We start from the raw sequence: 57,671 nt of genomic DNA, 5'->3' as shown, positions 1-57,671 counted from the left end.
AGTTCAGCGGCAGGTATTTGTTTTACGTTAAGTTCATCGAATTCATCAACAAAGTAAACAAAGTCAACCTCTTCGGCGACATCATCATAATAAGCAACATAGAAATTTCGGGCGTTCATTAGCCCATCGATAATTTTGTGAAGCGCGGCGTAGAGGCGAGTGAGCTCACTAACTGAGCTGGAAAGTTCAGAAATTTGAAATAACGCGGTTTGAACAAGTTCTTTGCGTTTGTATTTGTCTGCTATCTGCTGTAACTCAGGAACCAGTTCCCGTAGCTCTGCTTCGGAGAGCACTTCAGCAGGTGTTTGAGTCACCATTCTTCACATTTCTTCAGTACATTGCGTTTAGTTGCACACCGTAACAACAAAAAAGGCTACTTGATGAGTAGCCTTCGAAAGAACCCGTAAAAACACTACCATACGGATGGAATTATGGATTATTTCGCTCGTAGGCTTATTTAAAATCTGTCATAAATTCAATAGCGGCCTGAATTTCATCATCTGAACAATCACCACATGCGCCACGAGCTGGCATAGCGTTGAAGCCGTTCAAAGCGTGATCTAATAAGGTATCAAAACCTCGTTCGTCAATTCGCGGTTGCCAATCAGCTTGATCGGCCAACTTAGGTGCACCTAATGCGCCTGTTCCGTGACATGCGACACAGGCGGCTTGATAAACTGCCTCACCTGAACGAGTACCACCTGCACTTTCGGTAACGGCACCTTTAACGTGAACCTGACCAAGAGGCTTAATTCGTTCGATTAACGCTTGATTGTCATCCTGCGCTACGGCAACTGAACCCGTGCCTAAAGCAACGACTAACATTAAGACTGCTTTTTTCACATTTCTCTCCAACTGAGCCTGTGAGAAGGAACTGTAACTTTTGGGGCCAAGATTATAGCGCCAAATCCCATAGGAACAAGAAATTAATCAATAAAGTTGCCGCTAAAATCATCAATTTCGATTCTCTAAATAGTAGCAGATAAATGTAAGTCGTTATTCATATTTAAGAAAATCTTTTTATATGGCAAATCTTGACCAATTGGTTGAGTGATTGGCGTACTTTATGCAACCGTCTGACATTTCTACAATAAAACGGAACGCGTTTTTGTTCAAATAACGATGACCCGTTAACAACAATAGAAACGTTTTCCGATATTGTCGACATGAGTCGAGTATAAATTGCACCAAGTTGGTCTTTTTGGATCTTTTTGGTGCAACGATGGAGACCAAGTACGCGTGAACACTCAAGAAGTGGATGATAATAAACAGTCGGACGAAAGCCTTGCATGGCAACCAGATATCGACCTTGGTAATCATTGGTTTGCCAAGTTGCATCTGCACTTAACGCACCGCAGTCAGGGGACTAGCCTTAGCCATATTGAACGGGTTGGGCCGTTATCAGTGCAAAAAGCATTTTACCCAGAAGGGCCAGATTGCGCGCATCTTTATTTATTGCACCCGCCAGCAGGGATTGTATCTGGCGATGAGTTAGACATTCAAATTCACATGGGCGAACAATCACAAGCGCTGATCACCACGCCTGGCGCGAATCGATTTTATCGTGCACGGACTGATTCCAGCATAGGAAAGAGTCAACAAATTCAGCGCGTTTCTTGTTACTTGCACGCTAAGAGTGTGCTTGAACATTTGCCTCAGGAAACCATTATCTATAATGGTGCAGATGCGCTAAATCAGGTGGATATTCACATAGACTCCAGCGCCGTTTACCTAGGCTGGGATGTGATTTGCCTTGGTTTGCCGGCGGCCAATGACCCATTTAAGCACGGCCAACTCACGCAATTAAATCGCGTATTTTGTGATAACCATCTGTTGTTTCATGACCGTATTCACTTGTCGTCTAAGAGCCCATTATTGGATCACTCTATTGGCTTAGCTGGCTCTCCGGTTTTTGGTACTTTTATATTGTCAGCGCCTACGATTATCTCTCCCGAAAAAGCAGAAACCCTGATAACACAAATACGCGAGCTCCTTGCTCACAGGGACTTACAACACGCGTTTTCTATCACCCAAATTAATGGCCTGATTTTGGCCCGCTACCTTGGTTCACGTAGCGATTTATGCAAGCAAATATTCACCCAAATGTGGCAAATCTGTCGCCCTTACTATTGTGTTAGAGCAGCAACATCGCCACGCATTTGGTTTACCTAAATCAATAAATGTGAAGAAAGATTAAACAATCAGAAGGTAAATAACGCTATGGATTTATTACCCAGAGAAAAAGACAAACTACTGCTATTTACTGCCGCATTGCTGGCTGAACGGCGTTTAAACCGAGGCGTAAAACTCAATTATCCAGAGGCTATGGCGTTTATCTCCATGGAAATTATAGAAGGCGCTCGCGATGGAAAAAGTGTTGCTGAATTAATGGATTATGGTCGGACTTTGTTAACACGCGAGCAAGTGATGCAAGGCATTCCTGAAATGCTGCATGAAGTACAAGTTGAAGCGACTTTTCCCGATGGCACCAAATTGGTGACTGTTCATAACCCAATCGTGTAGGAGGTGAGATGATTCCCGGTGAAATATATACCGAGGCTGGTGAGCACGAACTCAATGCTGGACGCCCAACCATTGAAGTGACGGTGGCAAACAGTGGCGATCGCCCTATTCAAGTAGGTTCGCATTACCATTTTTACGAAGTAAACCCTGCACTTAAATTTGACCGTGACATCACGCGCGGATTTCGATTAGACATCACCTCCGGGACGGCCGTTAGGTTCGAACCGGGACAGTCTCGTAGCGTAACGTTAGTGGCTTATGCCGGGCGTCGCGCTGTGTATGGATTTCGAGGAGAGGTGATGGGAGAGCTTACCGATAACGCAAGCACCAAAAACAACAGCCCGGCAGAAGGGGAATAACACCATGGCAAAAATAGATAAGCGTGCTTATGCCAACATGTTTGGTCCCACAACGGGCGACAAGTTGCGCCTTGCCGACACCGAACTTTGGATAGAAGTCGAAAAAGACTTCACCCACTACGGAGAGGAAGTGAAATTTGGTGGTGGCAAGGTGATTCGTGATGGCATGGGACAAAGCCAAGCAACCCGAGAAGATACCGTTGATTTGGTGATCACCAATGCATTGATTGTCGATCATTGGGGTATCGTAAAAGCCGATGTGGGTATTAAAGATGGGCGCATTCATACCATTGGCAAAGCCGGTAATCCTGATATTCAAGATCATATCAACATCGAAGTTGGACCTTGCACCGAAGTAATTGCAGGGGAAGGGCAAATTCTTACCGCAGGCGGCATCGATGCGCATATTCATTTTATTTGCCCGCAACAGGTTGATGAAGCTTTAATGTCAGGGGTAACAACCATGATTGGCGGTGGTACGGGGCCAGCAACAGGCACCAATGCCACAACCTGCACACCGGGCGCGTGGAATATCCACAAGATGCTACAAGCCACCGATTCAATGCCCATGAACTTTGGATTTTTAGGAAAAGGCAATGCCAGCTTACCCGATGCGCTTCGGGAACAAATTGAAGCTGGTGCTTGTGGTCTTAAACTGCATGAAGATTGGGGGACAACCCCAGCAGCCATTGATTGCTGTTTGTCGGTAGCCGAAGAGTACGATGTGCAAATTGCCATTCACACCGACACCTTGAATGAATCCGGTTTTGTGGAAGACACCATTGGCGCGTTTAAAGGCCGCACGATTCATACCTATCACACCGAAGGCGCTGGTGGAGGACACTCCCCAGACATCATTAAAGCCTGTGGCGAAGCCAATGTGTTGCCTTCCTCGACCAACCCAACTCGGCCTTACACTATCAATACCGTTGATGAACATTTAGACATGCTGATGGTGTGCCATCACCTCGATTCCAGTATTCCCGAAGACATCGCCTTTGCCGATTCGCGCATTCGAAAAGAAAGTATCGCCGCAGAAGACATCCTCCACGATTTAGGTGGCATTAGCATGATTGCCTCAGACTCTCAGGCAATGGGACGTGTCGGCGAGATGATTACCCGCACATGGCAAACCGCACACAAAATGAAGCAGCAACGTGGGCCGCTTGCCCCCGATACTGAACAAAACGACAACTTCCGGGTAAAACGTTACATCGCCAAATACACGATTAATCCCGCTATTAGTCATGGCATCAGCCATGAAGTGGGTTCGGTGGAAGTGGGTAAGTTAGCAGATTTAGTGTTGTGGAAACCGGCCTTTTTTGGCATCAAACCCGCCATGATCTTGAAGTCGGGTTTTATTGCTGCTGCGCCAATGGGCGATGCCAATGCGTCAATTCCCACTCCTCAACCCGTGTATTTTAGGCCCATATTTGGCTCTTTTGGCAAAGCCAGTAGCGCTACCTCAATGACCTTTTTGTCGCAAGCGGCCATTGATGCTGGTGTGCCAGAACGTGTTGGTATGACGCGTATGGTCAGTGCTTGCAGAAATACCCGAAATATCGGCAAAAAAGACATGATCCACAACGATTGGACACCAGAAATGACTGTGGATGCACAAACCTATGAAGTGCGTGCAAATGGCGAATTACTCACTTGCGAACCGGCAACCGAGTTACCGCTAGCGCAGCGTTATTGCTTGTTCTAATTAAAGAGGAATAAGTGCAGAACATATCGTTAACAATTAACACAGGACAATCAGCATGTTGCAAGTTTATGAACGGCTCAGCGTGAAAAAAACGCAGTCGACACAACCCGATGACAGCCTCACGCTAGATTTCGACACGCGTCAAAAAGCGCGCATAAAGGCCATAACGGATGCACAGCAAAGCATTGGTATTTTCGTTGCGCGCGGGCACCCGTTAAAAATTGGCGAATTATTAAAAACCGAGTGCGGCAAAATCATTGAAGTAAAAGGGGCGAATGAACCCGTGATTACCGCGAGTACCGACGATTGGCATACGTTCAGCAAAGTGTGTTACCACCTTGGGAATCGCCATACACAACTGCAAGTAGGCGCGCGTTGGTTACGCTTTAAAACCGACCATGTTTTGCAAGAGTTAGTGGAAAAATACGGTTTACATGTGGATGCCAGCCCGGCCGTATTTGAACCCGAAAGTGGCGCTTATGGGGGGCATGGGCACTCGCATAATCACTCACACGAGCATGCTCATGAACATTCCCATGAGCATGAGCACAGCCATGACCACTAAAGCCAATGTGCGAAGTTCGGTGGACACGAATGCTATGTTGCCATCGCTTAAGCTCAATCGTTTGTTACAACTTTGCAGCGCTAATTTGCCTATTGGTGGCTTTTCCTTTTCCCAAGGCATGGAATACGCCGTTGAACAAGGCTGGATAACCGATGTCAGCAGTTGCAAAAGCTGGATCCTTACATTGCTATACGAAAGCATAGCGAGCACCGATTTACCCATTTTGGGGCGCGCTTTTCATGCTATTGAACAACAGCAACTCACCGAATTACGCTACTGGAATGAGCACTTACTCGCTTGCCGCGAAAGCAAAGAAATGTACTTTGCCGATGTGGCAATGGGCAAGGCGCTAATGCGCTTACTACGCCAACTTGAAGGCGTGGATGAAACGCCCTTCACTAATGCGTTTGAACAACCAAATGTGAGCTTTGTGGCAGCTTTCGCGTGCGCCGCATGGCTTTGGCAGCTTGATATTAGCAGTACCCAAAGCGGGTTTTGTTGGACGGTTATCGACAGTCAAGTGGCAGCCGCAACCAAACTTGTACCCCTTGGACAAACCCAAGCGCAACAACTGTTATTCGATTTAAGCGAGCAAGTGGCTCCAGTCATCGAAAGCGCCAATCGCCTTAGTGACGATGAATTAGGCAACAGTTTGCCTCGACTCGCCATGGCAAGTGCATGGCACGAAACCCAATATTCACGATTATTCCGATCCTAACGAGGACACAATGAAGAAAAAACAAATACTCAGAATAGGCGTAGGAGGCCCTGTCGGATCCGGCAAAACGGCTTTATTACGCACATTATGTCTTGCCTTGCGTGATAAATACGACATGGCAGTTGTCACCAATGATATTTACACCAAAGAAGATGCTGAATTCTTAACGCATCACGATGCGCTTTCTAGCGATCGCATTATGGGTGTGGAAACGGGTGGTTGCCCACATACTGCTATTCGCGAAGATGCGTCCATGAATTTGGCGGCAATCGACGAATTAGAATCGCGTCATCCGAATTTAGATTTTGTTCTAGTAGAAAGTGGCGGCGACAATTTAAGCGCGACCTTTAGTCCAGAGTTATCCGATTTAACTATTTATGTTATCGATGTTTCTGCGGGCGATAAAATTCCACGAAAAGGAGGGCCGGGAATTACTCGCTCCGATCTACTCATTATTAACAAAATCGATTTAGCTCCAATGGTTGGCGCATCTCTTGATGTTATGGATCGCGATGCGAAAAAAATGCGGGGTGATCGTCCTTTTATCTTTTCCAATTTGAAGGAAAATTTGGGCGTTCCTGAGATCATTCAATTCATAGAAAAAGAAGGCATGTTACAACAGCCATCCGTTTAACAAATTGAAATAGGAAATATGATGTTAAATCAAATTACATTAATTTTTAGTCTAATGACCATTTTTATAGCGTCGCCTGTTTATGCTCACCACGATGAAATTGTGGGAGATGGATTGGAGCACGAACTTTTTCATGCGTTATTATGGGGGGTTGCTATTGCAGGTGTGTTTGTTGCGGTTCGCTGGTATAAGCGAAATAAAAATAATGGCGGGTGAAAAAAATTATCTAAATTAACGGTTTGTATTAAGGTGCAATTATTGTTTTTTGCACCTGATTTTTATAAATAATTTTGTCTTACTCTTTTTATTAAACGTTGTTTTTTATTTTTAGGTGCTAAAAATGATTAACTCTTTAGTGAAGAATTTAATAAATATTTCATATTTATGAATATGTTTTAATATGTAATTGAGTGTATCTTTGTGTAATCAGGAAAGGGTTTAGAGTGCAGTCGACCATTCAATAAATGGCCGATTGGTACAGATAATGTACAGTTATTAATTTATCCTTGTATAAGGATATAGCGTAATACTATTGCTTCTGAGCAACGACGAAATGACACACACCGTCCTCATTAAATACATCCTTCATTCCTTCAACAGAAAGCGTAATTAACTTCAGGTCTGCTTGCTTAATCATTTCAGCTAATTCATCGTGATGATAGGCTTGGAGGCAATAATTATGCATCAGCTCTTTAATGTCTTCAAAGCCTCGCTGGATAACGTATTCCTGACAAATATCAACGGCATTTTTAGTGATGTCGAAATTAAAATTTGTGTAGCGTACATAACGAGTATCACCCATTTCTAATGCCGTATCCAACACCTTGTTGCGAGGCAGAAACGGCATTGCTTCAGCGCTAAACACATCAAATATTAAGATGCCATTTGGCGCTAAATGTTGGGCTGCATTTAGGATGGTTTCTTGAAGCTGAGATTTAGATAAGTGAGCAACAGCATTATAAGCGGAATAAATACAATCAAATTCGCCTTCAGAGACGGTAATCATGTTCGCCTGTTTAAACTGTAAATTTGGTGTATTGCCTGCTTTTTTCTTGGCCTGAGCAAGCATCGCTAAACTTAAATCCGTTGCCGTAACGTTGAAGCCTTGTTGTGCAATAGGGATGCATTGTGCGCCGGTCCCGCAGCTCATATCCAGCACTGTTTTAACGTTAAATTGTCGAAAATAATCTGTTAATTGTTGGACGGTTATATCTGTAAATGATTTTCCCTTAAATTCGAAAATATCATAGATGTCTGCTGAATCCGCATAAATATTGATGTCGCCCACAAGAATACTGCCTTTAATTAATTATTTTAGTCTTGTAATTAATGTTCACTTTTACTTTTGTGAAATATAAAACTTTACCTAACTTTTTTGTGATGGTAATGTTTTTTTTAGGCATTTGGCAAGTGTCTTTAATTTAATCCATTTTTCTTTCAAACGTTAATGGAGATATTTAATAAAGACGAGTATTGCAAAGTTTCAGTGCTTATAAGCCTTATATTTTTATATATGTTGTGCTTAAAGCCCTAGAGTTTGCAGGAAATATGGGTTTGAGAATTAATGAACCATTTTACTTACACTCTAAAAAAACTACAGAAAAGAGTCGCTTCCTCTTTAGTGATTGTTGTTTCTCTAGCATTAGGTGTTGCAGTTAACACCTTAGTTTTCGGCTGGATAAATAGCTATGTTATCAACCCGTTACCAGCGGTCCCTAATTCACAGCAATTGCATTCAGTAACCACAGTTGTAGAAAATAAAGATTTTATCGATTCATCATTTCTAGATTTTATTGATTATCGAGAAGATGGTGGGAATTTATCATCGCTACTGGCTTATAAGTATTTTCCCATATCCGCTCAAATTAATAGTCAAACGCACCCTATCGCAGCGGAATTAGTCTCAAAAAATTATTTCCAAACATTGCGGCTACAACCCTATGTAGGTCGCTTTTTTAGTGTTGACGATAAAATAGAAAAACCTGGCGCTGCGTCGGTTGTGGTAATTTCCTATGGTTTTTGGCAGCAGCATTTCAATGGAAATGAGGCAGCATTAGATACCAGCATTACCATTAACGGTGTCTCCCATACCATTATTGGTGTCGCACCTCAGGGTTTTAACGGCCTAAGTGCAACGGATAAACGTGACTTTTGGCTACCTGTAGCAGATCTCGGAGTTTTTTCTGGTTCAGCGAATTGGATTGAAGACCGAAAAACACGACCATTCAAAATGCTACTTCGTGTTCCAGAGTCAAGTTCACTTTCAGCGATTCAGTCACAGTTAGCGCTAGTGGCTCAGCGACTTGAGAGCAAATTCCCCGCATCTAATCTAAGCATCGCCACAAAGGTGCACCCTTTCATGGAGTCGCCTGAAGGTGGACCCACTGAAATTACAGCGCTGTTAGTGGTGTTGTTTGTCGCCAGCTTCGTGGTACTTGGCATTATTAGTACCAACTTAATTAATCTGGCCCTCGTACAAGCAATTGAGCGAAGCAAAGAAGTGAGTATTCGCCGCGCAATGGGGGCGACCACCCTAGATGTGATTTGGATTTTCCTACTAGAAGGCTTGATGCTTTCAGTGGTTGCTTCGTTACTTAGCTTAACCTTTATCTATGTACTGCAAGGTATCTTAGTGCAGTCCAACGTGTCTTTATTGATGTTAAGCACTCAATCGGGGTTACTCACGCCGGCACTCATTATTTATTGTGCAGTAATCACCTTTATTTTCGGTGTCAGTATTATCACCATTCCTTCTTTGCACCTTTCTCAACAAAACCTAGCAACCAGTTTGCAAGAGAGTATGCGCGGGTCAACAACCAGTCGCTTAACCTCTTATGTGCGTACCGCTTTAGTTATTTTTCAGGTTATGTTGGCCTTCTTAGCCCTTGCCTGTGCCGGTACATTCGTTGCCAATACCAGCAAGATAAAAGATATTCCTCCGGGCTTTAATCCAGAAGGTGTATTGCTGTTAAACCTATCAGCAACTAGCAATATTCCTGATACCCAAACGTTAATGAGTCAGGTGCAACGTGTTCGCTCAGGTCTTAATTCGATGAGTGAAGTTCAGCAGGTTTCTTACGCTGAATTTGCGCCGTTGGGCGGCAGCGGTGGCTCATGGGAAGAGATTCAAATTGAGGGCTATACCCCGCGCGAAGGTGAGAATACCAAGCTGTATCGTAACTTTGTTGGTGAAGATTACTTTTCAACAATGGGTATTTCGGTCGTTCAAGGACGTGAATTTAGAGCGTCGGATGACGCTGCATCTCCTTTCGTTACCGTTGTTAACCAAGCCTTTGCGGATCGCTATTTCCCAAACCGCACTGTATTGGGCCGCAATATTCGTGGATGGGGACGTGATATGACCATTGTTGGGGTCGTCGCAAACAGTAAGATCGACACCTTAACGGAAGATGCACAGCCCTATTTCTATGTTCCATTTGCTCAGTTTGCGAACAGCGGGTCGAACGTGATTATGCATGTGAAGTTACAACCGAAAAGCACGACTGACATGCAGCTTTATATCCAGCAAGTGGAATCTCAAGGCAATGCCATGTTTGTTTCTTGGCATATGACGCTGAAAGAGTACATGCAAGGCTCGATGTTTAGCTTGCAAATGGTTGCCTCCTTGCTCTCTATTCTTGGGATTTCTGCTCTACTATTAACGTCCATTGGTATTTTGGGCGTCGTGAGTCGCTCTGCTAACCAGCGCCAACAAGAAGTGGGTATCCGCATGGCAATGGGAGCAACGCCTTTCAAAATTATTCTTCTTTTCATGCGGCAGAATTTGCAAGTGACCGTTATCGGAGTGCTTGCTGGTTTGGCCGTATACATTGCAATTTGGCCGTCAATTGTTGAATTGCTTTACAACACCTCGGGTGTCGATCTCGGGCTGGTAATTGGTGTAGCGATGCTGATCTTAACCGTGTCGTTATTTGCTGGTCTGGCGCCGTGTATCAAAGCAAGCAGGCTTAACCCTGTGGATGCGCTTTCTGTTCATTAAATAAGCTCATGTTAGCGAACTTAAAATAATAACAACCTCAATCGTACTGATTTCAAATGGAGATATAGGTGTGAGTAATCAGGTAGACCACTTATGCAACTCTGTCACGCAATACATTAATAAACATGCTGCTGCTCGTGGTCAGGATATTGCTTATCGTTTTGTTAAGTTTAATCGCAGAAATGGCGAGAAAATCGTAGAAAGTGTTTCGTATCAGCAACTCAACAAAACGGTTGAGCGTGTTGCGTTACACTTAAGCTCGCAAACACAGCCTCAAGATCGTGTGGTATTAGCCTTCCGCAGTGGTTTAGAGTTCTTATATGGCTTTTATGGCTGTTTGCAGGCGGGCGTTGTTGCCGTACCTGTGCCATTGCCGCGTTTTGCTGGAAAGGCTGATCGCTTAGCGTCCATTGTTGAAGATACTGGCGCAGCGTTAGTGCTGACAACGTCTGAATTAACGGAATCAGGCAAATTCGACCAAATCAACTGCCCTAAAGTGAGCATTGATTCCTGGCTGGAATCTGAGCCGCAAGCGACAGAATTACCCGAAATTACGGGTGATATGTTGGCTTTCTTGCAGTATAGCTCAGGCTCTACAAGCGAACCTAAAGGCGTCATGGTGACGCAACAAAACTTGGTTGAACAAGTGCAGTTGTTAACCGGCGAAATTGACGCAGATACAGGATCGGTTATGGCAAGTTGGTTGCCACATTTCCATGATTTAGGTTTGGTGCTTGGTTTAATCAATTCCGTGTATAAAGGGGGACAAACCGTCTTTATGGCACCGGAAACCTTTATTCAAAAGCCGGTTTACTGGTTACGCCTTATTAGTGATTATCAGGCTAACTTTACCATGGCGCCTAACTTCGCTTTTGATCTCTGCGTTCAGAAAATTGCAGACGCCGATTGTGAAGGGGTAGACCTTTCATCTTTGGTTTGTGCAGGCATTGCAGCGGAACCCGTTCGTGCCCATACGATTGAAAACTTCACCAATAAGTTCAGTTCATTTGGATTCCAAAAGAGTGCTTTTTTCCCATCATATGGACTCGCAGAAGCCACATTATTAGTTGCGGGTAAAGGCAGAACACGCACCTTAAATATGCGTAGTTTCAATTCACGAGACTTGGATGCCGGCAAAGTGGTTGCATGCGATGACAGCGATAAACAAGCACGTCGATTGGTATCAAACGGGCAGATTTGCTCCATATTTGAAGCCGCCATTGTTGACCCAGAAACGCATCAACTCGTTGGACCGAACCAAGTAGGAGAGATTTGGATTCGAGGCGGCTCAACAACCCAAGGTTACTGGAATCGTGATGAAGATAACCAACATCACTACAATGTTGCGTTAGAAGGTGGTGATGAAAACGGCTATTTCCGTACCGGCGATATTGGTTTCTTATTCCACAACGAATTATATGTTTGTGGTCGAATCAAAGATCTCATTTTAATTCATGGTTCGAATCACCACGCCGCTGACATTGAAACCTCGATAGAAGCTAAGTTAGGCGACAAAGTAGCGGAAAGCGTTGCCTTCTCTGTTGATGTTGACGATCAAGAGCGTTTAGTGGTTCTGCTTGGCTTAAAGAAAAACGAAGACAGCGATCCGCAACTTGCAGACGAAGTCATCAGTGCGTTATTAGAAAACCACGAGCTGGCGGTTGATTATGTATTAGCCGTTACCCGCAAACTGCCGCGCACCACATCAGGCAAAATTCGTCGTAACCAATGCCGCCAAGATTTCCTCAATGGCACCTTGGATTACGAAACCCTTTACGAAAAACCCAAAGATGCGAAAAAAGTTCAAGCCGTAGAAGCGCCTGAGCCAGAACAAGAAAGCGTTGCATTTACCGATGAACTGAACTGGTTGTTCACACAGCTTGGTAAACATTTACAAACTGATAATCCAGAACAGTATCGTGATAAAAACCTATCCGATATTGGTTTATCAGGCTCGAAGTTGTCGATTTTGTCTAACGACCTACAAAAACAATATGGTCGTTTATTACCGCCAAGTTACTTGGCAGAATTTGAAACGGTTGAAAAGATTGCACATAACATTGCTGACTTTAAACCGGCTTCCGATACCGACTTTAAATCTGTTGATGAGTTACTTGAAGAAAACTTCGACAGTGATGGCAGTAAAGATGAGCCTATCGCCATCATTGGTGTTGCTTGTCGTTTTCCCGGCGCGAAAAATAAATTCGAATTTTGGGAAAACTTGTGTGAAGGCGTGGATAGCTTAATTGAAGTGCCAGAAGATCGCTGGGACATCGATAGCGTATACCACGAAAACTCATTAGCCGTCGGCAAAATGAATACGCGTCGTGCGGGCTTTATTTCTGATATTGACCAATTTGACCGTAACTTCTTTAGCTTGTCTGTGCGTGAATGTGTGCGTATGGACCCTGCTCACCGCTTGTTAATGGAAGTGGCTTGGGAAACTTTCGAGAATGCGGGCGTTAAGCCGTCAAGTATGGAAGAAAGCAATACCTCGGTTGTTGTTGGTATTTCCGGTAGTGACTATGCACAGCTTCAGTTTGGCGACGAAACCCTTGCCGACTCCTATGCCGGTTTAGGCTCAGCGCTAACCAACGCCGCTAGTCGTATCTCACATTTTTATAACTTGCGAGGCCCCGCTTTAGCCGTTGATACCGCGTGCTCCTCGTCATTAACGTCGGTGCATATGGCGTGTAAGAGCATTCGAAGTGGCGAATGCAGCATGGCATTAGCAGGTGGTGTGAATATATTGCTTTCACCAAACGTCACCATGTCATTGACCAAAGCTGGGATGATGGCACCTGATGGCAAATGTAAAACCTTTGACGAAAAAGCCAATGGTTATGTGCGTGCAGAAGGGATTGGTTTGGTATTACTTAAACCACTTTCAAAAGCAAAAGCAGACGGTAATCACATTTGTGCGGTTATCCGTGGCAGTGCCACCAACCAAGACGGTAAATCATCAGGTATTTCTGCGCCAAACGGTGAAGCACAACAACGAGTAGTGCTTGCTGCGTGTGCCGATGCTGGCATTCAACCGGGAGATTTCGATTACGTTGAATGTCACGGTACAGGAACATCGTTAGGTGATCCCATTGAAGTTAACGCACTGGGCGAAGTATTAAAAATTGGTGCGGATGACAATACCAAATGCAATATCGGCTCCGTTAAAACCAACATTGGTCACGCCGAATCTGCGGCAGGGATTGCTAGCTTAATTAAGGTGACAATGATGTTGGAAAACAACATTGCACCGAAAAGCTTAAACTTTGAAACGCCAAATCCTGCCATTGATTTCGACAACATTCGCGCAGCGGTACAAACCGAAACCGGCACACTTCGTAAGCACGATAGACCTGCGCTTATCGGGGTCAATAGCTTTGGTGTTGGCGGTACAAATGTTCATATCGTATTAGAAGAGTACGAAAATGAAGCGGCACCTGAACTACCCAGTGACCTGCCTGAGCAGTGGATGTTGCCCATTAGTGCTAAAAGCAAAGTGTCTTTACAAGGATTGGCTTCAAAAATAGCTGACTATGTTAATGCCAATCCAGATAAAGCATCGCTTGCAGCTTTATCTAATTCATTGTTTACGCATCGCGAGCATCTCGCGCACAGAGCCTTAGTGACAGGTAAATCACCGGACACGCTTGTGAAAGCATTACAAGCGGTGTCGGAAGAAACCTATCATCCAAGTGCTGTTGTTGGCAGTGCCTTGAATGAAGTAGACGACCAAAAGCTGGCCTTTGTTTACGCTGGACAAGGCCAACAATGGTGGGCAATGGGACGTGAACTGTTTGCTAGTGAGCCAGTTTTCCGTGAACAGGTAGAAATGTGCGATAAAGAAATGGCGCAATACACGGATTGGTCACTCATTGAAGAGCTGCACAAAGACGAAGCAGACTCGCGCTTAGATGACACCGAAATTGCGCAGCCAGCCATATTCGCGATTCAAGTCGGCTTAACCGCGCTTTGGCAGTATCAAGGTTATCAACCAAGTGCCGTTGTCGGTCACAGTATTGGTGAAGTTACCGCAGCGTACGTCGCAGGTTGCATTTCCTTCTCAGAAGCGTGTCACCTAATCATTATTCGTGCGCGCTTAATGCAAGCAGCAACGGGTCACGGCCTAATGGTGAGTGTGGAATCGACACTTGAAGAAGTGCAACCATACCTAGAAACCCATGCTGATAAAGTCGATGTAGCAGCCATTAATGGCCCAACAACATTGGTATTGTCTGGTGATGTTGACACGCTACACCGTGTCACCGACAGACTCGAAAATGCAGGCATTGCCTGTGTGAAACTACCCGTTAACTACGCTTTCCATAGTTATCAAATGGAAGATAGCAAGCATGATTTGATTAAAGCGCTTAGCTTCTTAAAACCGATGCCTGCGAAAATCCCACTTGTTTCAACCGTGTCTGGCGAATGGCTCGCGCAAGGCGGATTACTCACCCCAGAATACTGGGGTGAAAACTTGCGTGAAAAAGTCATGTTCAAGGCCGGGATCGAAACCTTAGTGAACTCGGGTTACACCAGCTTTGTAGAGATTTCAGCAAGACCCGTTCTGCAACGTGTTATTCGCAAAACGGCTGAGCAATTTGTTCCAAGTTGTCAGGTGGTGGCGAGTTTACAAAAAGATGAACAAGAACAAGAAAGTTTCGCTAAATCTATCGGCGACTTGTTTGTAGCTGGTCTGGAGCCGCATTGCGCATTGCAAAAGTTATATCCGGTATTTGAACCTCGCTTGCCAAGCTACGCGTGGGATCAACAACGCTTCTGGTTAGATGGTCCACATGTTGAAGCGCGTAGTCGTTTGTTGCATCACCCGTATTTGCAAGTGCGTTTGCCAATTGCACAAACAGGCTGGGAAGTCCGTTTGGATCACCATATCAGTGCGTACTTAACATCATTGCGAGTGAATGGCGAAAGCCGTCTACCAAATGGTGTGGCGGTTGAGCTTGCTCAAGCTATCAGCAAAATCCAAAGTGAAGAATCACCGTTAGAACTACAAGGCGTCAAACTGCATTCGCCTGCAATTCTAAAAGAAGGTCAGGCATTGCCGGCGGTTCAAGCGTTTGTGTTCGAGCAAGCGGTTGGCTTTAAAACGTTAGAAATTCGTGTTCAAGAAAACAGTGAAGAAGGTAAAGCAAATAACTGGCGCACACTCGCAGAAGCCAGCTTAGTGCCTCCGGCGCAGCGTTTGCCAAATGCAACGTTAAATAAGTTTGTATTGGAAGAACGCGTTCAAGGCTTAGAAAGCTTCCCGAATATTGTGTTGTACAAAAAGTTCGCTGAAATGGGACTTGAGTACGGCGCCGCTAACCAAGGCATTACTAACCTATGGTTTGATTCACGCGTTGCGGTTGCTGAACTTGCTCCGCTTGAGAACGAAGGTTACACCTTAGATCCTCGTTTAGTCGATACCATCGAACAGATGTGTAAAGTGGTTCAAGGCACTGCCGGTAGCCACACCGACATGGATGGTATTAACGCGGTTAATCAGATTAGCGCCGAAAAGTCGGCAAGATACGTGGAGGTCTCGTTAAAAGACACCCCCGAAAAAGCTGCCGATTTTGATGTGTTCGTTTACGACCAAGAAGGCGTGTTATTGCTCACGCTAAACAGCTTGTCGTTTGTTGCGAGCGATAGCCACAGTCGTAATGCTGGGATGCCACAAAATACCGATTATTGGCAATATTTCTTCGAGTGGGAAGAATCCCCAGAAGTGGATACACAATCCCGTCCTCATAGTGAAAATGGTTACTGGTTGCTATTAGCTGATAGCAAAGGCGTATCTAGCCAATTGAGTGCGTGGTTAAACTACAATCATCAGCGCTTCTTGAAAGTGAGCACAGGTGACGCTTTTGGTACCGATGACAAGGGCGATTATTTGGTTGATCCTACTTCACAAGAAAGTATCGACACGTTAATTCGAACCTTGTTCATTGAAGGCAATCGCCAATGTATCGGCATTGTTCACGCCTGGGCTTTGGATACACACCCTTTTGCTGACACTGAATTAGCGAACTTCCGACATGACATGTTCCTATCGATTATCAGTGCGGCTTACACCATGGGAGCAGCTTCGAAGCAAGCCATTTCAGGACGCCCTCGGGTATACATGCTCACTCAGAATGGTCAAAACGTGCTCGAAGGTGACAACATTGAACCGGCGCAAGCGTCGATTTGGGGCTTCTGTAAGAGTGTGGCTATTGAGCATCCTGAATATGCTATTTCTCGTATCGACTTGCCCACTGAATACGACGAAGACGATATGGATGTGCTGTGCACAGAAATCTCTTCCAATAGTAAAGAAGATCAAGTCGCGATTCGTCAGGGTAAGCGTTTTGTTGCGCGTATGAATTATCGCTTCGATCCAGAAGCCGGTTCTCAAGAACGAGAATATCCAGATTACGAATTAGTGCCGCGCTGGGATGAAGACACGTGTTACTTAAGTAAACAGAAGTCTTATCGTGAACTCGCTGGAGCAGACCAAGTGAGTGTGGATGTGAATCAGGTGTTAATTGCGCCGTCGCAGCTCACCCATGAAGGCGGTGTACCACAGGTAAACTTGTGGTCGGGCGTCGTTGCCGACACGCAAGAAACCGTGTTCTCCATGATACCTGTCACCTTAAGCAACCATATTTGTGTGAACAAAGACGCGCTGACGCAGGTTGAAGGTGACTTCTCACTCGCGAAGTTCGGTTGTTCCATTCAGCCTAACGTGATCGCTCATCTCGTGTTGAGTTATTTTGGCAAAATTCAAAAAGGCCAATACGTGTGGGTTAATGGTATTGAAACCGCGCTGGGTTCTGCGTTCGCCGTACTGGCGAAACTGGTTGGTGCCAAAGTGTTGGCAACGTCTGCGCAGCACCTTGATACGGAGCAATATCGCCATGTGACCTTAATGGGCTCACTTGCCGATTGCACCCAAGAAAACGTGCATTTCCAAACCAAACAACGCGGCGTGGATTTGTTCGTTAACTGCTTAACCCATGCCGATTTGTTACATGTCAGCGGCTTTATGCACAGCTTCGGCACTTTCATCGACATGGCATCAGAAGCTCAAGGCTTGGGCGCGAACTTGCAACGCTTACGCTTAACCGCAAACCAAGCGTTGCGAGCGGTAGACATTCACGACTTAGTGTCCCACAACTATGACCTTGTAAAAGCCTCGCTTGAATACGTCATTGAAGGCTTGCAAAAAGGGCGCATTAAAGCGGATGTACAAGTTGTGCAAATGCTTACCGACAACGAAATCGCCGTTGAAGCCAATGCTCCGTTTATTCTGACATTGCCAGAAGGAGAGCACACAGCACAAAACTCTGTTTACCACAAAGATGCCACCTATTTAGTGACAGGTGGCCTCGGTGGATTGGGCTTGTCATTAGCGAAACGTTTAGCGCGTCAAGGTGCTGGCAACTTGGTGTTGTTAGGGCGTCGAGCACCGTCACTGAAACAAATGGACGAAATCGCGGCTATCGAAATGTTGGGCGCGAAAGTGACCACCTTCCCAGTGGATGTCGCAGATGAAGAACAAGTGAAGCAATTATTTGCAACGCTACGTGAATCATTGCCGCCACTCAAAGGGATATTCCATGCGGCAGGTATGTTGCGTAACGCCTTGTTATTGCAACTCGAACAAGATCATTTCCTCGATGTTTTTGCCGCCAAAGTGCAAGGCTCTTGGAACTTGCATGTGCATTCACAGCAAGACGATCTCGACTTCTTCGTGATGTTCTCATCATTGGCTTCTGCTATTGGCTCTCCGGGACAAAGTAACTACTCGGCGGCGAATGGCTTCTTGGATGGCTTATCCGAATACCGGAAATTGCAAGGTTTGCCGGGCACGAGCGTGTGTTGGGGACCTTGGGAAGACGTTGGTATGGCCGCGGCTGAGGAAAACTTAGACAAACTCTCTGAGCACGGTATCGGCACCATTGCATTGGAAAAAGGCTTAGCGTTATTGGACGAGCTTATTGAGCAAAAACTGCAAGGTTGCGTTGCCAGCTTACCAATGGATTGGGCGCTTTGGAGTCGTTACTTCCCAACGATTGCGGTGTTGCCATTCGTGAGCAATCTCGTACCAGAGCAAGCATTGTCGCAAAGCCAGATGAGCAAGATTACCCGTGAACACATCCTAAATTGGGATAGTGAAAAGCAGCTTGAAGCGGTGAAAGACGCACTGGTAAGAGCCGTGAGTCAAGCCATGATGCTCAGCCCTGAATCCGTCAGCCTAACAACGCCACTTACGGCGCTAGGTTTGGATTCTATTGTGGCGCTTGAGCTGAAAACACGGATTGAAGGTTACGTGGATGTGGTTATCCAAACCTTCACCTTGCTGAAAGGCTATGACATCAACGAACTGGCTGAGATTTTGAAAAATCAGATGCTAGAAGGGGAAACCGAAGTGGCAGCAAGCGAAGACGTTAGCACGGAAAACGTGGAAGACGATTTGAGCGAAATGTCTGCCGACGAAGTTGACGCCTTACTGCGTGAATTGTCCGAAGAATAAAAGTTTAACGCTGGCCCTCGGGCCAGCAAACAGGAATGACCAATGAAAGTCTTACCCTTTTTAATTAAATATTCGCCTTGGCTTTTGGTGCTATCCATTGGCACAGGTGTTATCAGCGGTGTTGCTAGCTCCTTTATGATTGCGCTAGTGAATGAGCGGGTCTCCAAAATCGAAAACCCGGCTGAATATACCGCAGCAATCTTCATGGCGGTTGCCTTTATTGCCTTGATGGCAGAGTTATCTTCACGTTTGGCTTTATTGCGTTTATCAACGCGCGCGGTGCGTAAAATGCGACTTGCCTTGTGTGATCAAATCTTACTTTCTTCGCTACGTAACATTGAGCGTCAAGGTGGCGACCGTTTAATGGCGGCGTTAACCGAAGACATTCATCGCGTAACCGAAGCCTTAACGCAATTCCCAGTGCAATGCATCAACTTGGCGATTATTACTGGGTGCTTCTCTTACTTATTTTACTTGTCGTGGGAATTATCGCTGATTTTCCTTACTTTGTTTTCCTTTGGCATTTTCATTCACGAGCTTATCGTGCGTCGCACGCGTCCATTATTGGAACAAGGTCGTGATAAATGGGATGAACTCATCTCTCACTACAACGGCCTGATTGATGGCAACAAAGAACTGAAAATTCACGCACAACGTCGTTTAGGTTTTTCTAACGAAGAACTGCGCCCAACGGCACAAAAAATGATGGAGTTATCGTGGGGCTGGAACAAAATTTTCTCGGTCGCTGAATCCTATGGGCAGTTCATTTACTACGCTCTGATCGGGATTATTTTGTTTGTTGTTACCCAATATGCAACTTATCCCGCCGAAGTGCTAACAGGCTTCGTGTTGATGCTGTTATTCATGAGTGGCCCGATTTCAGCGATTGTTGGGTCGTTTCCTGTGTTCCACAGTGCAGACATCTCCATGGAGAAAATTCAGTCGTTAGATTTATCTCTGCAAAAAGATGACGAGCGTGACATCAACGATTTGTCTGAAGCTGCGCACAGAAGCATTGAGCAATTTGAATCAATTGAACTAAAAGATTTTTGCTACGAATACGAGCACGAAGAAGGCGAGTCTGGGTTTACCTTGGGTCCCCTCAATATTGCGTTTAAACCTGGCGAGTTAGTTTTTGTCATTGGTGGCAATGGTTCAGGTAAAAGCAGTTTTGCCCGTTTATTTGTTGGTTTGTACTCACAGACTTCGGGGGAAATTATCTTTAATGGCAAAGAAGTCACGACCGAAACCAAAGACGCGTACCGCCAACATTTCTCGGTCATTTTCTCGGATTACTACCTGTTTAAAACCTTGTACGGCATTTTTGATGACAGCAGTTATGAAAAAGCAGAGCACTACATCAATCGTCTGCAACTGCAAGACAAGGTTTCCATCATCGACCGTCAGCTTTCTACTTTGGATTTGTCTCAAGGTCAGAAAAAACGTTTGGCATTGCTGACGGCATTCATTGAAGGACGCGATATTTATCTCTTCGATGAATGGGCAGCAGACCAAGACCCGGAATTTAAGCGTGTTTTCTATCACGAAATTCTGCCAGAGCTTAAAGCACAAGGGAAAACCCTGATCGTTATCAGTCACGATGACTACTACTACGATGTTGCTGACCGTGTGGTGCGCTTTGCAGAAGGGCAAATTGTAGAGGATTACTACAAGGATAAAACAACGGAAAAGACAGCGCCTGTGCTGGAGAAATCTGAGTAATTAAAAGTCGTTAATCAAGTGGTGTAACGTGAAGTCGCAAGTTGTTTGGCTACGCTGGATAAAAAAAAGTGATAGCCCGAAGTTTAGGTTGTTTTGCTTTCCCTACGCAGGTGCTGGGCCTGAGGTTTATCGGCCTTGGGCGCAATACTTAGGCGAAGAGGTAGAGCTAGTGGCGGTGCATTATCCGGGGCGCGAATCTCGGGGGGATGAAACGGCCTGTACAAACTTGCCTGCGTTAATTGATGGCTTGGTGCCAGCGATGCGTCCGCATCTGGCCATTCCTTTCGCTTTTTTTGGTCATAGCATGGGCGCTTATGTGGCGTTTTTAACCGAAAAAGCGTTGGTTGAGCATAACCTTAAACGCCCACAACACTTGTTCTTTTCCGGTGCCAGAGCGCCATTTTTACAAGAAGAAAACCCGGTTCACCAACTCGATAAAATCGGCTTTTTAAAAGCCATTATTGCCATGGGCGGTATTCCTGATGAAGTAAAGAAACATCCTGAACTTATCGCCCAAATATTGCCCATTTTACGGGCAGACCTTACCGCCTGTGAAAGCTTTGAATACCGCATCCGTGATGACCTTGGTGTGCCTTTTACTGTGTTAGGTGGTGATGCTGATCCTCGCGTAAGCACTGAGGCACTTTCTGCCTGGCGACAGTTATCTTCCACTGGCGCGGATGTACATGTGTATCCCGGCGATCACTTTTTTCTGAATCAACATCGAGCGCAAATTGCGGCTTTGATTAATCAAACCGTCATTTAGGAGAGCGGCAGAGAATGAGTAATATAAATATTGATGCGATGAGCGCCGAGGAAAAACGCGCCGCACTGCAAAAACTCCTAAAAAGTCGAGCGAGCAAATACCCGTTGGCGATTGGTCAGCGTGATATTTTCATGCATCAGCGTTTGTACCCGCAAAGTGCTGCGTACAACATGCCGTTGAGCATTGTGCTAAATGGTCCAATCAATGACATTTCCGTTGTCAAAAACGCGCTTGAATATGTAGTGTCGCGGCATCCGGTATTGCGTACACGTTTTAGTTTCGATGGTAATGCACCAAGCCAAATGGTGCGCGACAACGTGACATTCGACATGCCATTCGTAGACATTCAAGAAGACATCCCAGAAGATTGGGAAGGTTATATTCTTGAAGACTCATTGCGCCAAGCTTCCACGCCGTTTGATTTAGAAAAAGACACCTTATTCCGCTTCGAATTATTGAAATTGTCGGAAGTGCGTCATGTGATTCAAATGACAGTACATCATATTATTTTTGATGGTTGGTCAATTGGTGTCTTTTTACGTGACTTTGCCGCTGCGTACCTTGCCTGTGCTGATGGTGTAAAACCCATGTTGGGCAAGCTAAATCATAGCTACAAAGACTTTGTGAAGCATCAGCAACAACAAATCGAAAAACAAGCCGAGCGAGCTAGCGAATATTGGAAAGCGCGGCTTGCGAATTGCTCTGAGCAGCTTGCGTTGCCGTTTGATAAGCCGAAAGGCGAGCGCCAAACCTTTAATGGTTCCTTGTTGGTTAATCGGATCGATGAACATCAAGGACAACAAATTACCGAATTTGCTAAACAGCAACATGTCACTTTATTTAGCTTTTTCTTGTCCACGATTTATTTGTTGTTAGCACGAATTAGTCGGCAAAACGACATTATTTTGGGAGTAAGCCGAGCCAATCGCGATGACGAAAATTTCCGTAGTTTCATTGGAATGTGCTCGGAAAATGTACCTATGCGCGGGCAGTTGGACTTATCCCAATCCTTTTCCGAATTCGTGAAATTGACGCATCAGCAAATGATGACCGACATGGAGCATGCGTCTTTGCCGTTGGGCAGGATTTTAGAAGCAATAGAATTCCAACATGATCGCTCGCATAACCCTTTATTCCAAGCCGGGTTCGATTTTCAAAATACGCCTTGGCCTAAGTCGTTAGAAAATTATGTGTATTTGCTAAACGGCGACACGGGCTCGTCAAAATTAGACTTGAATATTAACCTGAGTTTGTTTGAAGAAGGCATGTTTGCGATTTTCGAATACAACTCAGATTTGTTCAGTAAACAGGCTATTGAGAACATCTCCAATGCCTATACGGCGATGTTAACGTCTATACTGAGTGATGCTTCTCAGCCCATGAGTCAGCTTAATATTGTCAGCGACACGCAGCGCGAAATACTCACGAATTTTGGTCAGGGAGCGTTAGCTGAGCCACAGTTTGATTCGGTGTTACACGCTTTAAATCATTTTGCCCAAACTCAGCCAAATAGCATTGCCTTAAGTGAAGATGCGCGCGAGTTGAGTTATCAAGCGTTACTGGCTCAGGTAGGGTATTGGTCGGAACAACTGCAAGCAAACGGCGTTAGTGCTAACAATATTGTGGCCATCGATTTACCACGTTCAATGGATGTGGTGATTGCCATGTTAGCGATTATGCAAGCGGGAGCGGCGTATTTGCCACTAGACCCGGCATTGCCGTTGCCGAAAAAACAAGAATTTATTGAACAAGCGCAGTGTGCGCTGGTATTGCGCGTCGCTGAAGATAACACTTTGGATGTTGCACAGTTAGCCTTCATTGTGAATCAAGAAGCGCCAATGGTTGACGCATTGAATGTGCCTGTGACGGCCGCTCTTGCTAAGGAGCAACGCGCTTACGTTATCTTTACCTCCGGCAGTACAGGAAAAGCCAAAGGCGTTCAGGTATCGCATCATAACTTGCGTCATTTTTGTCAGGCTGCGCAGCAAACTTACGGCATCAGCACCGAAGATACGGTCTTGCAATTTTCCAGTCTTAGCTTCGACACCAGTGTGGAGGAAATTTTCCCTGCGCTGTGGAGCGGCGCGCGATTACACATTCGCCCGAATGACCTGCATCAACGGTTACATGACTTTTGGCCTTATTGCCAGCAGCATGGCATTACCGTACTCGATTTACCCACAGCGTTTTGGCAAATCTTAGTTGAGCAGTTATCGGAGCCTGAAAACGTTATCGACTGCGGCCGGTTACGTTTAGTCATTGTTGGTGGAGAAGCCTTACCTAGCCAGAAATTGGCGGCATGGTTTAACGCTATACCAGCCCATGTTCAATTGATGAACACTTACGGACCAACAGAAACCACGGTGGCGGTGACAGCCGATGCGGTTTCTCGTGAAGCGCATCTAGCCGAAACGGCAGACACCGAAGCAAAAACGAAAACAGGGATCGCAGCGCTGGGTCATCCCATGCCTAACACCTTTATTGCGGTGGTGGATGCGCAAATGCAGCCAGTGCCGCCAGGCGTATGGGGCGAAATTATCATTGCTGGAGAACAAGTCACTCAAGGGTATTTAGGTGCAGATGTATCCTCCCAATCAGCTTTCACTGAGTATTGCCCTACCTCTGAGACACCTATGCCAGCTTACCGCACAGGTGATATTGGTCGTTTTACATACGATGGCGTGTTGCATTATCAAGGCCGTGCTGATGGACAGGTAAAGAATCGAGGTTTCCGTATAGAGTTATCTTCTGTGGAAGCGAGCTTATTGGATGTGACTGATGTCACCCAAGCTGCGGTCGCCATGATCCCAGAAAGTGAAAAAAGCCGAGCGCAATTAGTCGCGTGGGTGTGCGTTAAGTCGTCGCAGGAAAGTCAGCATGAAGCGCAGATTAAAGAAGCGCTTAAGGTAAAAGTGCCGGCGTACATGATCCCCGACAGAATTGTGACCTTGCCACAATTACCACAAACAGCCACGGGTAAAATTGACCGTCGTACGCTGGTGCAGCAATGGCAAACTGGAGAATTTGTTGCGATTGCAGGCCCTCAAGCGGATGCCAAGTTGCCAGAAACGCCTTATGAACATGCGGTAATTGAGTTAAGCAAATCGTTGTTAAAACGTGAGGAAGTGTCTCTTGCGGATAACTTTTTTGCGTTAGGTGGTCACTCCTTGCTATTGGCCTTGTTAGTTAACAAACTCGACAAACAGTTTGACACCACGATTCCGCTTAATCGGGTGTACGAAGTCAATTCACTCGGTGAGATAGCCAAGGTATTAGAAACCGCTGTCACACACGATGAACCCGCGTTACAACCCATTAGTAAACAGCCACGTAATGCATCGCAAAACAATGTTTTCCCTGCGTCATCTATGCAGCGTCGCTTGTGGTTCATTGAGCAGTTAAACCCCGCACGTTCACAATATTTGGTGCCAGTGGTATTTGATGTATCTGGTGCATTGCAATTGCCGTTATTTGAGCAAGCCATGCAGATATTGGTGCAACGACACGAAATCCTGCGTACTCGTTTGTTTGAGCAAGCGGGTGAGCCCATGCAAGAAGTGTTGGCAACGCTTGCTGTGCCGTTACATGTGGAAGACGTGAGCAACGAAAACCCGCAAGAGCAAAGTAACCTTGCAGAAGATTACTTAAACAGCATTATCAATCAGCCCATTGCGCTGGATAACGCACCACTATTCCATTTTGCAGCAATGCGTTTCAGCCCTGAAAAGGTGCGTGTTTTCTGCTTGTTCCATCACGCCATTGTGGATGCCATTGCGACGCATATCATTTTCCAAGAACTAGGCGATATATACGCGCAGTTACTTCAGGGTAAGCAACCTGAAACGAAAACCGATGCGTTGCAATATGCCGATTACGCCGTTTGGCAACAAGGCGATGAACAACTCGCTCAGGCAAAACAAGAGCGCGAGTTCTGGTTGCAATATTTAGAAGGTGCCGCAACCAGTTTGAGCTTGCCTTATGATCGCAGTAAAGGGCAGAGCAACACCCAGCTAGCTCGTTACTATCGTCACCAAGTGAACTTTGGCGACAAGCTTTCGCCATTACTATCTCAGGTGAATAGTTCGAGTTATCCGGTGTGTTTGTTCGCAGTGAACCTGATGTTATCGCACTTTAGCGGGCAAGATGACATTGTGCTTGCTAGCGTTACCGCAGGGCGTGACAGACAAGAGCTACACCCCATTGTTGGCTTCTTTGCCAACACCTTGTTACTGCGCCATCGTGTGGATTATCAGGCCAGTTTTGCTGCACAACTTGATGCGGTTAAACAATCGGTAATGCAAGCGCATCAGCATCAAACGCTCGCCTTCGATGAAGTAGTTCAATTACTTGGGTTGTCTGCTGCTGATGGTGAGCAAGTATTTGATGCCATGTTCTTGTATGAAAAAGAAGCGCCAGTGAACGAGGCGCAATTTAGCGGTTTGCAGGTGGATTTTGTGCCATCGTTGCTGACGCAGGCGAAATTCCCACTCAGTATTAGCTGCATCGAACAAGATGAAAGCTGGTGTTTTGATTGGGAATACGCAGCGGATTTGTTCGATCATAGCAGTATCGAAAAAATGGCATCGCACTTGAGCTTTATCATTGAGCAACTGTTAACGCTAGATATTACCAACACCACATTACGTCATTTGCCGCATTCCCCTTGGCAGCAAAAGGCATTGCAACAAGCGATGCAATCGCCAGAAATCTCGGGACCTGAAAAACACGCGTTATCCCGCTTCTGGTATCAAGTAGCAGCACAGCCAGAAGCGCCAGCAGTCCATCACCAAGGTGCGAGCTTAAACTACGCGCAACTTGGTAAACGTGTGCAGCAATACGCGACATGGTTGCAACAGCAACAAGTAGAAGCGGGTGACAGAGTCGCGCTGTGTTTGGCTCGTGAACCTGACCTAATTGCCATTATATTAGCAGTGTGGCAATGCCAAGCTGTGTATGTGCCGGTCGACCCAGAATGGCCAAGTGTACGTATTAATCAAGTGCTGAGTTTAAGCCAAAGCCGATTATTCGTGTGTGCGCCAAATATGGCCTCGGAAGCGTATAGCGTGCCTGTTCAAGTTCTAGATGATGCCCTTGAAAGCCAGATTTCCGCTATTACCGACACGGCTGAGTTACCTTTGCCCGGCAGCTTAGAACAGTTAAGCCATTTGATTTTCACTTCCGGTTCAACCGGTACACCCAAAGCGGTGAGTGTGATGCATCAAGGCATCAACAGCTTAATTAATTGGGCGCAGAATACGTATTCGGCTGAGCAACTAAGTTGTGTGCTCGCGGCAACGCCAGTCACCTTCGATATTTCAGTGTTTGAGCTGATTGTACCTGTGTGCAGTGGCGGCAGTGTTTATCTTATCGACAATATCTTGCAACTGGCAGAGCAGGCATTACCGGTTTCACTTATTAATACCGTGCCTTCTGTTGCCAATGCTCTACTTGAACAACAACTTATTCCTGCCAGCGTGAATACCCTTAATCTTGCAGGTGAAGCCTTAACTGGCACCTTGCTTAGCCATCTCACTCAAGAGTATCCGGCGCTTAAGGTTTACAACCTATATGGTCCAAGTGAGGACACGACTTACTCGACGTGGCACGAGTGTCAGGTGAACGACAGTCACAATGTGCCTATCGGCAAACCCTTAGATGGCACTAAAGCGCTGGTGGTAAACAGTGCGGGTGTGATTTTGCCAGAAGGGGCAATGGGCGAATTGTATTTGTCTGGAGAAGGCTTGGCTGCGGGCTATTACCAAGATCAAGATCGTACAGATGCGGCGTTCGTTTCTTATGATATTGAGAGCGACAACGTGGCCGCTTCGCAAACATTGCGCGTTTATAAAACCGGCGATCGTGTGGCCTACGGTAAAGACGGTGAGTTGCGCTTTTATGGTCGACAGGATCACCAAGTGAAGCTGCATGGTCGTCGTATTGAGCTAGATGAGATTACTCAGGTTTTATTGCAACAAGAAGCAGTAAAACAAGCATTAGTTATGTGTGAAAACGGGCATATCGTGGCATTCATCAGCCCACAACAAGAAAACGTTCAAGCACTACGCGACGCGTTAAGCCAACAATTACCCGGTTATATGGTGCCAACGCATCTTCTTAGCTACGACACATTGCCTGTTAACGCACATGGGAAAACCGATCGCAAACGCCTGTCAGAAGACTACGTACAGCAGCATAATCAACAACAAGCCGTGCCCTTATCACCACAACAGCAAACCATTGCAACTCTGTGGCAGCAAGTGCTAGGTGACGCGCAATTAGTGTTAGCACCGCAGTCCTCCTTCTACCAAGTTGGCGGTCACTCACTACTGCTATTGCGCTTGCGTTTTGCATTGATGAATGAGTTTGGGGTGGATGTTTCCCTGTTACAGCTTATGCAAAACCTCACCTTGGAAACCCAAGCTAACTTGCTGGCATCGTTAACGTCGACAACTTCAACAGAAGTGGAGGAGGTCGAGTGGTAACGGCAACGCAACTGCAAAATTTGTTGGAATTGGCGCAGGATAAGAATATTCGCTTTGCTCTAAAGCAAGGTAAATTGACCACGCAAGCTGCGCCCGGCGCGATCACACCGGAGATTGCCGCAAACATTAAAGCCTTAAAAGACGATTTGATTGCCTATTTGCAAGGTGCAACATCATCCAGTCTTGTTATGCGTGAAGTCGGCAGTGTTCATCTTTGCTCACCAGCACAACAGCAACTTTGGTTGCATCAAGAGTCTCAAGCAGACAGCGGCTTATATCATTTACCTATTTTGCTTAGAGTGCGTACCGCGTTAGATATGTCGCTAGCAAACCAAGCGTTAACGCAAGTGGTGGCGCGACATGTGTGTTTGCATAGCACCTATCAGTTTGATGGCGAGCAGTTGCAAATGCAGGTACAAGCGCCAGTCGACTGCGAATTCGTTTTGCTGGGAGATGAACAAGGCTCACAAAAGTCGGCTGGGGAGCGTGATGCTCGATTACAAGATTTCATTCAAACCCCTTTCGATTTAACGCAACAGCAACCATTGCGCGCCGGTTACTGGCGTGTAGACGATAACCACCTCATTTTGGTGATGGTGTTTCATCATATTGCAATGGATGGTTGGTCGTTAGGCGTATTCGAGCAAGAATTTGCCAGCATTTATGCACAACTGCTTGCGGCAGATAGCCCTGCTTCTCATCATGCCACGGAGGCGTTAGCACCGTTAAACGTAGATTATGTTGATTACGCCACCGCCCAGCGAGACTTTACTAATAGTCAGGATTACCAAAATGCTTGTCAGTATTGGGATGCGCAACTGGCTGAGTTGAATTGCGATGATTACCTCCAGCGAGACTATGTATCACAAGAAGTTGAGCCTAGCTCCTCTTTATATCGTGAAAATGATGCCCTTGGGGAAACAATCGACTTCGCGCTAAATGCACAAACTTTTGTGAAATTACAACTCACACTTTCTGCCCATGGCATTTCTTTATTCGAATTTATGCAGGGGGCGTTAGCGTTGAGCTTATCGCATTTCGCTAACCGTGACGACATCACACTTATAGCCCCATTTTCAGGGCGGGATGATGCGCGTTTTGAGCATACAATCGGGCATTTTGTTAATTTATTGCCGCTACGTATTCAATGCCTGCCAACACAATCAATCAACGAATTTTGGCAGGGAGTTCATAATACGCATCTAGCGGCGACCGCGAACCAACATGTGGCTTATGAAACCCTAATAAGGCAAGTATCTCAGCGTCAACAAGCGCATTTTCGCAGCTTGTCGCAAGTGATGTTACTGGTTGAGCATCAGCCGGACTTTAGCGCCACAGGCTTGCCAGTAAGTCATTATAACTTGCCGGAAAGCACGGTGAAGTCGGATATCATGTTGCAAATTATGCCGCAAGCGAATGCAGTAAAAGGCCAGTTGGTTTATCTACGTTCCGCGTTCGACAAAGCCAATATGGAAGCCTTTGTTGCCCATTTTCAGCGTGTGATTAATGATCTGGTTGATGAAACTGAAACGGCTTCTGGTGCCAATTCATCGTTAATGAACATAGGTCATCAAGAAATCAGTTCAGCGATTACCGATTCGGTTTTAGAAAGCGCGCGAGTGGAAGCAATCACGCTGGATGCAGGATTCAAACGTCAAGTTCGCGAAGTACCAGAAAACATTGCCTTAAGCGACCCTCAACAGCGTTTAAGCTACGCGCAGTTAAATGCGTTAAGCGATGCCTTGGTTGTTGAACTTCACGCGCTAGGTGTGTGTGAAGGGGATCGGGTTGGCATTGAAGCCACACGCAGCATAAACACCGTTATCCGCATTTTAGCGTTGATTAAACTGGGAGCCGTATATGTGCCACTTGACGCGGCAAATCCGGTGCAACGTACACAGTACATCGTACAAAATGCCAATGTTACTTGCGTGCTATTGGCTTCATCAGCATCGAATTTTGACGGTCTGCCACACACGATTAAGTGCGTCTACGTGCCAATTGAAAACGTCACTACTGCAAAATTAGCCGAAGCAGAGCAGACCCAAACCCAAACCCAAACAGTTTCCACCAATCCGGGTAAATCGGCTTATATCATCTACACCAGTGGTTCAACTGGCATGCCCAAAGGTGTGGAAATGAGTCATGCGGCGGTGTCGGGTTTAGTGCTCGGTCACAATCCAAGTCCGCTAAATTCACAAACATGCTGTTTACAAACCGCTGCTATGGCCTTTGATGCGGTTATTTATGAAATTTGGGGCTGCTTACTTAACGGTGGTCAGTTGCACTTTACTGGCGAAGATGTACTGAGTTTAGAAGGCATTAACCACGCGCTTTCGAGTGAAAATATTAACACTTTGTGGCTGACATCTGGGCTATTTACCCAATGGAGCCAGCATCGTCCAGAACAACTTAACGCGCTCACGTATTTGCTGGTGGGCGGCGATATGCTAGATAAAAACGCATTGCGTAGAGTGTGGTCTCGTTTTCCTCATCTTCACATTTTTAATGGTTACGGACCTACAGAAAACTGCGTATTTAGCTGCATGAAGTCGTTGTCTCAAGCAGATTTAGTTCGCACACAATTGCCTGTTGGGCAGGCATTAGATGGACGAGGCGCGTTAGTGCTTGACCAACACGGTCGCATTGCACCGATAGGCGGCCTTGGTGAGTTATTGGTGTACGGTAATGGTTTGGCTCACGGCTATGTGGCTCAGCCTGATAACACCGCAGACAAATTTACTTATTTAGACGAAGCGCAAACGTTACGGGTTTATCGTACAGGTGATAACGCAAGGTTGCTGGCACAAGGCGATTTTGTTTGCTTAGGCAGAAGTGACGGGCAAGTCAAAATTCGAGGTCATCGTGTTGAGCTTTCCGCCATCATTGATGCGTTTGAATCTTTGCAAGATATACTTGCGGCAGATGTGATTGTAACTGAGCAAGGTTCAGCAAAAGTATTAGTTGCCTACATTCAGCCTAATACCTCTGTTCTAGAGAATTGGCAACAGGCTTTGGCGGGCTGGCGAGCGCAAGCCGCAGAAGTGTTACCCGATTACATGATGCCACAGCATTACTTGTGTATTGAGCAATGGCCGTTAACAGCGAATGGGAAAGTTGACCGTAACGCGTTACCCGTACCTGACTTAAACCCAGCGAGCGATACACCAAGCGCGCGTCCATTAAACGCAGTGGAGCAAGACGTTGCGCAAATGTGGCAGTCGTTATTGAATATTGACCTGAGCGCCATCAATGCCCAAGCCCACTTTTTCTTACTTGGCGGTGACTCATTACTCGCCATGCGTTTTGTTGCCATGCTCAAGCGTGAACGTGGTGTATCTTTGCCTCTGGCGCGCTTTTTATCTCAGCCAACCGTGGCCTTTGTTGCTGAGCAGCTAAATGCCACCAACTCTAACGCAGAATCGCCACTTCAAACTCATGCTGATATTGCGCTGACAGATAAGTCGAAAACGCATTACCCTGCTTCATTTGCCCAAGAAAGAATGTGGTTTTTACATCAGTTAGAAGACAGCAGTGCGGCTTACCATATCCCGCTGGTTTTTGATGTATCTGGTGAGTTAAATGAAACGGCATTGGAGCAGGCGCTTCAAGCACTGGTGAGCAAGCATGTTGCTTTGCACAGTTGTGTTAGCGTGCAGGACGAGGAAGCGGTTAAGGCAAAGGTCGTGATGCGCAAAGTACCGCAAGCTCGCATTGCCTTGCAACGTCATTTGTTTTCCGACATTGACGCTGATCCAAACATCGATGCCATAGCCCCTGAAGCGTGGTTGTTACAACAAACTCACGCTTGCACACAAGCGCATTTCGACTTAACGCAAGACTTACCTATTCGGTGCGATTTACTGGTATTAAGCCCAACACAATCGCGCTTAATATTAACGCTGCATCATATTGCTTGTGATGGTTGGTCACTTTCGGTTATGAGTCAGGATGTGGCGGAGTTCTATAAAGCAAAAGCAAGTTCGGCGTCAGCGTCACTCGTTGACTCAATAGACGCAAACGTGCGCTTTGACTACGATGATTTTTCCGCTTGGCAACGCAGCGAGGCACACCAACAGTCGTTAACATCACAACTAGACTACTGGAAATCACAACTAAAAGGCGCGCCGGAGTTACATCAACTTCCCGTTTATCAGGCTCGTGACGATGTGGCTGATTTGCGCCTTGCGCGTTGGCAAAACATCTTACTGCCTCAAGGTGCAGAGCGTTTACAGCAGATTGCTAGCCACTATCACTTAAGCGTATCTATGTTGTTGCAAGGGTTGTTTGCCCTGAGTGTCGCCAGAGCATCTGGCCAACAAGATATTATTACGGCCATGCCAGTGGCCAATCGTGAGCAAGCGCAACTTCAATCGGTTGTGGGGTTATTGGTCAATACGTTAGCGATTCGCATCAATTGCGATCCCGCGCAAAGCGTCCGTGATTATTTACTGGCATTAAAACAAACTCATTTGGAAGCATTGGCAAACCAAGACGTGCCGTTTGAACAAGTGGTGTCCGAATGCGTTCACAGTCACACATTGAGCTATCCACCATTAGCGCAGCTTTTATTTGCTTATCAGGCAGAAGAAACGCAATCGTCAGTATCGTTAGATGAAGTGCAATTAACGCCATTGGAGCAAACAGCAGAAGAAGGCAAGTTTGAATTAAGCTGCGACATTATTCGACAAAACGACGCATTAACCGTGTGCTTCGAGTATGCCAAAGCCTGTTTTAGTGAGGCAGTGATTGCGGATTTAGCGGCTAGCTTGTCCAGCTTATTACACGCGGTTTGTCAATTGACGGTAGATGCTGAGCATCACAATGAAAATGAAAGCACCTTGTTGCCAATTGGCAAGCTAGGGTTGCAGGATTATCGTGCGTATTTGCAACAAGACAATGTGCATTCAACAGCGATTGCGAAAACACTAAACATTGTGCCGAATATTAATGACATCTATTGGCACCAAGTCGCGCTAGTTCATGATGAAACGCAACTAAGTTACAAAGGGTTATTGCAAGCGGTGTATCAACTGCTTGAACAATTAGGCCACCCCCAAGGAGAGCGAATCGCTGTCATTGCGAAAAAAGGCATTGAGCAAGTCGTGTCGGCGTTAACCTGCCTGCTATCAGGGAACACATATATTCCTATTGATCCAGCATTGCCAGATGCGCGCAAAGACTACATTTTGCAAGACACCGCCCCGACTTGGGTCATCTATAGTCAGCCGGAAGCTCTGAATTGCTTGAATTTACCGGCACACAGTCAAGCCCATTATCTTACTTTGAATGCTCAACTTGCGGGCGCATCGGCTAGCGTGAGCACAGAAACTTTAGGCAAATTGTTGCAAGCGTCTGCGGCGTTGGAGAATGCACCTGCTTACATCATTTACACCTCTGGCAGTTCCGGTCAGCCCAAAGGGGTTCAAGTAAGCCGACAAGCATTAGCCTCGCATTTACAAGGGATGCAGCAATGTTGGCCGATAGAAGTGCAAGATAAAGTGCTGCAATTTTCGAGCATTAGTTTTGATGTTTCCATCGAACAGTTATTACTGGCATTTGGCGCTGGCGCAACCTGTGTTCTGAGTGACGAATCCCATGTAGCGAAAGGTTTAGATGCCTTTTTGGCGTTCTTGGTACAGGCCAATATTAGCGTTGCAGATTTACCTCCCGCGTTATTGTTGGAAATGACACAGGTTCAAGGATGGGATACGCGTTTAGCAAAAGGCCCGTTGCGCCTGATGTTTGCTGGCGGCGAGGCTATGTCGACGGCGCTGGTGCGTGCATGGCAGGACAGCGCCATGGTAATGAAGTGTACGCTAATTAATGCCTACGGACCGACCGAAACCACCATTACCGCCGTGGCTGGAAACGCCACCTTACTCGATGACGGTTTGGTGTCGTTGGGCCATGTTGTTGGGGCGCGACAGTTAGCCGTGGTAAATACCCAAGGCGCTGTTATGCAAGCCGGAATGGTTGGTGAGTTAGTGATTGCTGGAAATTGTGTTGCCGATGGTTATATTGGTGCCGCTGAGCAACGCAGTGGCTTTTCAAATCTTAACGCAACGCCCCTCACCGAATCGGTTGACGCTGGTTCAAGTGTTATTCAAGGTAAATGTTACTTCACCGGCGACAGAGTGCGACTTCACGCCGATGGGCAACTCACCTATGTTGGACGCGATGATGCACAAGTTCAATTACATGGCTATCGTGTTGAATTGGGGGAAATCGAAACCTTACTTGCCGCTCACGAACATGTACAAAGTTGCAAAGTGGTGGTTGATGCACAGCGCCAATCGCAACTGAACGCCTATGTACAGTTTAAACCGTCGATGGCGTTTGATCAGGTCGCTGGAGCAGGTTCAGAAGCAAACCCAGAACATTCTGTCTTTAACGCGTTGCAAAATTGGTTGTCGCTCCGACTGCCAGAATACATGGTGCCTAAGCAGTGGTGTGCTATTAGCCAGTGGCCCATGACGGTGAATGATAAAATCGATGTGAGCGCATTACCGCCCATCAGTCCTCGTACATCAGAGTCAGATTTACCCAAAACCCAAGTAGAAGTGGCGCTTGCACAACTTTGGGCACAGCATTTGGGTATCGATGCCTCGATTACTGTATCCGATAACTTCTTTGAATTAGGCGGGCATTCGCTCTCGGCAATGCGCTTGGTGGGGCGTTTACAACAACATTTTGCGGTTGAGTTGCATGTTGTTGATATTTTCACGCATCCAACTATTGGTGCGTTAGCCGCGTTCATTGAAGGCAAAGAGCAACAACAAACAGATACAGCGCAAGAGCCGAACATTCAAGCGTTAGCAGAGCAAGAAGGCGATTTCCCAGTGTCTTTCGCGCAATATCGAATTTGGTTCGTAGAACAATTCGCAACAGAAAACGCGCAATACAACATGCCTTCTGCTTATGTGGTTAATGGCAAGTTAGACGTAAACGCCGTTCAACAAGCACTAGAGGCTTTAGTGCAACGTCACGCCATTTTACGTACCAGTTACCATGAACAAAGTGAAGTGGAGCAGGGCGTTATTCAACGCGTACACCCCTCGGTTGCCATGCCGTTACAGCAAGAAAACTTCAGTCAGTTAAGTGCTGATGAACAAGCTCTTGCGATACGTCAGTATTTATCCAAAGTATTGCATCAACCGGTGGATCTTACACAAGGCTCTCCGCTTTCGTGTCATCTCGTGAAGTTGGCTGAAACGCGTCAGGTGTTGATTTTCAATTTGCATCATATTGCAGGTGATGCGTGGTCGATGCAGCTCCTTGAGCGTGACTTTGTTGCTTTATATTTGCAGCAAATTCAGCGTGCATCGGGTGTTGAAGCCAAAGCGTCACTCGATTTACCAGAATTAGCCTTTAGTTACAGTGATTACGCTCGTTGGCAGCAGTCTCTAAGCCAGTCGGAACGGTTTATCACCAGTGAGCAATATTGGGTACAACAACTTAACGATGCTCCACCTTTCCATAGTTTGCCAAAACGCACCGACGCAGCGCCAGTGCAAAGCGTAGGTGAAGTCACCCACTCCAGCTTAAATTATGATGAATATCAGGCATTAATCGGCAAAGCGAAACAGTTGCACATCACGCCGTTTATGTTGCTCCAAGGGGTATTTGCACTCACGGTTGGGCGCTACAGTTTTACCGATGATGTACTTATTGGTACGCCAATGGCAAACCGAAACCAAGCGCAAGTGCAAAATATGTTGGGTTGTTTTATCAACTCAGTTTGTTTGCGCCAGCGCATCGAGTGGACGCAATCCTTGGAGATGTTTTGCCAATCGCTAAAAGCGACTCACCTTGGCGCACAGCAACACCAGAGCTATCCGTTTGAAGCCATTGTTGAAAAAGTGGTGACAGTGCGCGACTTGCAACGTTCGCCCTTGTTCCAGTTGTTCTTCTCGTTCGAAGCCAGAGAAGCGACGCCGCAAACCGAAGCGAGTGCTCAACCAAGTCCCGCTTTGCATATTGAACCTGCGCCATCTAGCTGGTGGGAGTCCGTGGCGAAATACGAACTTACTTTGGCGGCTGTCGAGCATGAGCAAGGGTGCAGTTTAAGTTGGCTGTACCAACCTGATTTCTTTGATGCAGGCTTTATTCAATCCTTTAGCGATACCTATATTAACGCGCTAAAAGCCTTTATTTATGCGCCGCAACACGATGCTGTGGTTAAGTTATTCACAAGTGCCGCGCCGCGTATGAATGTTGGTGTGACAGATGGTGTTGGGCATATCCATATGCCGTTTACGCCGGTGACACAAACGATTTTACGGCAGAGCCAAAGTCATGCTTCTACGCCGATTTATGAAGATGAATCGGCACTGGCCGACTACGCACAATTAGCGCATTTCAGTCACCAAATTGCTACGCAATTAGTCGCACAAGGTGTGACCAAAGGTGATGTGGTTGGTGTGTACTTACCACGTTCTTACCAAGCGTTAGCGAGCTTCCTTGCTGTGTGGCGTATCGGCGCGGTGTTAGTGCCAATGGATGTCACCTTACCGGCGCAGCGTTTGGCTCATATTATTCAAGACTGCCAGCCAGCAGCAGTGATTTGCCAAAATGAACCGCCTCCGCACGAGAACTCGTGTCGAGTTGTTTGCCTTAGTGACTTGAGCAGTGCCAATGATGTTGCTGAGCAAGTGTCATCAACAGCGGAGGCGAGTTTGGCTGAATTACAAGCCGACGATTTGGCCTACATCCTTTATACATCAGGCACAACTGGTAAACCCAAAGGCGTAAAAGTGCCGCATGGCGCTTTATCTAATTTACTGAATTCCGTGAATTCTCGAATGAGGTTAGATGACCAACAACGGACATTGTGGTTAGCCAGTATCGGTTTTGATATTTCCTTCTTTGAATGCATTGGTGCGTTAGTGCGCGGTGCGCCATTAGTGATTGCATCGCACTCCGTTGCCGATGAGCCCGCGCAACTTATCGCGCTAATTCAGCACCAAGCCGACATGCTGCAAATGACGCCTAGTCGCGCCAACTTGCTGTTGGAGTTGGGCTGGCAAGCGAAGGCAAACCAAGTGGTGTTGTTAGCCGGTGAAGCGTTAACCGATGCAGTGATAACACCAATAAAAGATCACTGTTTAGCGCTTTGGAACGGTTATGGACCTACAGAGGCGTGTATTTATTCACTGCTTAATGAAGTGACAGCCAGTATGCCGCAAAGCCGTTTGGCATTGGGTACGGAAGTGGATAACTACACTCATTTAGTATGCGATGCACTTGGTAATCCATTACCCGCTGGGGCAATGGGCGAATTGTACATTGGAGGTGTGGGACTGGCCCAAGGGTATCATCAGCTCGATGAACAAACCCAATCGCGCTTTGTGTATTTGGCTATAGAAGAACAGGGCGCGCGCGAACAGGAACCGCGCCGATATTACCGCACAGGCGACTTAGTGCGTGTTGGGGAAGACGGGTTATTCCATTACTACGGACGTATTGATAAGCAAGTCAAAGTCAATGGTTATCGTATTGAATTGGCGGAAATCGAAGAAGCATTACATGCAGTGACGGGGACGCATGCGGTAGCGTGTGTTGACGATTCGGGTAAGTCAATTTGTGCTTATCTGCAAGCCGGTAGCTTCTGTTTATCACCCGATTGGCTCGACAATTTAAAAGCATCGTTGAGTCAGAATTTGCCACGTTACATGTTGCCCGCGCGTTATGGTTTAGTGGAAAAAATGCCATCTAACGCTAATGGGAAAGTTGATACCGCGCGCTTAGCGCAAGTGTGTCACTGGCAAGATGAACTTGGTTTGATTGCACCTCGTAACACCATTGAGCACAGCCTACATCATATTTTCTGCGAGTTTTTACATATCGATTCCTTATCGATGCAAGATGATTTCTTTGCACGAGGCGGGCACTCGGTCTTAGCCAGCCGCTTGTTAGCTCGCGTCAAAGAGCTATTTGGCACATCCGTGTCGCTAGCTGCGTTTTTCAATCAACCGAACGTTGCGTTTGTCGCTGCGCATCTTGAGCAGGCTCCGAGCGCTGATCTTATCGCACAAACCTATATGGAAGTGTACGCCCAGCACGAAGCAGCCGAGCGTGAAGTCAATAATAATAAAAAAGAGGTATGCGGCGAATGAAGAAGTTGTCTGCCGAGCAAATTGAAGTATTAAGTCATACCTACGAAGGCGCAGATGCCCAGTACGGTGGACATCATTTGATTCAAGTGCAATCAAACGGGCAGGATAAATGGGCGCTGAGTCATGCTCAACAACGGATTTGGTTGATTCAGAATTTGTATCCAGACCTCGGTGTGTACAACATCAATGTTGCTTTTGAAATAGGTGGACGCCTAGCGCCAGCAATATTACAGCAGCATTTACAAACTTTAGTGACACGGCATCAGGCATTGAATTTGGTGATTACCCAAGGTGACGATGCTTTACCTGTGCAACGTGTGGCGCAATATCCGGTTGAATTGCAGTGCGAAACCAGTACGCGAGGTGAAGTCAATGCACGTATTGCCGAGATTGAAAGCCAAGCATTCAATATGGAAAAAGGCCCTCTATATCGTTTTGTGCTATTTCAGCTAGACGATGGTCACGATCTGCTATTACTGGTGTTCCATCATATTGTAAGTGATGGTTGGTCTGTTGATATTTTCATTCGAGAATTAAAAGCGCTGTATGCCGGGCAGGCACTACCAGAACAAGGCGCACAATTCAGTGATTACGTAAACTGGCATAATCGTTATGTTGAGCATCACATGCAAGCAGAAGACGCCTATTGGCGCGAGATGTTTGCCACACCTTATGCCGGTTTTCGCTTGCCAGCGCAACGTGATGATGCGAGTCAGATGCAAGGTGGATTTGTCCACTTACAACTTAATGAAACCCTGAGCCGAGCTGTTTACGGGTTTGCTCGTCGGCATAATTTGAGCCTGTTTTCCGTTGGTTTAGCCAGTTTCTATTGCTTGTTGCACAAACTCACTGGTTGCAACGACTTAGTTGTTGCAACTCCCACAACTGGACGCGAGCAACATGCCATTGCCGACACCTTCGGTTTGTTCGTTAATACCTTGCTTCTGCGTCAAGAGGTTCCCGCACAACACGACTTTATTCACTTCGCTAAACAGGTGCATCAAGTTGTGGCACAAGGCTTGAGTTATCAGCAAATGCCGCTTGATAATTTGATTGATATGGCCGGACTACGTAAAGAAAACGGCCATATTCCTGCGTTAGATTGCATGTTCTCGCTCAATACCTTGCAGCAAGACGATTCGCGCCTTGGTGATTTCACCATGCACGATTATCCCAGCAATAGCAGCACCAGCCGTTTTATGCTGGTGCAAGAGTGGACCTGCTGGGAGGAGCAAATTACCTTAACCTTCCAATACGATACCGCCAAATTGAAGGAAGACACGCTAAAAGCGTTTGTTTTGGAACAAACGGCGTTATTGAGCGTTCTCATGACCGAGCCCGAGCTTGCCATTGAAAACAGTATTTTCCATGCCAATGATTATGGCTATGGGCAAGTGTTACCAGATGTGGGCGCGCAGTACCGACAATGGCAAACCTTCTTCCAAGATGTTGCTGTTACGCCGAAAGCGCCGATAAATAACGCATTGCCAATAACAACAGAAGCACAAACGCAGCTGCATTCAGTGGCGTTATCAGATGCCCTGCTTTCTTGCATTCATGACCAAGCCAAAACGCTTAACATCGGTGCCGATGAGTTACTTTACGCCAGTGCTTTATGGTATTTACCGCAGCATTATCAATTGCCCGTTTGCGTGTTTACCCAGCATCAGCAGCACAGCAGCGCGGTATGTTTGTCTTATTCCGAAGCGAATTCCCAATCTAAAGGTGCATCGCTTTCACTTGAATTAAGCAAGGTATTAGCGCAACTCAGCGCAGTAGAGCAAGGCAAAAGTGCGCCTGTGGATTGGTTGTGTCAGCAACTTTCACAACTGCCTTATGAAGATGAAAACGGCACATCCTGCGTGATGATGCAGTTATTAGGTGCGAACGATGCTGCACTTCATGACGCCAAATCGCCAACGTTGGCGATGCCAAAATTAATACTGAATACCGAGCAAGCTTGTTTGCAACTTGTTTGTGACCAAGCATCGCTTAGCCAAGCAGAAGAAGCCTTAACGGCCTTGGTAACAGGCTGGCAAACAGCGGTAACACAAGCCTTGGCCAGCGCTGAGATTAATGCATCTCAGGTAACACAAGCCTTGTTACCTAAAGCGCCTGCGTGGCATCAAATGCAAGTGAATCAACAGCCTTATGAAACCGTGCTGTGTCCGTATTCAGATGCAAAGTCGAGCGACCTGCCTTACTGGTTGTGGCAGTGCCAAGGCGCCACCTTTGGGTTACTTGATGCAGAAGCGTATCAGGCATCAACTTACGTTAACCAATCAACCCACATTGACGCAGCGCAATGGCATGCGTTACTGCAAACGGCTGAGCAATTCGACGTTAAACCTTTACAGCTTGTACAAAGTGCTTTTGCGTGGGTGATTAGCCAGTATTTCCAAACCTCGGATGTATTGTTCGCGCAACTTAACGAAGAGTATTGTTTGCCGATTCGTGCGCATTTAAAGGGGCCACTTGGTTGTTTGTCTTCTTTAAGCGTGGCTTCTCAATTGCACATCTCGCAACTGCAAATGATAGCGAGTGTGCAAACTCATGCACAGCAGCACTTAGCCATTGAGCACAATGATTTCGCCAACATAAAACGTCAATTACAAGCGGAGCGTCAACAAGGGCGATTGTTTGATTTTGCGTTACGTTTTCTTGAAAACGGTAAACAAGTTGAGCTAGATGAGATCGCCGAAGTCACACTAACGTTGAACGCGAATGACGCGCAAAACAACGGTGTAACGGTGCAAATAAGATTGCCAAAAACCGACACGCGACACGGCTTTTGGAACGCTTTTTTTGCTTCTTTCTGCCATGTAATTTCGCATTCGTCAGAAGTATTAGAAACTGCCCAAAGCAACGCTAACCAAACCCACGTAAACACCTTAAGTGATGAGCAGCTTGCCTTCATCTTGCATGTTAGCCAAGGCACAGAATTGGCGTTGCCATCAGTGAGCGTATACCAACAATTCATGCAACAGGTTGATGCCAAACCGGACGCCAGCGCCATCGATTTTGCCGCAGGCAGTTGGTCTTACCGTACCTTGTATCAACACGCGGAAAACGTGGCGGCGAATTTACAAAACAAAGGCGTAACCACCGGCGACAGTATTGGTCTTTCCATTGAGCGTAAGCCCGAAGTGATAGCCGTAATTCTGGCGTGTTTGAAGTGCGGGATTTGCTATGTGCCAATGGACAAGAAATATCCTCAAGAGCGCCTTAATTTTATTGCTGAAGATAGCGGCTTAACATGGGTGGTGATTGATTCGCCTGAACAACAAGCCTTGTTCGATGAAAATGCTTCGAATGAAGCAAGTGTCAACACGGTGTTTGTGTCTGAATTAATAGCGGAAAGCACAAGCTTAACCGTAGCGAATTCGGGCGAAGACGCACACCAAGCCAGCTTAATGTATACCTCGGGTTCAACGGGCATTCCAAAAGGTGTGCAGGTGAGTCAAGGCAATATTAAAGCATTGTGCGAATGGGCAAACGACTCGTTCACGCCAGAAGAAGGTGCGGCAGTGCTTGCCAGTACATCACTGAATTTCGATCTCTCCATTTTTGAAATTTTGTATCCACTCACCCAAGGCAACAAAGTCGTGTTAGTGGAAAACATTATTGAACTTACTCAGCGTCCGGTAGAAATGACGTTGATTAACACCGTACCTTCCGCCGCTGAAGCCTTAATTAAAGGTAATCAAATTCAGCCAAGCTTAAAGGTTATCAACTTAGCGGGTGAGCCTCTGCCGCCAGCGATCTTGCGCGATTTATTGGCATCTGAGATGGCCGATCGCGTGTGCAATTTATATGGGCCAACCGAAGCAACTGTGTATTCAACATGGCGTAGCTTTGAGCAGCCCGAAGATCCGGTCAGCATTGGTCGTCCAATCGCTAACGCTTACGCCTATGTCCTTGATGAACAACATCAATTAGTGCCTTTTGGCGCAGAAGGCGAACTGTATATTGGCGGTTTAGGTGTGACCATGGGTTATCACCAAAGACCAGAATTGACAGATGAGCGCTTTTTAGCGAATCCGTTTGGCGCGGGCAAAATTTACAAAACCGGCGATTTAGTTAAATGGGACGACAACCAAGAGCTGTTGTTCATTGGGCGCAACGACGAACAGGTGAAAGTGCGAGGCTTGCGCGTTGAGCTTGGCGAAATCAGCAGTCGATTAAATGAATTGCCGTGGATAGCAGAGTGCGTGGTCGCGGTAGAGCCAAAAATTCAACGCTTGTTGGCGTTTGTGATTGTCTCTGATGACAGCATCAACAAGGCACAAGTGGAAAGCAAAACACAAGCTGCACTGAAGCAGCAATTACCGCAATTTATGGTGCCAGAACAAGTCGTTGTGCTGGATACCTTCCCTCTGACGGTAAATGGAAAAACCGACAAGAAAACCCTTATCGAAATCGCAATTAAAGAAAAAGAAAAAGGGGCGAAATTACCCAGTACCGAAGCTGAGCATTTTCTTGCAGAAATCTGGCAGGCGTCGACTGGGCTCACGGATGTTGATATCGAAGCAGACTTTTATCAACTGGGAGGATCCTCGCTGAGTGCATTAAAAGTATTGGCAGATATTCATGCCTACCTAGGTGTAAAAGTTGAGTTAGATAAGTTTATTCGTGCTTCTAGCATCACTTCAATGATTGCCTTACTCGCTGAGCGATTAGGTGGGGAAGATGCATTGGAAGAGCGGATTTTCAATTTCAAACTGGTGACATCCATTTCCGAAAGCGAACTGATGTTACTGGCTGAGCAAGAGTAAAAAGCGGGGCTAATCCCAAATAGCGTTTTATAAAGAAGAGTTGTAAAAATGAGTGAATTGAACCAACAGCGCGATTTGTTGCTGCGAAAAGCTTTAATTGAGAAAGGGTTAATCTCTAACGAGAGCAAAATAGAACAATATGCAGCGGGATCGCCTTACCCCGTATCAATGGCACAACAAAGGTTGTGGCTGTTACATCAATTAGAACCGAGTTCTACGGCGTATAACATGTCTGCCGAGTTCCCGTGGCAGGGTGAGCTGGATCTAACAGCTTTAAAAGAGGCGTGGAACGCCTTGCTAAATCGCCATGAAATTTTGCGTACAACCTTCGAAAATGGTCCAGATTTCCCCGTTCAAGTGGTTCAGTCTGCTGCTGATGTGGATATTGAGCTAGTGGAGCTAGATGCACAAAGTGATGCACAAGCGCGCCTTAAGAAGCTAGAAATGGGAGCGAATCATGTTTTTGATTTAAACAAAGATTTACCGATTCGCTTGGTGGTTTTGCATCACCCGGAGCACGGCTACGATATTCAAATTGTGATGCATCATATCGTTGCGGATGCGTGGTCTATCGATGTTCTGACCCGTGATTTGGTGGAATTGTATCTTGCTCGTGTCGAAAACCGTGAACCCGCATTACCAGAATTAAGCATCCAATACGGTGACTTTGCTGCATGGCAACGTCAACAAATTGGTGAAAATCAGTTAGAAGCGCAACTCTCATATTGGAAGCAAAAGCTACAAGGTGCCGATGCAAGCCCAGTATTGCCCTACGATTTACCTACCTCGGCGGATGCACATTCTCAAGCGGGCTTAGTACAACATGTGTTAACAGCGGATACGCTTTCAGGGTTGAAGCAATTGTCGACAAAAACCGAAGCGTCGTTGTTCATGGTGTGTTTGGCAGCATTAAAAGCCCTTGCTTACCGTTATTCCAGTTCTCACGATATTTTGATTGGTATTCCGGTTTGGAATCGTAACCATCCCGATTTAGAAAACCTAGTGGGCTTCTTCGTTAACACGCTTGCTATACGCACCAAGATTGCGCCGCAGGAATCCATTGAATCGTTGATTCAAACCGTTAAAGGGAACTTAGTTGAAGCGTTAGAGTATCAGGATGCACCGCTTGACCGCGTTGTTGAACAACTTGAGCTTGAGCGTCAAGGCACCAGTTCGCCGCTTATCAACACCATGTTCAGTATGCAAAACGCGCCAGAAAAAACCTACGACGCCAGCGCTGCCTTGAATATTCAGGATGTGAAGTTCGATTTAAACGTTGAGATGACCGAATTTGCCGATGCATTAACGTTGCGTGTTGAATTCGATGCCAGCCGCTATAGCCATGCATTTATCCAACAATTTAGTTCGCATCTCAATGCATTACTAACTGCACTGGCGAGCCATTCTGCGGAGTCGGTAGCAAGCATCACTTTCCAAAGCAGCCAAGAACTTGCTGAAATTCAAGGTTTGCTGACTGGCGAGCAGACAGATGCCTCTTCTTTAATTCTGCCGCAGTTTTTGGGTCAAGCTCAGTTGCACCCCGATGCAGTTGCCGTTTCCGATGAACAAAAATCATTAACGTATTCAGCGTTAGATAACGCCAGTAGCCAACTTGCGCTGACCTTACAAGAACAAGGTGTGACGCAAGGAGATGTGGTTGCTATTGCCTTACCTCGTTCGGCAGACTTACTCACGGCGTATGTGGCAACACTGAAACTAGGCGCAGTATTTTTGTCGTTAGATGTGGAGTCTAGCGAGCAACGTAATAGCAGCATCTTAACCAGCGCAAGCCCCAAAGTATTAGTGACCGATGCACAAGGTCAGCAAACTTATGGTGGTGCAGTTAATGCGGTGTGCTTATTCGATAACATTACTGATGCGACGACCCAGTTTGATGCTGTGTCTTCTGAGCCTCAAGCCCCTGCATATTTAATTTATACTTCAGGTTCAACGGGTGAACCTAAAGGGATTCAAGTTAGCCACGGTGCGTTGGCAAATTTAGTGAATTGGTTGGGGACAATGCACTCCTATGGTTCAGGCGAGGTGTGTTCACAATTAGCCGGTGCGGCATTTGATGCTGCTTTATGTGAATGGTGGCCTGCATTATGTCACGGTGGTGAAATTCGCGTTGTGCCAGAAACCTTAAAACACGCGCCAGCCGAATTAATTGAATGGCTGAACGACAACAAGGTGAGCGTGGCCTTTATGCCAACGCCATTAGTTGAAGCTTGCTTTACGTTGCCTTGGTCACAAGAGCATTCATTAAAAACACTGATTACTGGCGGTGAGGCATTGATGTCGAACGTGCCAGCAGGGTTGTCGCTACAATTATTGAACATTTACGGCCCGGCCGAAAATGCCTGCGCAACAACTTGTGCAGTGCTAAAAGCAGGCGACACCGGCACGCCATCAATTGGTAAAACCATTGCCAATGTCACCAACCTTATTTTGGATGCACAAGGGCAAATCGTGCCTAAAGGGGTGGTTGGCGGGTTATATATTTCAGGCGCCAGCTTAGCCGACGGGTACTACTTGCAAGATGCACTAACAGCCGAACGTTTTGTTGAGATCAATGGCACGCGCTTCTATCGTAGTGGCGATAATGTGAAGCTAGGTTTTGATGGTCAAATTCACTTTGTTGGGCGTAATGATGAGCAGGTTAACTTACGTGGTTATCGCATTGAATTAGAAGAAGTAAGAGTTTGCTTGAGCAAGTTGCCGGGTGTAATTCATGCAGCGGTATTAGTGCAAACTACGGAAGCTCAAGGCGCCCATTTAGTAGCGTATTACGATGCCAATGGCAAAGTGAGTGACAAAGACGTATTAGCGCATTTACGCGCTTCGCTACCGTATTACATGGTGCCAACTTCGGTAAAAGAAGTGTCGCCGTGGCCAACCACTAACAACGGCAAAGTGGATAAAACAGCATTAACCAGTACCGCATTGGATGTTGCCTTTGTAGCGGATACCTCGCCGTTAAATACCACTGAAGAATTGATCGCCGGTATTTGGAAGTCGCTGTTAAACGTCGAAAAAGTCCATAAGAACGACAACTTCTTCCGTTTAGGCGGGCATTCTTTATTGGCAACTCAGTTTGTTTCTCGCGTAAAAGCTGCAATGGGCTTGGACTTGCCATTAAAGAGCTTGTTTGAAGCACCAGAACTAGCAGATTTTGCAGAGGGAATTGATAAGAAACGCTGGCATCACGAAGGCTTTGTACCGCCTCCGCTTGAAGCTTATGAGCGCAACGAAGAAGCGTTCCCACAATCGTTTGCTCAGCAACGTTTGTGGTTCCTTGAGCAGCTAAACCCGAAAACGACCACTTACAGCGTCCCAGCCGGGTTTGTATTGGAAGGTGATTTAGATATTGCGGCGTTAAATAACGCATTCGATCAACTTATCCAACGTCATGAAATTTTACGTACCACGTTTTCAGTGAAAAGTGATGGGCAGTTTACTCAGAAAATTCACTCTCATGCGCCGTCTTATTTCAATTTTACAGACTTTAGCCAGCTTTCACCTGATGCAGCGGCAAGTAATAGTGAGTTTTTTGTTCAAACGGAACTTTCAACGCCCATCGACTTAACACATGGGCCAGTGTTACGCGTGACGCTTATTAAAACCGCGCCGGATCGCCATATTTTGTTGATAAATCAACATCATATTGTAACGGATGCATGGTCGATGGAAATCATGTTCCGTGAGTTAGGGGTTTTATATCGCAAAAGTAAGGGACTAGACGCGCCTGAGTTGTCGGATTTAACCGTGCAATATGCAGATTATTCCAAATGGCAAAACGAATGGTTGCAGTTTGGTGTGCTCGAAGAACTGCTCTTCTATTGGATGGAAAAACTGAAAAACGCACCGCCGGAATTGTCGTTAATGACCGACTTCCCGCGTTCTGCCGACCATAGTGCAGAAGGGCACTCGGTCTCGTTTGAGTTCGACGCATCGTTAAGTGTTGGCATCAAACAACTGGCTGAGCGCTACGACGCCACAGTCTTTATGGTGTTGCTCGCGGGCTTTAAGACCTTACTCAGTCGCTATAGTGGTCAGCAAGATATTGTTGTGGGTGTACCAGTTGCGAATCGTTCGCTAACAGAGCTTGAAGACGTTATTGGTATGTTCGTGAACACCTTGGTGATGCGTACAGAGCTAACTGATGACATGGACTTCGCTAGCTTAATTGGGGCCGTTCGCGAAACCGCTATTGGGGCGTATGAGCATCAAGATTTACCGTACGAGCGTTTGGTTGACCAGCTTGGGCCAGAGCGTCGTTGGCACCATTCACCCTTGTTCCAAGTTATGTTCATTTACCAAAATGCGCCAGAAGCGGATTTGTCCTTCGATAGCTTAAACATTGCGCCTATCGAATTTGAATCCGATACCGCCAAGTTCGATTTGAACATGTCGATGTATCAACAGGGCGACGTGATTCGTGGCACCTTGGAATACAGTTCAGCGCTGTTTAAAGAAAGCACTATTGCACAAATGTTGAAAAACTTGGAAAGCATCTTCCAAGCATTCACTCAGGATGCTACTTGTGCCTTAGGTAAAGCGCCAATGCAGCTAGGTATTTCAGAAGCCCAAATGCAACAATGGTCGCAAGGTGAGCAAGTTGCATTACCGCAAGATGGCGTGTTGGATTGGTTTAAAGCGCAAGTGCAACAACATGCACAGGCTTTGGCCGTAAAAGACGAAGCCTCTCAGCTTAGCTATCAACAACTTGATAACGCTTCCGACTTCATTGCCCAATCACTTATTGAAAAAGGCGTGGTCGCTGGAGATGTTGTTGCCGTTGCGATGCCGCGTAGTGGCGCAATGCTTGCCTCTTTTATTGGCGCATTAAAAGCCGGCGCGGCTTACTTGCCAATCGATGTGAATACACCTCATGACAGAATCGCGCATATTCTCAAAGATGCCCAAGCGAAGGTGACTTTAGCGATGTCGGGTCATGAAGTCGAAGGCGTGTGTCAGACACAGAATGTTGACGTGTTAGGCGTTGATGCTTCGGCCTTATCCGATGCGCCAGCAGCAAGCCTTACCTTGCCTGTATATCAATCTTCGCAATTGGCTTATGTGATTTATACCTCTGGTTCTACAGGAGCGCCAAAAGGCATTGAAGTACCACATCAAGCTTTCAGTAACCTCATTAACTACTTGCAAACTCACTTGAATGTTCAAGCGGGCGAAGCGTGTTCACAATTGGCGGGCGCTGGTTTCGATGCTTCATTGTGTGAGTGGTGGCCTGCGATTACGCGCGGTGCCAGTGTGCATGTGCTAAGCGACGAAAAACGCACTATCGCTAGCGAAATTATCCGTTGGTTGGATAGCGAGAAAATCGTTCATGCCTTTATTCCAACCCTAATGTTGGAAGCGAGCTTTAACGAAAGTTGGCCGACGGGCATGGCGCTGAAAAACGTTATTACCGGTGGTGACAAGTTACGTAAGCACTTACCAGAACATTTAAACTTCACCTTGTTGAATATTTATGGTCCGGCGGAAAATGCTTGTGCAGCCACTTGCGACATCGTTCCAAAACGCTCACAAAATCCAATGCCATTAAGCATTGGGCATCCGGTACAAAACGTAGAAGTGGCGCTACTTGATTACAACCAACAGCCGGTGCCAGTTGGTGTTGTGGGTGACTTATATGTTTCAGGCTTAAGCCTTGCCATGGGGTATCGTAACCAGCCTGAATTAACGGCACAAAAGTTTGTTACCTTGGCAAATGGTCAGCGAGCGTTTAATACAGGCGACCGTGCGCGTTATCGTCAAAACGGGGAAATCGAATTCCTCGGACGTATCGATGATCAAGTGAGTATTCGTGGTTATCGTGTTGAATTAGCTGAGATTTATCATGCCTTTGACCAAGTGGCGGGCATTCAAGAATGTCATGTTGCAGTACGCACCGACTTAGGTGATGAGAAGAAGATTGTCGCCTACGTGGTGAAAGATGAAGAGTCGGAGGCTGCCAAAGATCTAACCCTCGACAGCATCTACGAGAAGCTTAAATCCTTGTTGCCTGATTACATGTTGCCAACAACCGTTGTCTTCATGCATGAGATTGCCAAAAACGCATCGGGTAAAGTCGATAGAGATGCACTGCCAAAACCTGAGCGTGTGTTTGCCGAAGAAAAATCCATGATTGTTGAGCCAACAACCGACCTAGAGCGTGGTTTGGTAGAGATTTGGACCAAGATTCTGGATTACGAGCCAGTGAGTATGCGTCATAACTTCTTCACGCAAGGCGGGCACTCATTGTTAGCGATGACCTTAAAAGCGGAAATTCGTAGCAAGTACAACGTCGATATTAACATGCTCGACTTGTTTGAAAACGCCACCTTGGAACACTTAGGACGCCATGTTCAGGATTTGCTTGAGCAAGGTGCGGTTGCCAGCGAATTCTTTGAGGATTTCTGGAGTTATGAATACTCAGTGGATACCAATGAAACAGGCTTGTTAGCGCGTATTCAAAACGCCTTTGGTTTATCCATGAAAGGTAAGAGTAAGGTATCGACAGAATTACTCAGAACCTTGGTGCCGTTAAAAAATACAGGTGATGACTCACCGTTATTCCTTGTCCACCCCATTAGCGGAACAGTACACAGCTATTCGTGGTTAGCCTCGAAAATGCCGCAAAACCAACCGGTATTTGGTATGCAGGTTGTACCTGAGTTGCTGGCAGACGAAGTCACTATTGAGCAATTAGCGAAACAATATGTGGAAGCGCTTAAGAGCGTTCAAAACAAAGGCCCATACTACTTAGCTGGTTGGTCTTTGGGCGGCATTATCGCCCTTGAAATGGCGCGACTCCTGAAAAAGTCTGGAGAAAGTGTGGGCATGTTAACGCTTATCGACAGCTTCTTGTTCGAAGAAGGTGACGACGAAAATGAAAGCACCTTAATGCTGATTGGACAATTCGCCAATGAACTATTGGTTAGCCAAGGGCAAGCGCACATGTGGCACGAAGAAGATGCTGAAGGCTTGACCGAAGAAGAATGTTTATCTGCGGTAGCCGAAAAGCTATTAGCAGAAGGCGTGCTCGAATCTCAAGAGGAGTTTGACCGTCGCTGGCAGCAATATCGTACCTTCCATCAAGCATGGACGGCGTACCAGCCAGAAGCTTACTACGATCGTATTCGCTTAATTTTAGCCGGTGGTGGCGCGTTATCGCATCGTCAGTCACCGATTAAAGCATGGAACCATGTGGCAAAAGGTGGCTTGTCGATAGATGTCTTCGATGGCGATCACTACAGTATTTTGACTGAAGTATCGGGGCAGAAAGTGGCTGACAAACTCGAAGCCAGTATTCGTGAATTTAAGATCCGCGGAGGAGAGTAAGGCATGGGGAGCTTCACAAAACTTTGGTTTAAAGATACTGAAACACCGTTCGACGTAGACGATCCTTACTTTTTTGACGAGTGCCATAAATACCCGTGGGTCGCGCATATCGAAGCCCACTGGGAAGAAATCCGTGATGAAGTTTACGAGGTGTTGGGTCGTGATGACTCAAACCTCGTGCCTTATCCGAAGCAGTCTATGGTGACGCGAAAAAATCATTGGCGCACCTTAGCTTTCATGTTTTGGACATACTCCATTGAGGATAACTGCCATCTGTTCCCAAAAACATGGTCGTTAATTAAGGATATTCCAAACATGACGGCGGCTTCGTTTAATTTGCTCGAAGCGAATACCACGATTAAACCTCATACCGGCGACACCAATGCCATTATGAGATGTCACATTGGCCTTTCAGTCCCTGCCGGATTGCCTCGTTGTGGCTTTCGGGTAGGTAAAGAAAGCCGCAGATGGGAAAACGGTAAGTTTTTCATGTTTAACGACGCGCACGAACATACCGCATGGAACAACACTGACGAGGATCGTTACGTCATGGTGATTGATGTCATGCGAGATGAATTTGTTCCCGTCAAAAATAAAACCGCCTCTCGTGTTCTTGCCACCATCAAGCAGGAAGTGCTGCGTCAAAAAGTCCCCATCATTGGACGATTGTTTAGCAACAAAATCGGTAAGAAGCTGCTGTTCGGGTTATTTAATGTGATTAACCGAATCCAGATAGCCACGGGAACAAACAAGCTGAACGCTTAAAGAGGAAGTTGAAATGAGTGCACAATTGAAACCGTGGTTTTCTGAAGAAAATCATACTTTTACTGGTAACGAGCCCTTTTTCTTCGATACCGATGACTATCCTTGGGTAAAAGAGCTTGAAGCCAATTGGACGGTGATCCGTGATGAGCTACAAGCCTTGCTCGCGAAAAACGAAATTGAGTTGCAACCTTATGCTAACAAGGAAATGACCAGCCGAGCCGACAAATGGAAAACCTACGGCATGATGTTCTGGTCGTTCAAAAGCGACGAAAACTGTGAACGTTGTCCGAAAACGTGGGAATTAATCTCGAAAGTACCCAACTTGTTGGCGGCCTCGTTTAACCTGTTAGAAGAACACACCACCATTAAGCCACACTTTGGTGATACCAATGCACACATCCGTTGTCATATGGGATTGATGGTGCCGGGTAGTGCGCCGCAATGTGCATTCCGAGTTGGCTCAGAAACGCGTAGCTGGGAAGAAGGCAAGTTCTTTATGTTCTGTGATGCTCATGAGCATACGGCGTGGAACAACACTAATGCGGTACGCTACGTTTTAGTGTTGGATATCCTGAGACCCGAATTTGTCAAGCAACGCAATAGCATTATTAGCCGTGTGTTGTCTTCCATTCGCTTAGAAGTGACCTACCAAAATAAGCCTTGGTTACGCAAGCTAATGGGCTCATCTTGGCGCAAACGTTTGATGTTTAAAACCTATGTTGGCTTTTTCCGAACCATGCTTGCGCTAGGCGTTAATAAAGGGAAAAAGCCCGTTGCTGGAGGGAATTAGCAATGACCGAATCTGTACCGCAAAAACGCCCTTGGACGTCTTACGACCTAGATCCATTACCGGCGTCAGAACCGGATTTTTGGGATAAAACCCAATTTGAATGGGTGAAGCACGTTGAAGATAACTGGGAAATTATTCGTGATGAAATGCTAGAGGTAATGCAAACGCAAGATGGCATTTTAGAACCTTACAAGGACTTATCGAAAACCAATCGTAAGGATGCGTGGAAAACGGCTGGTTTGATGTATTGGACGTTCGTTTCTGATCGTTACACCAAAGTGTTTCCAAAAACGTGGGAAGTATTAAAAGACATTCCACATTTATCGTCAGCATCCATTTTACTGCTGGAGCCTAACTCTACAATTCGTCCGCACATTGGTGACACCAATGCCATGATGCGTTGCCATATGGGCCTTAAAGTTCCAGCAGCAGCGCCACGTTGCGGCTTCAAAGTGAATGACACTACGGTAAGTTGGGAAGAAGGCGGAATTTTCCTCTTTAATGATGCGCAATTGCATACAGCGTGGAATAACACCAACGAAAATCGCTACATCTTGTCGTTTGATGTATTACGCCCTGAGTTTGTGAAAAGCCGTAAGTGGGTCGCGAGTCGTGTGTTGGGTAATATCTTCCTAGATGTACGTTATCAACATCATCCGTGGTTGAAGAAGTTAGGTAAGCGCCGCTGGGTAGACAAGATTTTAAGACGTGGAAGCTATGCGCTTTTTAGCACGATGATATTACTTAAAAAACCCCTGTATAACCTGTTTTAGTAGTCGGGATTATTATGTCTAAAAAAGAAAAGCCTTGGTTGGCAGATGATGGAACCGTGTATCACGGAAAAGACCCTTATTTCTATGACCCAAAGCAATTTGCGTGGGTCGAAGAAATAGAAAGTCACTGGGAAACATTCAGAGATGAATTGATGAATGTCGCCAAAAATGCTCATGACAATATGGACCCTTATCCCGATTTAGAGAAAACCGATAAAAAGGATGCGTGGCATACAGCGGGAATGATGTATTGGACAATGCGCTCCAAGAAAAACATCAAACTCTTCCCTAAAACATGGGCCATTATGAGCAAGATACCAAGCATCAGCTCATGCTCGTTCCATGAATTGGCGCCGCACTCAACGATTAAGCCGCATATTGGTGATACCAACATGATGGTGCGTTGTCATATGGGAATTCAAGTGCCTGCGCCACTTCCCAAATGTGGTATTCGTGTTGGCAATGAAAAGCAGTGCTGGGAAAACGGTAAAATATTAATGTTTAACGATGCCCACGAGCACACAGCTTGGAACAATAGTGACGAGTATCGATACATTTTGTCGTTCGATGTAATACAGCCGAAATTTGAAGGCAAACGCTTTTGGGTGGCGAGCCAGATTCTCGGGAAAATTTATGTAGAAGTCTTGTATCAGCATAAGGCTTGGCTACGTAAGTTCTTCAGTGCAAAGTGGCAAAAAGCGATTCTATTCTCTGTGTATAAGTCGCTATTCCGAGTGGCAGTATTCGTTAAATCCTTCGGGAAATACTAATGCATAGGAGAAGCCGATGAGCCGTAACAAAGCGTGGTTTTCTGATACTGGACAAGTGTTTTCTGGCTCTGAGCCTTTCTTTTTCGACACCGCTGAATTTGACTGGGTAAAAACAATAGAAAAAGATTACCAGATCATTGTTGATGAGTTTTTTGCTGAAATTGAAAAAGACCAAGCGCAGCTTGAGCCTTACATGAATGCAGAAATGATGTCGAAAAAGAACAATTGGAAAACTCAAGGCTTGATGTTCTGGGGAAAAAAATCGGAAGAAAATGCCAAAAAGTACCCAAAAACGTGGGAAGTGTTGAACAAAATCCCAAACTTATGCGCTGCATCGTTTAATTTGTTAGAGCCGGGCACCACCATTAAGCCCCACTATGGTAATACCAATGCCATTATTCGTTGCCACTTAGGTTTGCGTATTCCGGCACAGGCGCCGCGTTGCGGCTTTCGTGTAGGCACAGAAACGCGAAGCTGGCACGATGGGAAAGTCTTAATGTTTTGCGACGCTCATGAACATACTGCGTGGAATAACACAGACCAGCAGCGTTATATTATGGTGTTGGATATTGTCCGTCCTGAATTTAAACGCGACTTTGTGAGCATTGCTTCGCGAGTATTAGGTTTTATTTACTATGATGCGGCTAAGCTCAACAAGCCGTTAATTGGTAAGTTGAGCAAAATAAAATGGCTCGATCCCATCCTACATTGGGGTTATCGCCGTTGGCAGCGAGCACAAGTCAAACATTATTAAACACCGTTATTCGGCGGTTGTAACAGTGGCAGCCGCTTTTTCACTCCCCTGCTTTTTACCGGTTATTAATTTACCGGCTATTAATTCCAATAATCTTGCCAATGAGACAACACTTCATGCAGTGCAGTCTGAACTCGCTCAATTTCGGCATTGCTTAAATAACGCGGTTTGTATTGCAACGTTAGCATCAACTCGTCGCCTTTTTGGCTGAAGTAAAAAGTCAGCGATAGGGCGCTTTGTGAATGGTTAGTCAGGGCACGAGTGAACGCGTTTGTTGCGTTTGGATAGTTATCCATCACCACACCTACATCGAAACGTTGTGCAGAGTACTTCCGGCTCGTGGGGGTTTTCTCAAACTCATGAGCGTGAGAGGCGTGTTCGCCGTTAACTTGTTTAATTTGTTGCAGTAGCGAGGTGTCATCGTCATCCCGTAACGTGACTTGCACGGGCAGAAGGTGTAAAAACAAGCCAGCGGTTTCATCAATGAACGGAATATGTTTTGGTCTTGATGAGGCAAGAATGCCGTAAGTACAACGGTTGCGTTGTTTAATTTTACTGAGGGTTTTGGCTGCCAACGCTTGCGCCCAAATGCCAACCGTTAACCAAGGCATTTTGGTTTTCATTAAATGGTAACTGTGTAGTGGAACCGCGCCTATTTCTAGGGTTTCGCCCGATGGGTGTTCTTGCAATGACGCTTGAGGGTCGCCAATAAAGCACGGCTCAATATAGTGTAAATAGTCTCGCCAATAGTCCTGATCTATAAATTGATAACTTTCTACATAATCTAGGTAGTGCACGAAATGGCGTGATGCAGGAGGTGGAACACTCTGAGATTGTTGTAGTTGCTGGTAGCATTCAAATACATAATCCAGAATGATTAATTCTGACCAGCCATCCAATAAAGCATGATGATACGACCAAATAAAATGATAATCACCGGAGCCTTGTTCAACTAAATATAAGCGATAAGGTGGAAGGCTTAAGTCGCTAAACCCTTGTTCCCTGTCTTCTACTAATAAGCTTGGAATATCTTGCTGTTGGTGTGTTATCCAGCTTATCTGATAATCGTTGTAACTCACCCAGTAATGCGTCTCGTCATCTTCGGTGAGAAAACAGCTACGCAGAGCATCAAACTTTTCAATAGCGTACTGCCATGCCTGCATAAATAGCGCGGGATTTAAATTGGGTAATTGCCCTTCGGTTTGCTCTACGATATCGCCTTCGCCGGGAATGAGGCGGCTGGCGTACAACATTTCGTGCTGAGTTTGGGAAGCTTTGCGAATGTAACTCATTTTATTCAACACGCCTTTATGCTGATAAATGCGTTTGAGTATGGTTTTTGGCAAGGTTTTATCGGCGATAATGGCAAAACTAGGCTGGGCGTCAGAGTCCCGCTGAGATGTTGGGTTATCAATGGGAGAGGCGTCTAGCAATATTGGTAACAAATCTTGTTCCGATAACAACGACTCCATATTCAAGCTGAAGCCAGCAGCATAGGCGCGGTTAACCAATTGCTGCGCGCTGATGGAATCACCGCCTTGGGCAACAAAGCTTAAACCGCTGATTAAACCATGTTGTAGTAAGGTTTCGGTTATACCAATAAGCGGATGATTGTGTTTTACCGATGTGGTGTCAGTTTGATGTGGGTGTTGAACATTGATTTGATGTAATTGAGATAATGTTTTGGCGTCTATTTTCCCGTTTGTTGTCATTGGGAATGCCTCTAGCACACAGAAAAAGTGTGGTAAGGCATACGCTGGAAGTAGTTGTTGTAACGCAGGTAAATAATGCGTTAGTTGCTCATGTGCTTGCCATGCCAGTAGCTCTCCCGTTGGCACTTGCTGGCTGAGTGGACCAACAATATAAGCGACCAATTTCGCAGGCGTTTGTTGCTCTAATAATTGCACAAAACATTGCTCGATATTAGGCTGCTTTTCGATAGCTGATTCAATAGCGGTGGCTTCTACACGAAAGCCATGAATTTTTAATTGGCGATCAATTCGCCCTAAAATAACGTAATCACCGTTGCTAAGGCGTTTGGCTCTATCTCCCGTGCGGTAGGCGTATTGCTTTTGATCATTGGCAAAGGTAATCCACTCAAAACGTGAAACCTGATCTGGCGGTAGGTTTCGGTAGCCCTTACCAATTTGCTTACCCGTAATGACTAACTCCCCTTCTTCGCCTTCCGCGACAGGTTGATTGTTGCCGTCCAAAATATACAAGTTGTTGTCAGTCAGTGGTTGCCCAATAGGCACAATATCGTTATCGCTCAGAGGGTGCGCTAACCAAATACTGTTGGTAATAGTGGTTTCGGTAAGACCATATGCATTATAAAGCGAGATAGGGAGATTCAATGTGAACCAACGCTGTAATTTGGAGGTAGAACACATTTCACTACCAATGATTACTGTGTGCAAACTAGCTGGTGGACGTGCTCCAGTGTCAGCCAAAAAATCGGTCCAATTGTTCCAAAGTGCAGTAGGAAAATTGACAGTCGTGATGCCGTACTTTTGCAATATCTGATTTAGCGTAGGCATATCTGTTTTTGCTGGATCTAAACCTACAATTAACGTGGCGCCCGCATTTAATGTTGAGAGCACTTCCTCAATAGAAACATCAAAACTCAAAGCGCAAGATTGTAATATTTTGTCATCAGGCGAAAGCCTAATTTTCTTTGAAAATGCATTTTGATGAGCAATAAGATTACTCGATGTTATTTGAACAAGTTTTGGTTTTCCTGTACTCCCAGATGTGAAAATTTCGTAAATAGCGTTTGTTTTTCTTTGTTGATTAGGCGTTTTATAAGATTTTTTTGTATTTAAATTGATATTTAATTTTTTCTGATTTTCGGGAATGAGTGATTCAGTTTCGTTATTACAAAGAATAATATCGAGTTCGGCTTGTTCAATAAGAGACAATCTTTGCTGTTCTTCCTGCTGAATATTAAATGGAATATAAGTAGAGTTGGCTTCAATTATACTTAAGAAAGCGATGATGGAATCTATCGAGCGAGGCATTAAAACACCTACTCGAAAATAATTTTCGCTTTGAATAAATGTTGAAAGATGACCAATAAATTCAGCAACTTCTTGATATGTAAGACTATGTCCTTGAGTATCTATAACCGCATTATTTAAAGGGTTTTTTTCTACCGCTGCGTAGAATCCTTGTAAAATGTTCGTTGGCATAGGCTCTGTCTCACGTTGCCACTTGGGCCCTGGTTATGTTCAAATAAAATACAGTGTTAAGGCTGTCATTATAAAAAACCGCTAAAAATAAGAGAAAATATTTTTGTGTTTTTGCTCTTTTTTTATCAAAAGGATTGTTTTTTAATATGCTGATTCCAGCATAAATACAGACAGTGACGCAAGATTAAGGGATGTTATTTTTTATCTTAAAATAAATATGTAGCAATAAGTTACTGTAATAAAATGTAGCAACTACCGTACTCCTGAAAATCTATTATTGTATAAATGTAGGTGTTGAACACTAATTCGGGTCTTTAAAAAACAACTGCTTATATTAGAAGGTAAGCATTTTAATGAAGCAATGTAACGGATTGTGTTGGTATTGCCATTGATATTGTA

Annotated in this window: 25 protein-coding genes (1 of these 25 only partly in view); 21 read left to right on the top strand and 4 right to left on the bottom strand. The window is 45.9% G+C overall.

Annotation, left to right across the window (positions count from 1 at the left end):
• Together HJG39_RS05835 and HJG39_RS05830 are read right to left on the bottom strand one after the other, a co-directional pair.
• A protein-coding gene (locus HJG39_RS05835) for a sensor domain-containing diguanylate cyclase (RefSeq protein WP_268407751.1) crosses the window boundary here: on the bottom strand, nt 1–317 show its 5' portion. 2,335 nt of this gene lie to the left of the window's left edge; only the first 317 of its 2,652 coding nucleotides appear in the window; it begins with the start codon at nt 315–317; its stop codon lies beyond the left edge, outside the window.
• Nucleotides 318–453: 136 nt separating this feature from the next.
• Nucleotides 454–825 carry a c-type cytochrome gene (locus HJG39_RS05830; protein WP_268407986.1) on the bottom strand — a complete coding sequence of 124 codons (372 nt, stop codon included), beginning with the start codon at nt 823–825 and terminating at the stop codon, nt 454–456.
• A 414-nt stretch (nt 826–1,239) separates the two neighbouring features.
• On the opposite strand from HJG39_RS05830, the gene HJG39_RS05825 reads away from it, so the two are divergent.
• From HJG39_RS05825 to HJG39_RS05790, 8 genes are read left to right on the top strand one after another with little or no spacing between them, the layout of a single operon-like run.
• The gene (locus tag HJG39_RS05825) at nt 1,240–2,172 is read left to right on the top strand and encodes an urease accessory protein UreD (protein ID WP_268407748.1); all 933 of its coding nucleotides are present in this window, start codon (nt 1,240–1,242) and stop codon (nt 2,170–2,172) included.
• A gap of 48 nt (nt 2,173–2,220) precedes the next feature.
• Nucleotides 2,221–2,523, top strand: a complete 303-nt coding sequence (locus HJG39_RS05820; protein ID WP_268407745.1) for an urease subunit gamma — start codon at nt 2,221–2,223, stop codon at nt 2,521–2,523.
• 8 nt (nt 2,524–2,531) lie between these two features.
• A complete protein-coding gene (locus HJG39_RS05815) occupies nt 2,532–2,882 on the top strand; it encodes an urease subunit beta (protein WP_268407741.1) in 351 nt (116 codons plus the stop codon).
• A gap of 4 nt (nt 2,883–2,886) precedes the next feature.
• Nucleotides 2,887–4,590, top strand: coding sequence for an urease subunit alpha (ureC, locus tag HJG39_RS05810; RefSeq protein WP_268407738.1), 1,704 nt, complete (start codon nt 2,887–2,889; stop codon nt 4,588–4,590).
• A 55-nt stretch (nt 4,591–4,645) separates the two neighbouring features.
• Nucleotides 4,646–5,155: an urease accessory protein UreE gene (gene ureE, locus HJG39_RS05805; protein ID WP_268407735.1), complete on the top strand. Its 510-nt coding sequence runs from the start codon at nt 4,646–4,648 to the stop codon at nt 5,153–5,155.
• Nucleotides 5,115–5,873 carry an urease accessory protein UreF gene (locus HJG39_RS05800; protein ID WP_268407732.1) on the top strand — a complete coding sequence of 253 codons (759 nt, stop codon included), beginning with the start codon at nt 5,115–5,117 and terminating at the stop codon, nt 5,871–5,873. Before ureE ends, HJG39_RS05800 begins: the two co-directional genes overlap by 41 nt.
• Nucleotides 5,874–5,883: 10 nt before the next feature.
• Nucleotides 5,884–6,507, top strand: a complete 624-nt coding sequence (gene ureG / locus HJG39_RS05795; RefSeq protein WP_268407729.1) for an urease accessory protein UreG — start codon at nt 5,884–5,886, stop codon at nt 6,505–6,507.
• A gap of 21 nt (nt 6,508–6,528) precedes the next feature.
• The gene (locus tag HJG39_RS05790; RefSeq protein WP_268407726.1) at nt 6,529–6,723 is read left to right on the top strand and encodes a hypothetical protein; all 195 of its coding nucleotides are present in this window, start codon (nt 6,529–6,531) and stop codon (nt 6,721–6,723) included.
• A 313-nt stretch (nt 6,724–7,036) separates the two neighbouring features.
• On the opposite strand, the gene HJG39_RS05785 is transcribed toward HJG39_RS05790, so the two are convergent.
• Nucleotides 7,037–7,795 carry a class I SAM-dependent methyltransferase gene (locus tag HJG39_RS05785; RefSeq protein WP_268407723.1) on the bottom strand — a complete coding sequence of 253 codons (759 nt, stop codon included), beginning with the start codon at nt 7,793–7,795 and terminating at the stop codon, nt 7,037–7,039.
• A gap of 276 nt (nt 7,796–8,071) precedes the next feature.
• On the opposite strand from HJG39_RS05785, the gene HJG39_RS05780 reads away from it, so the two are divergent.
• From HJG39_RS05780 to HJG39_RS05720, 13 genes are all read left to right on the top strand, one after another.
• Nucleotides 8,072–10,507 carry an ABC transporter permease gene (locus HJG39_RS05780; RefSeq protein WP_268407721.1) on the top strand — a complete coding sequence of 812 codons (2,436 nt, stop codon included), beginning with the start codon at nt 8,072–8,074 and terminating at the stop codon, nt 10,505–10,507.
• Between the two features lie 70 nt (nt 10,508–10,577).
• Nucleotides 10,578–19,025 (top strand): type I polyketide synthase, encoded by an 8,448-nt coding sequence (locus tag HJG39_RS05775; protein WP_268407720.1) that lies wholly within the window; start codon nt 10,578–10,580, stop codon nt 19,023–19,025.
• Nucleotides 19,026–19,067: 42 nt separating this feature from the next.
• The gene (locus HJG39_RS05770) at nt 19,068–20,747 is read left to right on the top strand and encodes a cyclic peptide export ABC transporter (RefSeq protein ID WP_268407717.1); all 1,680 of its coding nucleotides are present in this window, start codon (nt 19,068–19,070) and stop codon (nt 20,745–20,747) included.
• 28 nt (nt 20,748–20,775) lie between these two features.
• Entirely contained in the window at nt 20,776–21,513 is a 738-nt protein-coding gene (locus tag HJG39_RS05765) for a thioesterase II family protein (protein WP_268407715.1), read from the top strand.
• Nucleotides 21,514–21,527: 14 nt separating this feature from the next.
• A complete protein-coding gene (locus tag HJG39_RS05760; RefSeq protein ID WP_268407711.1) occupies nt 21,528–27,995 on the top strand; it encodes a non-ribosomal peptide synthetase in 6,468 nt (2,155 codons plus the stop codon).
• Complete coding sequence (locus tag HJG39_RS05755; RefSeq protein WP_268407709.1) at nt 27,989–38,113, top strand: non-ribosomal peptide synthetase; 10,125 nt, start codon at nt 27,989–27,991, stop codon at nt 38,111–38,113. Before HJG39_RS05760 ends, HJG39_RS05755 begins: the two co-directional genes overlap by 7 nt.
• A complete protein-coding gene (locus HJG39_RS05750) occupies nt 38,110–42,888 on the top strand; it encodes a non-ribosomal peptide synthetase (RefSeq protein WP_268407706.1) in 4,779 nt (1,592 codons plus the stop codon). The genes HJG39_RS05755 and HJG39_RS05750 overlap by 4 nt, the downstream gene beginning before the upstream one ends.
• A gap of 48 nt (nt 42,889–42,936) precedes the next feature.
• Nucleotides 42,937–50,232 carry an amino acid adenylation domain-containing protein gene (locus tag HJG39_RS05745; RefSeq protein ID WP_268407703.1) on the top strand — a complete coding sequence of 2,432 codons (7,296 nt, stop codon included), beginning with the start codon at nt 42,937–42,939 and terminating at the stop codon, nt 50,230–50,232.
• A 3-nt stretch (nt 50,233–50,235) separates the two neighbouring features.
• Nucleotides 50,236–50,997 carry an aspartyl/asparaginyl beta-hydroxylase domain-containing protein gene (locus tag HJG39_RS05740; protein ID WP_268407699.1) on the top strand — a complete coding sequence of 254 codons (762 nt, stop codon included), beginning with the start codon at nt 50,236–50,238 and terminating at the stop codon, nt 50,995–50,997.
• Nucleotides 50,998–51,010: 13 nt separating this feature from the next.
• Complete coding sequence (locus tag HJG39_RS05735) at nt 51,011–51,787, top strand: aspartyl/asparaginyl beta-hydroxylase domain-containing protein (RefSeq protein ID WP_268407696.1); 777 nt, start codon at nt 51,011–51,013, stop codon at nt 51,785–51,787.
• A gap of 2 nt (nt 51,788–51,789) precedes the next feature.
• On the top strand, nt 51,790–52,560 hold the full coding sequence (locus HJG39_RS05730) for an aspartyl/asparaginyl beta-hydroxylase domain-containing protein (protein WP_268407694.1): 771 nt from the start codon (nt 51,790–51,792) through the stop codon (nt 52,558–52,560).
• A gap of 14 nt (nt 52,561–52,574) precedes the next feature.
• Nucleotides 52,575–53,330 (top strand): aspartyl/asparaginyl beta-hydroxylase domain-containing protein, encoded by a 756-nt coding sequence (locus tag HJG39_RS05725; RefSeq protein WP_268407691.1) that lies wholly within the window; start codon nt 52,575–52,577, stop codon nt 53,328–53,330.
• Nucleotides 53,331–53,346: 16 nt separating this feature from the next.
• On the top strand, nt 53,347–54,084 hold the full coding sequence (locus tag HJG39_RS05720) for an aspartyl/asparaginyl beta-hydroxylase domain-containing protein (protein ID WP_268407688.1): 738 nt from the start codon (nt 53,347–53,349) through the stop codon (nt 54,082–54,084).
• Nucleotides 54,085–54,164: 80 nt separating this feature from the next.
• On the opposite strand, the gene HJG39_RS05715 is transcribed toward HJG39_RS05720, so the two are convergent.
• On the bottom strand, nt 54,165–57,272 hold the full coding sequence (locus HJG39_RS05715) for an amino acid adenylation domain-containing protein (RefSeq protein ID WP_268407685.1): 3,108 nt from the start codon (nt 57,270–57,272) through the stop codon (nt 54,165–54,167).
• Nucleotides 57,273–57,671: the final 399 nt, after the last annotated feature.

Origin of the sequence: Alteromonas sp. a30 (assembly GCF_026788005.1) — a bacterium.
Taxonomy (GTDB): domain Bacteria; phylum Pseudomonadota; class Gammaproteobacteria; order Enterobacterales; family Alteromonadaceae; genus Paraneptunicella.
This window is presented reverse-complemented; position numbering and strand designations above follow the sequence as displayed.

What these genes read in the sequence shown, in the direction of transcription:
- HJG39_RS05830 (WP_268407986.1), bottom strand. Translation starts at nt 825, where the DNA reads ATGTTAGTCGTTGCTTTAGGCACGGGTTCAGTTGCCGTAGCGCAGGAT.
- HJG39_RS05820 (WP_268407745.1), top strand. Translation starts at nt 2,221, where the DNA reads ATGGATTTATTACCCAGAGAAAAAGACAAACTACTGCTATTTACTGCC.
- HJG39_RS05815 (WP_268407741.1), top strand. Translation starts at nt 2,532, where the DNA reads ATGATTCCCGGTGAAATATATACCGAGGCTGGTGAGCACGAACTCAAT.
- ureC (WP_268407738.1), top strand. Translation starts at nt 2,887, where the DNA reads ATGGCAAAAATAGATAAGCGTGCTTATGCCAACATGTTTGGTCCCACA.
- ureE (WP_268407735.1), top strand. Translation starts at nt 4,646, where the DNA reads ATGTTGCAAGTTTATGAACGGCTCAGCGTGAAAAAAACGCAGTCGACA.
- HJG39_RS05800 (WP_268407732.1), top strand. Translation starts at nt 5,115, where the DNA reads ATGAACATTCCCATGAGCATGAGCACAGCCATGACCACTAAAGCCAAT.
- ureG (WP_268407729.1), top strand. Translation starts at nt 5,884, where the DNA reads ATGAAGAAAAAACAAATACTCAGAATAGGCGTAGGAGGCCCTGTCGGA.
- HJG39_RS05790 (WP_268407726.1), top strand. Translation starts at nt 6,529, where the DNA reads ATGTTAAATCAAATTACATTAATTTTTAGTCTAATGACCATTTTTATA.
- HJG39_RS05780 (WP_268407721.1), top strand. Translation starts at nt 8,072, where the DNA reads ATGAACCATTTTACTTACACTCTAAAAAAACTACAGAAAAGAGTCGCT.
- HJG39_RS05770 (WP_268407717.1), top strand. Translation starts at nt 19,068, where the DNA reads ATGAAAGTCTTACCCTTTTTAATTAAATATTCGCCTTGGCTTTTGGTG.
- HJG39_RS05760 (WP_268407711.1), top strand. Translation starts at nt 21,528, where the DNA reads ATGAGTAATATAAATATTGATGCGATGAGCGCCGAGGAAAAACGCGCC.
- HJG39_RS05750 (WP_268407706.1), top strand. Translation starts at nt 38,110, where the DNA reads ATGAAGAAGTTGTCTGCCGAGCAAATTGAAGTATTAAGTCATACCTAC.
- HJG39_RS05745 (WP_268407703.1), top strand. Translation starts at nt 42,937, where the DNA reads ATGAGTGAATTGAACCAACAGCGCGATTTGTTGCTGCGAAAAGCTTTA.
- HJG39_RS05740 (WP_268407699.1), top strand. Translation starts at nt 50,236, where the DNA reads ATGGGGAGCTTCACAAAACTTTGGTTTAAAGATACTGAAACACCGTTC.
- HJG39_RS05735 (WP_268407696.1), top strand. Translation starts at nt 51,011, where the DNA reads ATGAGTGCACAATTGAAACCGTGGTTTTCTGAAGAAAATCATACTTTT.
- HJG39_RS05730 (WP_268407694.1), top strand. Translation starts at nt 51,790, where the DNA reads ATGACCGAATCTGTACCGCAAAAACGCCCTTGGACGTCTTACGACCTA.
- HJG39_RS05725 (WP_268407691.1), top strand. Translation starts at nt 52,575, where the DNA reads ATGTCTAAAAAAGAAAAGCCTTGGTTGGCAGATGATGGAACCGTGTAT.
- HJG39_RS05720 (WP_268407688.1), top strand. Translation starts at nt 53,347, where the DNA reads ATGAGCCGTAACAAAGCGTGGTTTTCTGATACTGGACAAGTGTTTTCT.
- HJG39_RS05715 (WP_268407685.1), bottom strand. Translation starts at nt 57,272, where the DNA reads ATGCCAACGAACATTTTACAAGGATTCTACGCAGCGGTAGAAAAAAAC.